The organism is Paenibacillus sp. 32352 (genome assembly GCF_002042965.1).
Taxonomy (GTDB): Bacteria; Bacillota; Bacilli; order Paenibacillales; family NBRC-103111; genus Paenibacillus_S; species Paenibacillus_S vulneris.
This window is the reverse complement of record NZ_MZNT01000009.1, coordinates 230,686-288,356: the sequence shown is the minus strand read 5'-3', so window position 1 is coordinate 288,356 and position 57,671 is coordinate 230,686. Positions and strand designations below refer to the sequence as shown.

General features: G+C 51.7%; 46 protein-coding genes, 1 pseudogene and 1 other annotated feature (2 of these 48 only partly in view). Of the genes and pseudogenes, 13 read left to right on the top strand and 34 right to left on the bottom strand.

Annotated elements, in window-relative coordinates:
- On the top strand, window positions 1-119 hold the end of the coding sequence (locus B1728_RS21720; RefSeq protein ID WP_079912491.1) for an SPW repeat protein. It extends 208 nt beyond the left edge of the window; the window shows 119 of its 327 coding nt (coding positions 209-327); its start codon lies beyond the left edge, outside the window; it ends in the stop codon at window positions 117-119.
- 101 nt (window positions 120-220) lie between these two features.
- Entirely contained in the window at window positions 221-385 is a 165-nt protein-coding gene (locus B1728_RS36375; protein ID WP_179136136.1) for a hypothetical protein, read from the top strand.
- Window positions 386-465: 80 nt separating this feature from the next.
- Here the strand turns inward: B1728_RS36375 and B1728_RS21715 are convergent, their stop codons facing one another.
- The 21 genes from B1728_RS21715 to B1728_RS21615 form a co-directional block, all read right to left on the bottom strand.
- Entirely contained in the window at window positions 466-1,542 is a 1,077-nt protein-coding gene (locus B1728_RS21715) for a lactonase family protein (protein WP_079912490.1), read from the bottom strand.
- A 75-nt stretch (window positions 1,543-1,617) separates the two neighbouring features.
- The gene (locus tag B1728_RS21710; RefSeq protein WP_079912489.1) at window positions 1,618-2,418 is read right to left on the bottom strand and encodes a polysaccharide deacetylase family protein; all 801 of its coding nucleotides are present in this window, start codon (window positions 2,416-2,418) and stop codon (window positions 1,618-1,620) included.
- Between the two features lie 207 nt (window positions 2,419-2,625).
- Window positions 2,626-4,356 carry a collagen-like domain-containing protein gene (locus B1728_RS36540; protein ID WP_218672316.1) on the bottom strand — a complete coding sequence of 577 codons (1,731 nt, stop codon included), beginning with the start codon at window positions 4,354-4,356 and terminating at the stop codon, window positions 2,626-2,628.
- A gap of 29 nt (window positions 4,357-4,385) precedes the next feature.
- Window positions 4,386-6,746 (bottom strand): S-layer homology domain-containing protein, encoded by a 2,361-nt coding sequence (locus B1728_RS21700; RefSeq protein ID WP_179136135.1) that lies wholly within the window; start codon window positions 6,744-6,746, stop codon window positions 4,386-4,388.
- Window positions 6,747-7,109: 363 nt separating this feature from the next.
- Window positions 7,110-7,700, bottom strand: coding sequence for a DUF421 domain-containing protein (locus tag B1728_RS21695; RefSeq protein ID WP_079912487.1), 591 nt, complete (start codon window positions 7,698-7,700; stop codon window positions 7,110-7,112).
- A 442-nt stretch (window positions 7,701-8,142) separates the two neighbouring features.
- On the bottom strand, window positions 8,143-9,540 hold the full coding sequence (locus tag B1728_RS21690; protein ID WP_079912486.1) for a sulfatase family protein: 1,398 nt from the start codon (window positions 9,538-9,540) through the stop codon (window positions 8,143-8,145).
- A complete protein-coding gene (locus B1728_RS21685) occupies window positions 9,537-11,000 on the bottom strand; it encodes an ABC transporter substrate-binding protein (RefSeq protein ID WP_179136134.1) in 1,464 nt (487 codons plus the stop codon). Before B1728_RS21685 ends, B1728_RS21690 begins: the two co-directional genes overlap by 4 nt.
- A 37-nt stretch (window positions 11,001-11,037) precedes the next feature.
- Window positions 11,038-11,853, bottom strand: coding sequence for a carbohydrate ABC transporter permease (locus B1728_RS21680; RefSeq protein WP_079912484.1), 816 nt, complete (start codon window positions 11,851-11,853; stop codon window positions 11,038-11,040).
- Between the two features lie 10 nt (window positions 11,854-11,863).
- Entirely contained in the window at window positions 11,864-12,805 is a 942-nt protein-coding gene (locus B1728_RS21675) for a carbohydrate ABC transporter permease (protein ID WP_079912483.1), read from the bottom strand.
- A gap of 13 nt (window positions 12,806-12,818) precedes the next feature.
- Window positions 12,819-13,823, bottom strand: a complete 1,005-nt coding sequence (locus tag B1728_RS21670; RefSeq protein WP_079912482.1) for a Gfo/Idh/MocA family protein — start codon at window positions 13,821-13,823, stop codon at window positions 12,819-12,821.
- A gap of 30 nt (window positions 13,824-13,853) precedes the next feature.
- The gene (locus B1728_RS21665; RefSeq protein WP_079912481.1) at window positions 13,854-15,242 is read right to left on the bottom strand and encodes a sulfatase family protein; all 1,389 of its coding nucleotides are present in this window, start codon (window positions 15,240-15,242) and stop codon (window positions 13,854-13,856) included.
- Between the two features lie 49 nt (window positions 15,243-15,291).
- Window positions 15,292-16,098 (bottom strand): sugar phosphate isomerase/epimerase family protein, encoded by an 807-nt coding sequence (locus B1728_RS21660; protein WP_079912570.1) that lies wholly within the window; start codon window positions 16,096-16,098, stop codon window positions 15,292-15,294.
- Between the two features lie 106 nt (window positions 16,099-16,204).
- Window positions 16,205-17,311, bottom strand: a complete 1,107-nt coding sequence (locus B1728_RS21655; RefSeq protein WP_179136133.1) for a Gfo/Idh/MocA family protein — start codon at window positions 17,309-17,311, stop codon at window positions 16,205-16,207.
- 235 nt (window positions 17,312-17,546) lie between these two features.
- Window positions 17,547-18,977: a sulfatase family protein gene (locus tag B1728_RS21650; protein ID WP_179136132.1), complete on the bottom strand. Its 1,431-nt coding sequence runs from the start codon at window positions 18,975-18,977 to the stop codon at window positions 17,547-17,549.
- Entirely contained in the window at window positions 18,974-19,594 is a 621-nt protein-coding gene (cysC, locus tag B1728_RS21645; RefSeq protein ID WP_079912478.1) for an adenylyl-sulfate kinase, read from the bottom strand. The genes B1728_RS21650 and cysC overlap by 4 nt, the downstream gene beginning before the upstream one ends.
- A gap of 674 nt (window positions 19,595-20,268) precedes the next feature.
- Window positions 20,269-21,102: a carbohydrate ABC transporter permease gene (locus B1728_RS21640; RefSeq protein WP_377740329.1), complete on the bottom strand. Its 834-nt coding sequence runs from the start codon at window positions 21,100-21,102 to the stop codon at window positions 20,269-20,271.
- Entirely contained in the window at window positions 21,099-21,965 is an 867-nt protein-coding gene (locus tag B1728_RS21635) for a carbohydrate ABC transporter permease (RefSeq protein ID WP_079912477.1), read from the bottom strand. Before B1728_RS21635 ends, B1728_RS21640 begins: the two co-directional genes overlap by 4 nt.
- 114 nt (window positions 21,966-22,079) lie before the next feature.
- Window positions 22,080-23,438, bottom strand: coding sequence for an ABC transporter substrate-binding protein (locus B1728_RS21630; protein ID WP_079912476.1), 1,359 nt, complete (start codon window positions 23,436-23,438; stop codon window positions 22,080-22,082).
- A gap of 162 nt (window positions 23,439-23,600) precedes the next feature.
- Window positions 23,601-25,142, bottom strand: coding sequence for a response regulator transcription factor (locus tag B1728_RS21625; protein WP_079912475.1), 1,542 nt, complete (start codon window positions 25,140-25,142; stop codon window positions 23,601-23,603).
- Window positions 25,139-26,971, bottom strand: a complete 1,833-nt coding sequence (locus B1728_RS21620; RefSeq protein WP_079912474.1) for a cache domain-containing sensor histidine kinase — start codon at window positions 26,969-26,971, stop codon at window positions 25,139-25,141. The genes B1728_RS21625 and B1728_RS21620 overlap by 4 nt, the downstream gene beginning before the upstream one ends.
- Before the next feature lie 23 nt (window positions 26,972-26,994).
- A complete protein-coding gene (locus B1728_RS21615) occupies window positions 26,995-27,888 on the bottom strand; it encodes an AraC family transcriptional regulator (RefSeq protein ID WP_079912473.1) in 894 nt (297 codons plus the stop codon).
- 529 nt (window positions 27,889-28,417) lie between these two features.
- Between B1728_RS21615 and B1728_RS21610 the strand changes: the two genes are divergently transcribed.
- From B1728_RS21610 to B1728_RS21600, 3 genes are all read left to right on the top strand, one after another.
- Window positions 28,418-28,711 (top strand): hypothetical protein, encoded by a 294-nt coding sequence (locus B1728_RS21610; protein ID WP_079912472.1) that lies wholly within the window; start codon window positions 28,418-28,420, stop codon window positions 28,709-28,711.
- Between the two features lie 47 nt (window positions 28,712-28,758).
- Window positions 28,759-29,034 (top strand) — a binding site (T-box leader).
- 65 nt (window positions 29,035-29,099) lie between these two features.
- Window positions 29,100-30,398, top strand: a complete 1,299-nt coding sequence (locus B1728_RS21605; RefSeq protein WP_079912471.1) for an aspartate aminotransferase type Ic — start codon at window positions 29,100-29,102, stop codon at window positions 30,396-30,398.
- A 172-nt stretch (window positions 30,399-30,570) separates the two neighbouring features.
- Window positions 30,571-31,932: a catalase gene (locus B1728_RS21600; RefSeq protein WP_079912470.1), complete on the top strand. Its 1,362-nt coding sequence runs from the start codon at window positions 30,571-30,573 to the stop codon at window positions 31,930-31,932.
- A gap of 86 nt (window positions 31,933-32,018) precedes the next feature.
- On the opposite strand, the gene B1728_RS21595 is transcribed toward B1728_RS21600, so the two are convergent.
- Window positions 32,019-33,380, bottom strand: a complete 1,362-nt coding sequence (locus B1728_RS21595) for a DJ-1/PfpI family protein (protein WP_079912469.1) — start codon at window positions 33,378-33,380, stop codon at window positions 32,019-32,021.
- A 319-nt stretch (window positions 33,381-33,699) separates the two neighbouring features.
- On the opposite strand from B1728_RS21595, the gene B1728_RS21590 reads away from it, so the two are divergent.
- Window positions 33,700-34,623 carry a S66 peptidase family protein gene (locus tag B1728_RS21590; protein WP_079912468.1) on the top strand — a complete coding sequence of 308 codons (924 nt, stop codon included), beginning with the start codon at window positions 33,700-33,702 and terminating at the stop codon, window positions 34,621-34,623.
- 10 nt (window positions 34,624-34,633) lie between these two features.
- On the opposite strand, the gene B1728_RS21585 is transcribed toward B1728_RS21590, so the two are convergent.
- Entirely contained in the window at window positions 34,634-35,257 is a 624-nt protein-coding gene (locus B1728_RS21585; protein WP_079912467.1) for a C40 family peptidase, read from the bottom strand.
- Window positions 35,258-35,496: 239 nt separating this feature from the next.
- Here B1728_RS21585 and B1728_RS21580 point away from each other — a divergent pair, with 239 nt between their 5' ends.
- Both B1728_RS21580 and B1728_RS21575 read left to right on the top strand, forming a co-directional pair.
- Window positions 35,497-35,973, top strand: coding sequence for a MarR family winged helix-turn-helix transcriptional regulator (locus B1728_RS21580; RefSeq protein ID WP_079912466.1), 477 nt, complete (start codon window positions 35,497-35,499; stop codon window positions 35,971-35,973).
- Entirely contained in the window at window positions 35,963-36,778 is an 816-nt protein-coding gene (locus tag B1728_RS21575) for a class I SAM-dependent methyltransferase (RefSeq protein WP_179136131.1), read from the top strand. Before B1728_RS21580 ends, B1728_RS21575 begins: the two co-directional genes overlap by 11 nt.
- A gap of 57 nt (window positions 36,779-36,835) precedes the next feature.
- Here the strand turns inward: B1728_RS21575 and B1728_RS21570 are convergent.
- From B1728_RS21570 to B1728_RS21535, 8 genes and pseudogenes are all read right to left on the bottom strand, one after another.
- A pseudogene (locus B1728_RS21570) lies at window positions 36,836-37,410 on the bottom strand (LysE family translocator).
- 145 nt (window positions 37,411-37,555) lie between these two features.
- A complete protein-coding gene (locus B1728_RS21565) occupies window positions 37,556-38,431 on the bottom strand; it encodes a sugar phosphate isomerase/epimerase family protein (protein WP_079912464.1) in 876 nt (291 codons plus the stop codon).
- A 50-nt stretch (window positions 38,432-38,481) separates the two neighbouring features.
- A complete protein-coding gene (locus tag B1728_RS21560) occupies window positions 38,482-39,270 on the bottom strand; it encodes a carbohydrate ABC transporter permease (protein ID WP_256865459.1) in 789 nt (262 codons plus the stop codon).
- Window positions 39,271-39,373: 103 nt separating this feature from the next.
- On the bottom strand, window positions 39,374-40,249 hold the full coding sequence (locus tag B1728_RS21555) for a carbohydrate ABC transporter permease (protein ID WP_079912462.1): 876 nt from the start codon (window positions 40,247-40,249) through the stop codon (window positions 39,374-39,376).
- A gap of 291 nt (window positions 40,250-40,540) precedes the next feature.
- Window positions 40,541-40,813 (bottom strand): hypothetical protein, encoded by a 273-nt coding sequence (locus tag B1728_RS21550; RefSeq protein WP_079912461.1) that lies wholly within the window; start codon window positions 40,811-40,813, stop codon window positions 40,541-40,543.
- A gap of 99 nt (window positions 40,814-40,912) precedes the next feature.
- A complete protein-coding gene (locus B1728_RS21545; RefSeq protein WP_079912460.1) occupies window positions 40,913-42,250 on the bottom strand; it encodes an extracellular solute-binding protein in 1,338 nt (445 codons plus the stop codon).
- 100 nt (window positions 42,251-42,350) lie between these two features.
- Window positions 42,351-43,928 (bottom strand): response regulator, encoded by a 1,578-nt coding sequence (locus tag B1728_RS21540; protein WP_079912459.1) that lies wholly within the window; start codon window positions 43,926-43,928, stop codon window positions 42,351-42,353.
- The gene (locus B1728_RS21535) at window positions 43,925-45,697 is read right to left on the bottom strand and encodes a cache domain-containing sensor histidine kinase (RefSeq protein WP_256865452.1); all 1,773 of its coding nucleotides are present in this window, start codon (window positions 45,695-45,697) and stop codon (window positions 43,925-43,927) included. The genes B1728_RS21540 and B1728_RS21535 overlap by 4 nt, the downstream gene beginning before the upstream one ends.
- A gap of 168 nt (window positions 45,698-45,865) precedes the next feature.
- Between B1728_RS21535 and B1728_RS21530 the strand changes: the two genes are divergently transcribed.
- From B1728_RS21530 to B1728_RS21510, 5 genes are all read left to right on the top strand, one after another.
- Window positions 45,866-46,531, top strand: a complete 666-nt coding sequence (locus B1728_RS21530) for a helix-turn-helix transcriptional regulator (RefSeq protein ID WP_079912457.1) — start codon at window positions 45,866-45,868, stop codon at window positions 46,529-46,531.
- A 62-nt stretch (window positions 46,532-46,593) separates the two neighbouring features.
- Window positions 46,594-47,652 (top strand): alanine racemase, encoded by a 1,059-nt coding sequence (locus tag B1728_RS21525; protein ID WP_256865451.1) that lies wholly within the window; start codon window positions 46,594-46,596, stop codon window positions 47,650-47,652.
- Window positions 47,653-47,752: 100 nt separating this feature from the next.
- The gene (locus B1728_RS21520) at window positions 47,753-49,357 is read left to right on the top strand and encodes an N-acyl-D-amino-acid deacylase family protein (protein ID WP_079912455.1); all 1,605 of its coding nucleotides are present in this window, start codon (window positions 47,753-47,755) and stop codon (window positions 49,355-49,357) included.
- Window positions 49,358-49,422: 65 nt separating this feature from the next.
- Window positions 49,423-49,887 (top strand): RidA family protein, encoded by a 465-nt coding sequence (locus B1728_RS21515; protein WP_079912454.1) that lies wholly within the window; start codon window positions 49,423-49,425, stop codon window positions 49,885-49,887.
- Window positions 49,888-49,980: 93 nt separating this feature from the next.
- Window positions 49,981-51,108 (top strand): GNAT family N-acetyltransferase, encoded by a 1,128-nt coding sequence (locus B1728_RS21510; protein WP_079912453.1) that lies wholly within the window; start codon window positions 49,981-49,983, stop codon window positions 51,106-51,108.
- Window positions 51,109-51,280: 172 nt separating this feature from the next.
- On the opposite strand, the gene B1728_RS21505 is transcribed toward B1728_RS21510, so the two are convergent.
- From B1728_RS21505 to B1728_RS21495, 3 genes are all read right to left on the bottom strand, one after another.
- A complete protein-coding gene (locus B1728_RS21505) occupies window positions 51,281-52,609 on the bottom strand; it encodes a PASTA domain-containing protein (RefSeq protein WP_079912452.1) in 1,329 nt (442 codons plus the stop codon).
- 234 nt (window positions 52,610-52,843) lie between these two features.
- Window positions 52,844-56,515 carry a cobaltochelatase subunit CobN gene (locus B1728_RS21500; protein WP_079912451.1) on the bottom strand — a complete coding sequence of 1,224 codons (3,672 nt, stop codon included), beginning with the start codon at window positions 56,513-56,515 and terminating at the stop codon, window positions 52,844-52,846.
- Between the two features lie 21 nt (window positions 56,516-56,536).
- Window positions 56,537-57,671 carry the 3' portion of a VWA domain-containing protein gene (locus B1728_RS21495; protein ID WP_079912450.1) on the bottom strand. The gene runs 866 nt beyond the window's last position, so the window shows 1,135 of its 2,001 coding nt (coding positions 867-2,001); its start codon lies off the right edge, out of view; it ends in the stop codon at window positions 56,537-56,539.

Sequence of the window (57,671 nt, the reverse complement as noted above, 5' to 3'; positions counted from 1 at the left end):
CTATCGCCCCCTTCCTGCAACGAATAAATGACCATAAGCAGCTATGGCTCGGCGCGGCATTAGGTGTCTTCACGATATTATGCAGCTTCGTCAACCTGGGAACCCGAGGACGGGAATAGCCGCGATTCCGCCATCAGGATTACGATCTCATGAGCTAAGGATGCATAGGATCCCCCAAACTGTAAATACTTTACATAAATGATAAAGCCGAGGTGGAACTATGCTCCGTAATTTCCTTACGCTTCTCAAAGACTATTTCCTGCCCAATCAATTGGATAACCCGTTTCATTACTATGATGAATACGGTCATTACTCCTATTCCAAAATTGCCGAATTGGATTATGAGCCGATCAACGACGATCCCGACTACAAAAAGTTTCAATAGTATCGTCGCCGGAAGCGGCTTACGCAAACGCCAAAAAGGTCCTCTCCCTATCAAAGGGAAAGGACCTGTTTTATGCTTCCTTAGGAAGGCAGCTTGTAGTAGCGAACGCAGGTTGGTTGCGGAATCGAAATCGATTGCCCTGTTGCCGACAGCCTGCCGCTGACTGGGTCCACCTTAAAGACGTGAACCGAATTGGAATCTTTGTTGGCAGCCAGCAAATAACGTCCGCTTGGCGTCAGGCTGAAATGGCGCGGATGCTCGCCCCCTGTGGAAATATGCTGAACCAGGCTCAGCTTGCCGCTGCTCTTATCGATAGCGAACACGGCGATGCTGTCATGTCCCCGGTTGGAGCCGTACAGGAACGATCCGCAAGCGGAGATCTGCACTTCAGCGGTGCTGCTGGTACCGTTAAAGTCCTCCGGCAGAGCGGATACCGTCTGAATTTCCTGCAATTTGCCAGCCTGCCCATCGTAGGTAAATACGGTTATCGTCGAATTCAATTCGTTAATAACATAAGCGTAAGCCAGGGACGGATGGAAGGCAAAATGCCGCGGCCCGGACCCCGGAGCCAGCTTCACATCGTCATGCGGCAGGAACTTGCCCTGCTCCCGGTCCAGACGGTATACCTTGATTGTGTCCAATCCCAGGTCAGGGACGATCACGAATTGATCGGTCGGATCGGTATAGATCGAATGAGGATGCGCGCTTTCCTGCCGCTTAGGCACTACGCTCGAGCCTTCATGCCGTACCTTGTCCGATAGCGGGCCGAGCTGGCCGTTCGGTTGAACCGGGAACAGGTTAATGGTCCCTTCCGAATAACTGACGGTCATCGCAAACTTCTCCGCATGATCGAGATTGATATGCGTCGCCGATTTATCCAGGCTTGGCTCCTGTCCGGCCAAAGACAAGGCACCCGACTCCGAATCAATCCGGTACGTCAGCACGGCTCCGCTGTCCTGCCCTTCATCCGCTTGAGTATAGGAATACAGCAATCCCTTGGACTGGCTGACCGTCAAAAAGGTAGGGTTGATCAGACCCGACACGGTTTCGATACTTGAAAGCTCCCCCGATTGCTCGTCCAGCATATAAACGTGAATCCCCGGCGATTGTTTCCCCGCATAGGATCCGAAATAGGTAATCCATTTGGCATTTTCCATAACAGCATCTCCTAATCCTTTGGCAGTTTTAAGCTTATTGTACCCAATCGTTCCCTACATTGCCATGTTTCCGGGTTAGACCAAGGATACCTGCTCGCCGCCGCGAATTTCTAAGATATCCCCATCAACACTGATCCACACCGATTTAGCGGAAGGATTGTAGACAAATTCGCTTGAAGCGGAAAATTGAAGCTGGCGGAACGCTTTGAAATAGTCAACGATTTCGATATTCGTTGCATACCAGATATCGTCCTTGTTACTGATATATTGGCAAAAGTTCTCGATCAAATCCCAATTGTTATCCGTGTCGAACTCATAGCTATGACCCCATACGTACATCATGTACAGGTATTGTTTTTTATGCAGCTCTACGAAAGTCTCGGCCAAGCTCATTAAATTCCGCTTGTGGTGGCAGGTCGGCTTCCACTCCATCCAATCGTCAGGAAGCCCGAAGCCCCCGGTCGTCTCTACGACCCTGGCGTATTCGATGCCCAGATAGGGCAGCGTTTCTTTAATCTGGCGGTTGAAGGAGCCGTTAGGATAGGACAGCCCGCGAACCGTATAGCCTACCATCTTTTCCAGCGCCTTGCGGTCCTCCAGCACCTCTTCAAGCAGCTGCTCTCTCGGTGATCTCACGATCGTCGGGTGTGTGACGGTGTGGGTGGACACCTCTTGCCCCTTGTACAGCTCCGCGGCCTCTTCCTTCGTGATTCTGTCACCGGTACCCATCAAACCGGAATTAATATGAAAAGCGCCCTTGATTCCATAGTCGTTGAAAATCTGGACAAGCCTGCGGTCCGCCGCTCTCCCGTCATCATAGCTCATCGTCAGTACTTTGAATTTGCCTTGCGGATAAGTCATCAATATTTTAGGCATTCCCGTAACAGCCTCCTATATGGATATCCATAGTGTGCAAATCTACTATAGCTCTAGTTTATCACCGATAGCATATTGTGGAAATGATTTTAGCAGGATTGAGGTTTCCGGCTTGCCTACGATTGCAATCTTCCGGTTAAAATAACAAAAAAGCCGCTCAAAAGCCTAAGATGACTTTTGAACGGCTCTCCTCATTGCTTCCCGCCTTTATTTAAGAAAAAGATTCTCAGGAGCAGGCGTTACGGTAGTTATGCTATAGCCAGACTGGCCCGGTTGGCTGGCAACAACGGGGGTAAAAATACCGCCGCCGCCATTACCGCCATTGCCTCCGCTGGCACCGCCGCCATGACCGAACCCTACATAAGATGACGATCCGGCATTAGCTCCGCCAGCACCCCCATTGACTTGCAAGCTTCCGGTAACGGAGGGAGAGGTGGACGAGATGAGATGGATAATACCGCCGCCACCTCCGCCGCCTCCGCCTTCTCCGTCTCCCCCGTTACCGTCCCAGCCATTAGAACCGTTTCCTCCATTTGCCCTGATTGCTCCAGCAATGATGATACCGGTCTTGGCTCCAATAACGACAACACCGCCTCCGCCTCCGCCTACTCCATAAATCCCTGATGAAGGGGTTTGCGGATTGGTCCCGTTATTGCCATTCGCATTAATGGACCCCGAGCTGACCAGCCTAACGGTTCCTTTGGCCAGTAGAACAATAGCGCCTCCGCCTTCGCCTCCTGCGCCATCCGAATCCCTGCTCCCCGCTCCTCCTCCGGCAGCACCAGGCAAAGTCGCTTGTGCAGCTTGCAGATAGGAAAGGCCTACTCCGCCGTTAAAAACCCCTGCCCCGGCCAAGGAAACGCCGGAATTCGCGGCACCTTCCCCGCTATCCTGAGCCCCGGGAGCGACCGTAAGGGTCCCGTTAATCGTTATATCCCCTGTTGCCCGTATTACGGTTCCGCTTGGCACGGTAAGATTGCCCGAAATCGTGACCGAAGTAAATTGAAGATTCGTAATAGCACTGGATCTTCCCGTTAAATCCGTCGATGTTGTAACATTCCATGCCCCTGCGGATCCGTCTCCATACATGCTGACCGCATCTCCCGAACCGGCCGGCCCTTGCGGACCCGTAGCCCCCGTCGGGCCTACTGGACCTTGCGGGCCTATTGAGCCTTGAGGGCCGACGGGTCCGGTCGCACCAGGATCGCCTTTGTCTCCCTTGACACCTTGCGGACCTGCCGGACCGATATCGCCCTGGTCTCCCTTATCTCCTTTAGGCCCCTGCGGACCCGCAGCTCCCGTTGGTCCGGCTGCCCCTTGATCGCCCTTATCTCCCTTAGATCCTTGGGGGCCAACAGGTCCTGCCGGACCGGCCTCTCCTTGGTCTCCCTTATCTCCCTTCTGGCCCTGCAGACCCACCGGGCCTACGGCTCCCGTATCCCCTTGGTCACCTTTATCCCCTTTCGGGCCTAGAAGGCCTTGCGGGCCTTCCGGACCCGCCGGTCCTACGGCTCCTGTATCTCCTTGATCACCTTTATCTCCCTTGGGCCCCGCCGGTCCAGCCGGTCCCACAGCCCCGGTGTCCCCTTGGTCGCCTTTATCCCCCTTGGCGCCTTGCGGGCCTGCCGGACCTGCCGGTCCTACGGCTCCGGCATCTCCTTGATCGCCTTTATCTCCTTTGGGACCTTGAGGACCTGCATCCCCTTTTTGCCCTTGCGGACCTGTGGGACCTTGATCTCCTTGAAGCTTGAGGGTATACATCTTTTCGCCTGCATTACAGCTTGCTCCCGGCGCCAAAAAGCTCATTTGTCCGCCGGCGCTTACGCATACATTAATAGAATCAAGCAGCGTCGCTGCCGCTTGTGCCCCGGAGCCTTGATAAGCGAACGTAAGAGATACGATGGCCGCAGCCATGCTCCATTTACCTAGTTTTCTCATTGCGAATCCCTCTCCCGAATAAATTCCTGTTACATGAACTGAATCAGCCTCAGCATCCGGCCAAGCATGGTTGCAGCTTCAGCGCGGGAAGTGTAGCTTCCTGGCTTGAATTCCTTTTGCTCGTTTCCTTCCACAATTCCCGCTTGAATAGCCGCTCTAACATCATTTATTGCCCATGCTGACACTGCGGCTTCGTCAGCGAACTTTTGAAGAGCCGCAGCATTTCCTTCCGGCTGTACCGATGTGTACTTCATCGCTTTCATAAGCATTCCGGCCAGCTCTTCTCTTGTAATGTTCTGCATAGGGCGGAAGGTCCCGTCGTCATAGCCTGAGATCAGCCCCGCCTTGTACGCCGTGTTAACCGACGATTCATACCAGCCTCCTAATGCATCGGAGAACGGGCTCTGTTCTTTGGATTCGTTCAAGCCCAGGGCTCGTACCACTAGGGCTGCCATTTCGGCGCGTGTAATAGAAGCATCGGGGTCAAAGGCGGAATCGCTTCGCCCCTGAATCACCAGCTTGGACGCAAGCTGCTCCACGAGAGTCTCCGACCAGTGACGGCTTAGGTCTTCGAAGGAAACAGGACGGTCAAGGACTGCATATATACTTGTACCCTGCCGTTTCATCACGGCAGACCATTGGCCATCGACCATGCGAAAATGCGTCGGAACAAAGCTGAACCGGTTTGCATCGGGAATCCACCAGACGCCGGTCGCCGTTTCCGGAGGCTTCACGTTCCCTAGCCCCAGAGACCTTTCGATGTAACGGTGAAAGCTCGTGATAAATACTGACTGATGATTGTCCCCTATCACCTGAACTTCAAATTCCATCGGGTCCGTCAGGAGGCGCGCATTCATCTGCTGCCCCAAAGCTTTGATAGCCGCCAGGGTACGCTGATCCGGTTCACGGATGCTGATTTGCAGACTCACGGAGGTCTCCGGGAAGCCGTACGTCGTACTGTAAGCTTGTAAATCCAGCTCGGCTGCAGGCAGCGTCATAGTCGCCGTACCGGCTTTAATCAACAGTACCGTCTGAGGATTCAGCTGCTGAATCTGCTTCAAAATACCAGCCGGAATCTCGACCTTACCGCCTTCAGAGGATGTCGTGATAGTTACCGTTCCCTTCTGGATGTCCTCGACGGTTATGGTCTGCTTTTGATTCAACCCGTCTGTCGTAATAATTCCAATCTGGAGCCCGGGCGGTGTACCCGGAGAAGACGATCCTGATGAAGCAGGCCGAGAGCTTCCTCCTCCGCCGCTTGATGGGGCAATGACCTGAATTTTGGCGCTGGCGGTCAGTCCGCCGTACGTCGCGGTCAATACCGTCTGTCCGGGCTGAAGAGCCTTGATGATTCCGCTGCTGTCAACAGAAGCAACAGAGGAATCCGACAAAGCATAGGCAGCATATCGGGATACTGGGGTCATGCTTCCGTTGGAGTATACCGCTTCGACAACGGCGGCCTGCTCTTGGCCTCTTCTTATAACAAAGGATTCCGGGTTAAAGGTCAGCTTTGTTAACACATTCTGAGGGCTTTCTCCCGTGAAAATAACCGCTGCGCTCGAAGCCATCGGCTGTCCATTCACCATCCCGCTAATCTGCGCAATCCCGGAGGATAACGGAGCCTTCAGGATAGCCTGGTAATAACCGTGATTCACGTAGGTTGCAGAGAGAGTGACAGGGATAGGAGCCTGATTCGGGGCGTCCGCAGGAATGGCTCCAGCTTCAAGCTGAACTTCCATCGGAGAAGCCGATTCGGCATTGGGCCTCATGTATCCCAAAGTTCCGTAAAGCGGCGACACCATTGCCGTTTCCATACTCCCATAAGTGACATAGGTTACGCCGCTCAATTGCCCCAGCGTAGTTGAAAGCTGAAGAGAATCCGCGCGTTCAGCAATGTCATTTCCATGGCTGTCTTTAAGAAACACAGAGATGACCGTCTGACTCGCCCCATCCGCCGGCAGCGATTGCCGTTCCGCCACAATGAGCGTCTGTGAAGGAGAGACAGCACCCGCCGTAAAATTCACTCTGGCCATGTCAGAAATGACGACACCGTCTACATCCGCACTAATATACGCTACTCCCGACGAGACGGGTGCCGTCAGCACGGAGGTGTACTGCCCGTACACGGAGGCTGTAACCTGCGGATCCAGCTGGCCTAGAGTCGTATGAAATTTTACTCTGTCCGGGGAGACGGATAGATCGTTCCCGCTTCCGTCCTTCAAAATCGCAGATAGGATTGTGTGACTGTTTCCGTCTGCCAGCAGCACCGTTTCCTGCGCATACACCGAACCGATGACGGTCGCCCCTGGAGATGTATTATTGGCAGCAGCAGCGGAAGGATTAAAATGAAAGAAACCTGCAATCAGCAAAAAAGCCATAGCTTGGGCCATAACTTTCCGCAGCCTGACATTCCAAAAGCGTGTGGTATACATCTTAATTCGACCATATCCTTTCCTATTGGTTCATGAATCTAGTTCGTTGGTATTGCTCCTTATGGAAGCCTTCCTCCCATTCTTATGTATTATTTACATCAGTAGGAAATGAGTCCTACCATGCATTGCGATATTCATTATACATGAAGCTTGCATCATTGCTAGGTACATTATAAAAATTTTATACTTCCTCTATGAAAGCTTAATAGAAACGGACTCCCTCCTGTATTATTCAATGCAAAAAGGGACCGTTCTCGTCAAAAATGCTGACACTCGAACGATCCCTGCTATGTGTAAGTTGATAGGCTGCAAATCCTATCTTCATTCCAATTCGGGCTGGATAGGCTTTTGATGCCTATGATGCACGACTTCATCAAAAAGAGTTTCTTGCTGAGTGTTCTGCTGCGGCTGCTGCATGGGCTGTAAGGAGAGCACGAATTTTTCAAATTCTCCTACGGTCAGAGGCTTTGCATGCTTCATCCATTCGTAGCCGATCTGCCCGCTTATTTCCATGGTTGCTGTCTTGATATCGCTGATTGAGGAAATTCCTTTTTCCCGCAGCCTCGCTTCCAATTGGTCTACGGATAGACGAAGCTTCTTCAGATTAGTCGCTACAATCTGACCATCTTGAATAACGAGCGTCGACTTGCCCATAAACCATTTTTCAACCCAGTCGAATTGTACGGCAAGAAATTGAACCGTGAGCAGAAGAGAGACAAAAATGCACAGAGTAACAACGGTTTGCCAAAGCCCCTGACCGTCAACGGCATGTCCTATCATAGAAGCCATGGACAGCAGGGTGATGATTTCCAGCCCCGTCATTTCACTGACCGTTTTTTTGCCTAAGGCTCGTTGCAAGCAAAAGCAGACTAGCAGGACGGTCATAGCTTCCCATATAAAATTGAATTTCATATGCTCCTCCTTTACAGCAATCTATTTCCCTCTTAGACGAGGGAAGCATCGATCCCATCGGCGCACTTGTGTCTTGCCCATCCTTACAGTGTTCCCCCTGCGGCAGCCCTTTTAAACCTTTGTAAAAAGAAGGGATGCTTTTGCGAGCATTTCTTCCTATAAAGAAACACACCCGCGCAATACGCGGGTGTGTCTGTTGAAAAACCCATGGAGCCTGAACTATTGCTAACATACCTCATGTGGGGTATGCCCCTCCAGCCGCTGTTGAAACCCGAGAAGTAGATTAGATTTAGCGGTATTTTCACGGGTTTCAAAGGCGGACATAAACTCCTCGGAGGCATACCTCCCCACCCTATGCAGCATAGTTCGCACAAATAAGTTTTTTTTCAACAACCTGACCCGCTGCACGCGGGTTTGTTTCTTTTCCTACAGATCGACGACATCACAATATGGCATTATGCAGCAGCTGGTTGCGCATCCATTCATTTTGCACCAGGCCGTCACCTTCCGCTATCAATTGCTCGTACAGCCTGGCCCTGTATTGAATCAAATGCTCCTTGCAGCCGGGATCATTAACCCGGTTCGTCAATTCATATGGGTCCTGCTCCAGGTCGTACAGCTCATCGACATCCGTCGTGTTCCAGATGTATTTCCAGCGCTCCGTGCGCAGCATTCGTTGGGTGTACAGTCCGAACTGCTGCCCGTTATACGTGGAGACAACGTCCTTTCTCCAATCCGGTACCTCTTCCCCTTTTAACCAAGGCACAAGCGAGCGTCCATGGAAAAAGGAGGGGACGGGGATTCCCAGCAGCTCCAATAGAGTCGGCGGTAGATCCAGCAGATTGCTTACGAAGGAGTCGCATCGGATTCCGCCTTGCTGTATGACGTGAGGGTATCTCACAATGAACGGAACCTTGACGACATCGTCATATAAAATATAATGTTTATCCATCATCCGATGAGAGCCGCACATATCTCCGTGATCGGCTGTGAACACGACGAGGGTATCCTCAGTCGCACCCGACTCCTCCAGCGCTTGAAGCACTTTGCCGATAGCGTCGTCCGTCTGACTGATGATCCCGTAATACCTGGCAACGATCGGCGCCCAGTCCTCCCATGTAAAATCGTCCACCTGCCAGCTAAGCAGCTGCTGTTTTTGAATATACGGCTTGTTGAGGAACGTCTCCTCAAATCCGCCCCATTGGGGTATCGTCTCGGGCGCATACATGGATGCGAACGGCTCCGACGGCCGGCAGGGGAGATGCGGCTCCGTAAAATTCAGCTGTATGTACCAGGGAGATTCCGTCTCTCCCGAGGTCATCTCCCCAATAAGACTGCAAGCTTGAGCCGCTAACCAATGCGTCTGGGAATCCTCCAACGGAATCGGATTTCGCTCCCCGGCATATCCCGCATGAAACTGCACCTCGGGGTATTTCTGTTCAATCATCCTTTTGTAAGACGCGAAGCTGACAAAGGAGTCATAGCCATAATCCAGAGGAGTATACTCGGGATGAACATCCCATTTGCCGAGAAGCACGTTGCGATAGGACCGCTTCTGAAGCTCCCGTGGCCATGCGTACTCCATTGGGTTAAGCGCCGGAACGGGCAGGCCGTTTTTGAAATTCCATAACGCCCCGAAAGCTTCCGGCCTTCTGCCGTTGATGAACGACTGCCTGGCAGGACAGCAAGTAGGAATGGGTGTAAATGCATTCTCGAACCGGATGCCTTCCGAGGCAAGCCGATCGATATTCGGTGTCTGAACGGGGTATGAGCCATGATGCCCCACGCAGTCAAAGCGCAGCTGATCCAGCATAATCACTAGCAGGTTGGGCGTCTTCATGGCATTTTGATTCCGTAATTATTTTCTTTGGTCCAGTTGTTGTCGCTCATCTTCTTCCTGGCTCCGTCCACCATCAGCTTCTTCAGCTCGCTTATATATTTATCCAGGGTACTCGAGCCCTCCAGATACAGCTGGCCCAGCTTCTGATTATATTCGGTCACGTTCTTATCCACCTCGCCGGCATAAATATTGAGCTGCATCCGTTCGCCAACAAACTGAAAGCCCTTCAGCTTATCCGGAAGCGCTGCATTGGCAATGACAGGCGTGCGGTACAAGCTTTCCGCCAGCAGTCCCTGCACCTTGGGTGATGTCGTATAGGCGAGAAAATCGACGGCAGCTTCCATTTTTTCAGGTGCAATGGTTTTGGGGATCGCCATGTTCCCCGCTGGCACGCCTCCAATCTCCATCAGCTTGCCTATCGCATCCGGGTGATTCTCCTTGGTCAAATAAGGCAGCGGAAAGGCTGCCATTTCGAATTTGCGGGCGCTCGTTTCGAACAGAGCCTTGCTCTGCCCCGACGTGCGCATGACCATAGCGGCCTTGCCGCGCAGGAACAAATCTCCCGCTGTTTCGAAATCCAGCCCGTTGTAGCCCTTGGGCCAATATTTACTCCAGTTTTTGACGATGGGAAAGACATCCTTGAACGGTGCCTTTTCAATATCGATGATGCCCTGATCTACGCCTCTCACGTATTCGTTCACTTCGATAAAGCCGCTTTTATCTATATCCAGCTTATCGTACGAGCCGGCCAGCAGCTCCTCTGTCAAGATCCGGATCGTCCAGTTGTAGTTATAGTCGCCAGGCTTGGAGTTAGGGAACGCGAAGGGCACGACATTGATCTTCAGAAGCTTCTCCTGCGCATCAAGGAACTCGTTCCATGTCTTCGGTACATTCGTAATGCCTGCCTGGGCAAATAAATCCTTGTTGTACAAAACGCGGACCGAGTTAACATAGTTAGGGGCGCTGGCATAGGTTTTATCATCCCCTATCAGCTGCTGCAGGATTGTCGGAGGGAACAATTTCTCCCACGTCTGATCGCCGGAATAGGCTGTTTTTTGCTTATAATAGGGGGTCAGATCGACCAGCAGCCCTTTTTTCAAATCCTCTTGATCCCAAATATAGCGGGTTGTAAATAGATCCGGGGCCGTCTTGCCGATCAATTGGGTCGTCACCCAGGTCCGATGCTGCTCGACTCCGGCGAAGCTCTGCATTTGCAGGTTCACCTTCACTCCCGGATGCGAATCCGAGTATGTCTTTGCAATGCTTTCCCATGATTTACGCTCCGCTTCATCCCCATCGCTCTCCAGCATTACCATCACGTTCAATTCGATCGTCTTGCCCCCGCCGTTTGGAGCTTCACCGCCAGGAGCCGACGTATCGTTGGACGTACAAGCGTTAAGCAGCAGCATACCGGAGCTCATGACAATAAGCGGCATCGTCCAGCTTTTGCGAGCATTCAATCCCATCACCTCATCTATTCAAATCGCTGCATAAGTGCTAACCCTTCACCGCACCTGCCGTAATACCGGAAACGAACGTCCTCGTGGCAAACAAAAACAGCAGCAGCAGGGGCAAGGACGCTATGACATAGCCTGCAAACTGCATTCCCTGTACTTGATCCATCGGTCCGTGAACACTTCCGAGCGCCAGGATGATCGGTTTGACTTTATCCCCCGAGGTCACGACCAAAGGCCACACATAGTTGTTCCAGCCTAGCAGCGCGTTGATGACGGCGACGGTTGAGAGAATCGGCACTGACAAAGGAAGCGCGATTTGCCAATAAATCCTCACATCCCCCGCCCCGTCAACCTCCGCGACTTCAAGCACGCTTCTGGACAGCCCTTCAAAGAACGTTCGGATCAGCATCGTCGCCATAGCGGAAGCGCCGGCCATCGGCCCGAAGATTTGCGCCCAGTACGTATTGATCAGGCCCAGATTTTTGAACAGGATGAACTGCGGAATCAGGATGAGAAAGGCAGGTACCATCATCAGCATAATAATCAGGTAGTAGAGCACGCCTTTTCCAAAAAAAGAAAACCGGGCGAACGCATACCCCGCCAATGTCGAATTGACCAGCACACAGATAATAATGCCCGATGTAATCAGCAGCGAATTCCATAAATAAGGCCACAGCTGAACGAACGCTTGAGCGTAATTGTTCACGTGCAGCGGCAAGGACGGCGACCAGAATTGGTGGATCACCTGATCGCGGTATTTCAGCGAGGAAATAACCAGCATATAAAACGGAACGAGCGTCAAGAGCAAGAGCAGCGTCAGAACCGAATAGTTCGCTGCAGCACCCAGCCTCCTCATGATTCACCCCCTATTCTGCCTGATCTGCCTGCTTGGTAAAACGGTTTGCCGCAAGAGTGCATAGCAGCAATATGGCAAACACGACAACTCCGACAGCGGATGCGTAGCCGAGCTCGTTATATTCGAAGCCTTTTTTATATAAGTACAGGGCGGGCGTCAGAGTCGAGAACCCCGGGCCGCCGTTGGTCAGGACGAGCACATTTTCAAAGCTTTGGAACTGCTGGATAAAGGCAAGGATGAGAACCAGCCTGATCGGATTCCGAAGCAGGGGGAGCTCAATATGCCAGAACCGCCGCCAGCCGCTCATCCCGTCCATGCTGCCCACTTCAAACAGCTCCGCAGGAATCGCAATAAGTCCGGCCAGATAGATCAGGAAGAAGATGCCGGATACCCAAGGGAAGCCAATAAACACAATGGACCACAGCGCCGTCCCGCTCTCTCCAAGCCAGGCGTGAATCAGCTGCCCGAGACCAACTGCGTCCAGTAGACGGTCTAATAAACCATCGCTTACATAAATCCACTTCCACAATAAATAGACAATGATTTGTGGCACCACCATCGGCAGCACAAACATGAATCTGTAAAAGGATCTCGCGCCCGCCTGCCGGATGCGGAATACACCGATAGCAGCAAGCAGCGGAAACGTCAGTTGAATCAAGAGAAAGCTTCCGGTGAACAAAGCGATGTTTACGAGCGAGACGTAAAAAGCAGGATCATGGAACAACCGGTTGAAATTATCCCAGCCTATAAATCGGTTCACGTTAGCGCCGTTCCATTCGTAGAACGATTGAAGGAAAGCATGGACGAACGGCGTATATTTGAACAGCCCGATCGACACCAGAATTGGAGCCAGAAATAAATAGGCCTTCAGATGCTTCCCTAGCCGTCCAGTTCGGATGCCGCCTGATCGGGCCTTCACGGGATGATTCATGATAGGCGTCCGGTTTGCCATTCGTCCAACCTCCTTATCCTAGAGAAGGCACCTCAACTACGGCTCCTCCGGATTGATGGGAGCGGATTGCCGCCTCGATAATTTCCTGTGCAGCCAGAGCTTCGGCACCCGAGCCTTCGATGTCTTCCGGCGAAGCCTGCTCCTTCAGCTGCTCGATGAACCTGTTAATCCGGTTGCCGAACGTGTCGTTGAAGCCCTGCATGCCGCGCATGATCGAGTTTTGCATCACCAGCTTTTCGCTGTTTTGACGCGGATAATACGTAATGCTTTCGTATACGTTCTCGATGACGAATCTGCCTTCGTTTCCCGCTGCTTCGCACCACTCAATCGGATGCAGCATGGACATATCGTAGCTTCCCGTCAGATGGCCGACCGCACCGTTAGTGAACTCCATATTGACGCTGGCCGTCGACCAGGTTGCACGTCCCGGCGCTTTGGTCATAAAGGACTGGACCCGCTTTACATCGCCGAAAAAGTAGCGCATCACATCGATGGAATGCGGGTGCAGCGCCCTCATATGAAACCATTCGGTGAAATCCGCCTTGTTGTCAATCGTGAGCCGCATGTTCAAGAATAAAGGCGTGCCGAGCATATGACGGCCGATCCATTCTTTCCCCTTGGCCGCTGCGGGAGTGAAGCGATGGTTCAGGTTGCAGCCGAATCGCACGCCCTTGTCGGCCGCCGCCTTCACCATCGTGCGTGCCTCCTCGATGCTGTTCGAAATGGGCTTCTCGACAAGCACATCCTTGCCCGCATCAATAGCAACCATCACCGGTTCATAGTGATGGCTGCCCTTCTCTTCTCCTCCGGTCGCCACGCAGACCATATCGATCTCCTCGATCGCAAGCAAGCGCCGGAGATCGGTATAAGCCTTCACTCCATAAGCGAGGGCTGCTTCCCGCGCTCTGTCCTCCATGATGTCGCAAACCGCGACAAGCTCGGTATCCGGGTGCTGATGGTAATAACGGCAGTGAATCTTGCCGATATTATTGACCCCGACTACAGCAATTCGTATCATTGCGGCTGCCTCCTATACGGTTTCTCGGATCTACTTGCTCTTGTTCGCCTGGAGCGAACGGGCCGTAAGCGAGCTGCCTATATGCAGCGTGTCGTACGCTTGCTGGGAGGAGGTGAACGGAGCATCCCCTTTGCCATGCCATCCGAGGTTCGTGTACATCGGATTCGTCCGGCCGGTCTCCTCTTCACGGCGCGCGATATGCGCCTCCATCCTTGCGGTCAGCAGCTCGACGATTTCCGGCTCCTGATCGGCCACATTATGATTCTCCAGCGGATCTTCAATCAGATTGTACAGCTCGACCTCCGGCTTGAAATGAAAGTCGGGCTCCAGCGCCCGGATGAGCTTCCAATGAGGGGTACGCCAGCCGTGCTTGCGCATCCAGGTGCATTCCGTAATGTACAGCTCGCTGACTCGACGCTCCGGCTGACCGCTGATGAAGGACAGCAGGCTTTGGCCTTCCATCTCCAACGGCTCATCGACATCCAGCAGCTCCAGTATCGTCGGCATAATATCGTGAATTACGCTGACCTCCGACACCCTCTTTCCGGCTGGCACCTTTCCCGGAAATTTAATGATCAATGGCACGACCAGCGTGCAATCATACAGTCCATGATGGTCAAAGTAGCAATCATGCTCATACAAGGTCTCCCCATGATCGGAGGTGACAACGATCAGCGTTTCCTCGGTCAATCCCAAGGAATCGACAGCCTGAAGGATATTCTGAATGCCGGCGTCCATATAGGCTACGGCCCCGTCGTATTGGGCGCTCACATATTCTTGATCCGTGACCCCTTCCGGAATCCATGACTTCAAGAAATCCGCAAACGGCTTGAAATCATACACCGGCTCCATGGAATGATTGTCCGGGTCGCGCTCATCGCCTCCGTAAAAGATCCGTTCGTACGGCTTCGGGGGTAAATAGGGAGAGTGAGGGTCCATATGCCGAAGGAACAGGAAGAACGGCTTGTCGTCCTGCGCCAGACGATTCAGTTCGGGAATGGCTACCGCGTTCAAATTGTCCGCTTTCGGGCAGCGGCCCGTTTCATCGGGCATCCATGCCTCATAGTCCAAGTACTTGTCGAAGCCCCGTGACGAAGGATTGCCGGTAAAGCCTACGCAGGTCGTGTTATAACCATGCTCGCTCAGTACTTCGGCCAAGGTTCGGCCTTCCAGCGGCCCTTTATGTCGGAGGGCAACCACGTCGGTGCCGAAGCAGTCCCGGCCGGTAAGCATCGCAGCGTAGGCCGGTGTCGTAGGGATGCTCGGGCTGAAGTGCTGCTCGAACAGCACTCCTTCACCCGCAAGCTTATCGAGATGCGGTGTCGTCAATCGGGAATAACCATATGAGCTCATTCTATCTCTTCGCAGGCTGTCGATGCCGAGAAGGATCAAATTCGGCTTTTTGGGGGATGTGGACATAGGGTTTGCACGCTCCTTCAAATCCGTTGAGATGGGTTAACGGGGGCCCTTATCGGGCGCCCAGCTGCTTCAGGCAAGCATTCAGATAGCCATAGGTTTCGGCCGCAATGATAGAGATCTGAGCTAACGAGTGCTCCGGCTTGGCTCCTATCACTTCCAGGACGACCGGGCCGTCGTATTGATGGTCAACCATCGCCTTGCAGTAGGCGAACAGGTTAATGTCCCCGCGTCCGCACGCCTGCAGCTCGATAGGTCCCGGTCCCTGCTCACGTCCCCGGCAATCCCGGATATGTACGTGCTTCACCCTGCTGATCACGGCAGGCAGCGCATCCTCCGGGTTTTCCTTCGCCCGGTAAATATGGCTCGGGTCCATATCAATGCCGAATGCCGGGGAAGATACTTCGGCCATCGCTCTCAACGTAGTCGGCGTATCATGGATCGCTTGACCGATATGTGCCTTCACGCACAACGTAACTCCCAAGGCAGCTGCCTTCTCCGACATCCGCTGGAGCTGATCGACCGAGCGTTGGACATCCTCCTCCACGCCCGTTTTGCCCCCGGGACCGATATTGACGATAGGGATTCCGATTTCCGCCGCAGCCTCGAGTGCAGTTAGAAGCCGCTCCTCTTCCTTCACGCTGCCGAACTCCATCGACAGAAAGCTTAAGCCGTTATCCTGAACGATCGAACGAAGCTCTGCCGTCTGATCCCTCCAACGGGCCAGATCCAGATGCTCGCACATCCCTTGAATGGCTGAGATCTCTACGCCATCATAACCGCTAAGCGCAATATGCCGTGCTGCTTCGGCAAAAGTAAACTCTTTAAACAGTACCGAATTGACGCCAAGCTTTATCATATCGATTACACGCTCCCTTTTTTTCATAAGTCTATGGATTTTCGGAACGAACCACGCTCTCTTCCGATGGCTAGCATTCGTATATAGTCCGGGATGTAACTAAAGATTATTTCATAGTCAGCGGATCGCCGTGGAAGGCCGGCAGCGGATGAGGCCGGACTACTGCGCCGCCTTGCTCATACGATTCGATCACCGCATACGTATACTCCAGCACAGCCAGCGCATCCCGGCCGGAGGCGCGGATATGCTCCCGAGGCACTCCATTCGTAATATCTTCGAGGAAGGCATGCAGCCTATTGTTGAAGGTCGTGTTGAACTCCGTTACACCGGAGGACGTCACCTCCGGCTGCGGATGGGACCCGATGGCCGGAATACCTTTTTGCGCGCGCCAATAGGATACCTTTTCCACGCAGTTTTCAATGCAGAAGGTTCCCTTCGTCCCGCCGACCTCCATCGTCCACCAGCCGCCAAGCCCATAGGTCGCATCGCCCCTTTGACTGAGCAGATAGCCTGCGGCTCCGCTGGCGAACTTCACATGAATACTGTTGATGGATACTGTAATATCCCCGGCGCTTTTGCGGAAGCCCGCCTGATTGGAGAATGTCTGGATATGAGTGATATCCCCGCAGTAATAGCGCATAACACTGAAAGGATGGGTTAAGAACGCTTTCATATGAAAATAAGGCTGGCCTTTATCTTTGGGAGATTTCGGGGCCGAGTACAGCTCCTCCCCGCCGTTGAAGCCCATTTTGGCCAGACAGTAGACGGTTTCGCCAATATCTCCGGAGTCCATATACTGTCTTGCCCGTTCAGCGGGAGCGGAGAAATAATGATTCAGGTTGCAGCCGAGCGTCACCTTCTTCTCGGCAGCGAAGCGTACAAGCTCCCTCCCTTCACGGATGTCATTCGCCAGCGGCTTCTCTATCAGCACGTGCTTCCCGGCAGCAATGGCCTGCATGGCCGGTTCAAAATGCCAGCTTCCGTTATCGATCCCGCCGGTCGTTACATCGACGATATCCAATTCCGGCTCCTGCTGCAGCATATCCTCCAGACTGTAGTAAGCCCGGACACCGTACTTCTCCGCCGCTTTATCGGCCCTTTCCCTGACTACGTCACAGACTGCAACGACCTCGCCCAGCGGGTCGGAGGCATAGCATTCCGCATGCCGCATTCCAATCCCGTTCATTCCGACAATTCCGATTTTCAGTGCCATCGTTCGCGCCCCTCCACTTGCTTCGTCACCTAGAATCTGCAAGCGGGGACTGCACCACCTTTCCTGATTTAGTGTGCGAAACTTTTCTGCGAGCCTTTTTGCCGTGTGTCTGAGTTCTCTCGGTTCTGAGGTGCTGTAGCTGTTTCCATCATATTCCACCTGTGATTCCGCAGCATTGCCGATTCCGACATCCTTAGAGTCGATTGTGTCAATCGTAAGCCGGATGATGGTTGGTTTATCCCCCGTGCTTCGAGGCCGCATTCTCCAAAGCGTCGTAACGTTCCCTCTGCGGATTCTGAATCCACTCCTCCCACGTTAAGCCTACCTCGGCAAGAATGGCTTCAATTCTCCTGCGAAACGGCAGCTGCGCTTCATGAATTTGTCTCAGCATCGGGTCCGCTCTACCGGCTAATTTAGTCCTCACATAGTGATTCAGCTTCATCTCCAGCTCCTCGGCCAATTCCGGTTCCGCATCCGCTATATTGACAAGCTCTCCCGGATCATGGAGCAGATCATATAACTCCGTCACCGGACGCTGAAAAAGCCCCGGATCGTAATACCGGATCAGCTTATACCGTTCCGTCCGAATCGCCCTTGCCGCCTGCCAGGCACATTCGCTCAAAAAGACTTCGTCAAGCGTCCCCTTCGCCTCTCCCAGAATGGAAGGCCATAAGCTTCTTCCGTCGATCCCGTCCGGTACGGCCAGCACAGATGGGCTCATCCCCGATGAAGCCGCGCTTGCCGCCGCCTCCAATAGGGTCGGCATAATATCCGCGTGCTGGACAAAGCCGTTAACCCGCACCGCCTCCGGTATTCGTCCGGGCCACCGCATGATGAGCGGAACATGAACCGTTGGCTCATACAGCCCGCAATGATCCCAATAAATCTCATGCTCGGTCAAGCTTTCCCCATGATCTCCGAACAAAACGAGCATCGTCTCTTCCTTGATCCCCAAGTGCTCCAAGGTATCATCCAGCTCCCGGAGCAAATCGTCCAGATAGCGGATTTCGGCGTCGTACAGCGCGTTCATATATTCCGCATCGGTCACTGGGCCGAGCAGCTTGTAATGATGATGCTTGAAAAATGGATAAGCTGGATGCTCATAAGCCGAAGTCATGCCCGAGCCGTCCTTCCGGTAGGGATCCCTGTTCTTGCCGTAAAAAGGTTCGATATATTTCTCCGGAGGCAAATAGGGCGTATGGGCGTCCCAGTAATGGAGGAACAGAAAGAAATCCTCCTCTTGATGCTCCCGAATCCAGGGCAGCGCCAGATCGTTGACGGTACGCCCGTCAATCCATCGCTTGGGTCCGGAGCTGTTCAAGTAGTATTGATAGCCTCGGGCGAACCACTCCTTCAGGTTATACAAATTGTCTACGGCGCAGGTCGTGAACCCAGCAGCCTTCAGCAAGGAGGGCAGCCATTTCACGCTTTTGGGCAAGTAGGCCAGCTCGGAGCCGTGGGAGACGATTCCGCTTGATAACCCTATTTTTCCGGTAAAAATAGCCGTGTGTGCTACCTCCGTAGGGATATCCGCAGCATAGGCCCGCTCCATCAGCACGCCTTCCGAGGCAATCCGGTCGATATGCGGGCTTGTCGGTTTGTCGTATCCGTAGCAGCCAAGACGGTCGGCACGCAGCGTATCGAGAGAAATCATGATGATTTTCATCGGATGTTCCTCACCTCTTCGATCGCCTTGCCTTCGCCAGGCTGCTCCCTCCCGGCAGCAATGGCCGACTGCACGGTCCATGCTTCGGCCTTCCAGCGGTTTCTCCGCAGCCATTCCAGGATCTGCTCTGTATTCGCTTCTACCGAACGCTTCTCCGTATCGATGGTGAGATCCGGTTGTTCGGGTATCTCATAAGCATCCGAAATGCCTGTGAACTGAGGGATCTCCTGCCGTCTAGCCTTGGCGTACAACCCCTTCACGTCCCGTGCTTCACACTGCTCAAGGGAGCAGCTTACATACACCTCGACATAACCGTTCACATGGCTCCGCAAATAATCGCGCATTTCCTTATAGGGCGTGATGGCCGAGACAAGGACGGTTATGCCGTGTCCGGACAGCAAATTGGCAATGTAGGCTATGCGCTGAATATTTTCGAGCCGGTCGCTCCGGCTGAAGCCCAATCCTCTACCGATGGCCGCTCGGACGGCATCGCCATCCAGCAGCTCGACGGGGCGGCCGATCTCCCTCAGCCTCGCATATACTTGCTGCGCCGTAGTCGTTTTGCCGGAGCCTGAAAGGCCTGTGAACCAAAGTACACTACCGCTGGAGCTTTCCATGTACTCTCCTCCTCAGAGTTTTCGAAAGAAAACTCACTTCGTAAGCATTGGCTTAGTTTTCGTTAGAAAACTCACTTCGTAAGCGTTGGCTTCGTTTTCGTCAGAAAACTCACTTTCGTAAGCGTTGACTTCGTTTTCGTAAGAAAACTCTGAATTTGTTGAGAAACCCAATCAAGAAGGTGGTTGTGTACTCCGGTGGGGTATTCCCTTCCGGCCGCTGTTGTTATCAGGAAATTGTTAATTATATCTTTGCAGAGGTTAATTCCTGATAACAAAGGCGGACGCTATCGCTCCTCCAGGGGACACCCCACCTCCGCCATCAACTTTTCCTAGTAACCCAAAGCACTTGAAATGTTGCTACTATACTCCAGTGAGATATGCCCCTCCAGCCGCTGTTGAAATCCGTGAATTTGATTAGACTTAGGGGTATTTTCACGAATTTCAAAGACGGACGTAAACTCCTCCGAGGCATACCCCACTTCCCTATTTAGCAAATTTCTCGAAGATTTGGATTCTCCACAGAGTTTTATTCCAAAACTCCTTAGTAAGCAGCCGCATAGAGTTTTCTAACGAAAACCAGCTTCTTATCTCCTTCAGTTTACTTCGCTCCAGAGCAGGCTTCATTGTGCATTACGCCATTCGAATGGTCGATGCGGCCGGAAATCCGCTGATGGCTAGCCCTTAACAGAGCCGGCCGTCATACCGGCGACGATCTTTTTGTTGAAGAAAATAAACAGAATCAGAGGAGGGATGGAAATCAGCACTACATCGGCAAACAGCAGGTTCCAGGACGTGATGTACATACTCATAAAGTTGTACAGTGTAAGCTGGACGGTCGCGTTCTCCGAGCCGGGCAGGAAATAGAGCGGATTGACGAAATCATTGAACACGCTGACGGATTGGATAATGATGATGGTCGAAGATACGGGCTTTAGTAATGGAAAAATGATATGAGTAAACAGCTTGAAGCCGCCGCAGCCGTCGATGAACGCACTTTCGTCAATATCCCGGGGAATCGTGGCCGTAAAGGCTTTATACAGGATGGCGCAGAATGGAAAATGCAGGGCGATTTCGACCAAGGTAAGCCCCGGCAGCGTCTTGAACAGCCCTACGGAGTTGAGCACCCATATCGTAGGCACGACAGCAGGGGGAATCATCAAGCCGGCCAGCACCAGGAAGTTGAGCGTCGCCGCGCCCCTCCCCTTCTCCCTCCGCTGTAGGACGAAGCCTGCCAGCGAGCTGACAATGACCAGCCCTGCAATAGATAGAACGGTCAGGAGCGTACTGTTGTAAAACGCCCGAACCAGCATATGATCCGCCGCCTGCAGCACCGCTCTATAATTCTCGACAATATGAAAGGAATCGGGCCAAGCCATGCTCATATCCGCCGCTTTGGTCGGAGATTTGAAGGAGTTAATAATGACGAAGTAGAAGGGCACCCAGAAAATAACGGTCGATATCACGAGCATGAGAATGCTGACGACCGTCTTTTGCACGACACGATTCACAGGTCCACCTCTCTTCTGTTCAAAAACATGTAGAGTGGAAATGCCAGGACCGAAATGGCAATGAACAGGATGACATTCCCTGCGGTAGCCAATCCGTAGAAGCCTGCCTGATACTGCTTGTAAATAATGGAAGCGATAAGGTCGGTTGAGAAGCCGGGCCCGCCCTTCGTCATGGCCCAAATCAGGTCAAACGTACGTAATCCGCCAATGAACGCGAGAATGATGACGGAGTTCATAGCAGGTCGGCTGAGCGGCAAAGTAATATGCCAGAAACCGCGGAACGCGCTTCCTCCGTCTATTTTCAAAGCCTCATAGTAATGCTGGGGGATGGACATGATGCCGGCGATGTAAATGACCGTTGCGATACCGACGCCCTTCCAGACGTCAACGAGCGCTACGGACAGAAGCGCGATGCTGGTATTCCCCAGCCAGTCGGGTCCATTGATGCCCATGGCGGCAAGTGCGGTATTAATAACCCCTTGCGTCGGATGCATCATCGTGCTGAAGGCGATCCCGACGGCAATCGTACTAAGCAGAGTCGGGAAAAACACCATCGACCGGAAGTAATCCTTAAACCAGATTCGCGACGTCAGCAGCGTTGCGAGCAGCAGGGCTAGAATCACCTTGAGGCCGCAGGTCACAACGGCGAAGATTAGCGTATTTTTGAAACCGATCTTCAAGGAGGACTCATCAAAAAACATGATGTAATTGTCCAGCCCGATGAACTGCCATTTGGTCAGTGTCCAGCGGGTCAAGCTGAAAAACAGCGACATGATGGTCGGAAGCAGATAAAAGACGAAGTAAATGATCCCGGCCGGAAGCAGAAACAAGTAGGAGTACATTTTCTTTTGGGTAAGCGTCATCTGGATCCTATCCTTTCATGTGGATAAAATTCGGCCCTGCCGTGATGCGCAGGGCCGGATAGGCTGCGGTTAGAGAACCCCGCGAGCAAGCAGCTGTATCCCAATCAATGAATCTTACCACCCTGGAAGATTAAGCTGCTGCGCCTGCTTCTTGACATCCTTATCGTAGTCGGCGGCCCCTTCGGCTGCTGTTTTTTGCCCGGTTCCGACTTCGATCAATATGCTCTCCAGGTTAGGGCCCTTAACTGGCGAGATGAATTCCAGCGCCGGCAGTGTCTTTCCGTTATCAAAGTAAGTCTGCATATCCTTGACCGCTTGATATGCGTCGTCCGGAACCTGAATGCCCTTGACGACGAAAGGGCCGTTCGCCTTGCTTTTGGACATATAGGCTTTCTGGCCTTCCGGGGAAATCAGGAACTCGATGAACTTTTTGGCAGCGTCGATGTTCTTGCTCTTCTTATTAATGTAATAAGAGCTTGGCATCCATACGGTGAATCCGTTCAGGCTTGCATTATCGCTCGGAATCGGAAACACGCCGATATCTTGGACTTTATCCGGAAAGTTTTGAGCCAGAGCATCGATAGCGCTGGTCAGCATCGGGTACTGGACGCCGCTGCCTTCGGCAAGCATTTTAAGCCCCGTATCATAGGTCGTCGCCAGAAAATCCTTATTGTAGTAGCCTTTTTTGAACACCTCGCTGGTCATCTCAAACCCGCGAAGCGCCGCCGGCGTCGTCGCATATTTGGCTTTGTTCTCCGTATAATCCTTGGCAAATGTCGGTACCTGCGACTGCACGTTATAATGATTGGCTAGCACGAACAGTTGTGAGGTCCATGTCGTTTTGTAGGACCCGATGATAGCGGTTTTCCCTGAGGCCTTGATTTTATCGCTGTTGGCTATGAATTCAGCCCATGTTTTGGGAACGGACAGCCCCAGCTCGGCATAAACCTTTTTGTTATACAAAATGCCGCCGACATTGGAGGAACCGCCGGGCACCCCGAATACTTTGCCGTTGGAGCTGATCGTCTCCTTGTACGAATCCAGCAGATTCGCCATGTACGGCTCTTTTGACAGATCGACGAAATTTTCTTCCGGATTCAAGGCTTGCAGCAGCGACCCCGAGTTATATAACAAAATATCGGCCATTTCTCCCGTTGCCAATCGCGTCTTAACCAGGTTGTCCCCTTCGGTGCCGTCCGGCTTAATGTCGAATTTGATCTTGATGTTCAGCTTTTTTTCCGCTTCCGCTGCAACCGCTTGGGTGGCAGGATAGGCTGTTCCGGTCGAGCCAATGAGAAGAGTCAGTGTAGTCGGTTCATTCGTTTTGCCTGCCGAGGGGGCTGTGGAAGGGGCGCTGCCGCCGGGGGCTGAGGTCCCTCCGCCTGAAGTCTGGCCTGAAGAGCTGCATCCAGCCGCAAGCACCGAAATCAAGGCCGCATAGGAAACAACCGTGAAGAGTTGGGTTCGTTTCATCTTTCTTTCCTCCCTTAGTGTTTGTCTGAAGGAATAACCTGCTTCGTAATCATTCGCTTATTGAGAAGAGCATACCCGATGGCGACCGAGCTTTACGTTGACTTGTTGTAGGTTTATTGTAAGCGGGCCCTGTGTACAGCGAATACAGGTGATTTGTACGGATTAAAGGGGGGAATTTTTCCTAATGGCACTATGCTCTCTTGCATACGCCATAGGGGTCTGGCCGACATACTTTTTGAACAGCGCGCTAAAATGCTTCGTATCCTCATAACCGACCAGCTGGCTGACCTCCTGAAGCCGGTCGACGCCCCCGCTCAGCAGCTCCTTCGCCTTGCGGATGCGGTAACCGGTGATGTATTCGGAGAAGGTCGTGCCGGTCTGACTCTTGAACATCCGGGACAAGTAGCCCAGACTGATGTGATGATCGCAGGCGAACTGCTGCAGCGAGATGTTGTTCTGATAATGTCGATGAATATGCTGCAGCAGCATGGGAACAAGCCCTTTGGGATTCTCGTCTTGAGGCTCATGTCCGCAATACAAATCAACCAGCTTCTCCTGCAGCCATTGCGTCAGCTCGGCATAGCTGGTGCAGCCGTTCAAGCTGCGCAAATCCTCCTGCCAATCCGTCCAGCTCACCAGCCCGCCGCTCGAGGCCGCAAGACGGTAATGCAGCGAGAACAGCATATCCTGCACGAACAGCTTCAGCTGATGCCTCGTCACACGCTTTTGAGTCAATTCCTCAATAATGCAATCCAGCACCTGATGTCCCTTGAGCAAATCGCCTTTTCTGTAATGAACGTCCATCGCGCGGACTTTATCCCACACCTTCAGCAGATCAGCCTCCTGCCGTTTCATGCCCGGAATAAGGTAGGCTGACATACCGAAAACCGCCTGCTCCTCTATGCACTGCTTCATCTGCAAAAACAGGCTGCGAACCGGCTCCTTCTCCTTCTTAACGGCGAACGCCATCTGAAGATGCGCGGGAAGCCGTTTAAGCCGATCAAAGAGGCGGGACAAGGCGGACCGCAGCAGAGATTCCTCTGCCGGAAGCATAGGAAGGAGCAGCAATCTGTGCCTGGCATCCAGATCGACGCTGACCATGACTCTCTCCGGGTCACCGCCATACTGTAGCTGTTGTTCCAGAGAATGAATTTCTTGATCTACCTGCCTCCAGATAGGCGGCGTATCTTTTGAACCTATCGAGAGCAGTACCATCCCGTACATAGAGCGGTTCACTTCGCGCTCAATCTCTGCCCTTTCAAGCCTGATTTCCTCCGACAGCAGCATTTGGGCAAGTGAGCCTGCGAACCATTCGCTCCTTCTTCTTCTTTCCTCATCGATATGGACAAGCGCATGGTCGATGGCTTGAAACAAGGCCTCCTTCTTCACCGGCTTCAATAAATACTCCCCCACACCGAACCTCATGCTCTGCCGGGCATATTCAAATTCATCGTGAACGCTCAGGATGATGCATTTGATCGAGGAATCCAGCTTGGCCAGCTCTTCAATCAGCTCCAGTCCATCGATTCCCGGCATGTTAATATCCGTCAGCACGAGGCTCGGACGCAGCCGGCCTACAGCCGTTAAAGCATCATCCCCATTATCGAAGGCGTGAATCCGATGCCTGGCGCCATACTGGGCCTGCATCATCTGCTCCAGCTCCGCCAGAGCCCACCGCTCATCCTCCACTACAAAAATATTCATAGCGCAGCCTCCTCCGCCTTGCGGCTTTCTTTGACCTCCGTAACGAACGGTAAGACCAAGGAAACGGAGGTTCCTTCACCCGGCTTGCTGGCAACGGTTAACCCGTATTCTTTGCCGTAATACAGCTGAATCCGTTGACGAATATTCAATAATCCGATGCCGTGACCGGCATTCTCATAAAAATTCAGCGCATTGGACATCTGGAACGCTTTCTGCAGCTGAGCTAAGGTCTTGGCACTTACTCCTTCTCCGTTGTCGTGAACGGTGATCGTAAGCATCCCTTGGGCTTCCGCTGCACGAAGCGTAATGCAGCCTCCCGATTTGGTTCTGCGGAGGCCGTGATTAAAGGCGTTTTCGATCAAGGGCTGGACGGTCAGCTTCAGTATCCGGGCTTCGAGCAACTCAGGCGGAATGTCACAGCAGAGCTGAACCCGGTTGCCGAACCGATGCTGTTGAATGTTGAAATAATTGTGAATATGCTCGATTTCTTCCTGCAGCCTTACCGGATGCTGCATATTTTTCATACTGTATTGAAACAGTCCGGCCAGCGACTCGGAAATCTCGGCTACCTCTTCGATTCCTCTCAGCCGGCTGATCGATTTCATGATGTTCAGGGTGTTGTATAAAAAGTGAGGGTTGATTTGTGCGTGCAGAGCCGATAGCTGCGCATGCTTCTCCGCCAGCTTCGACTCATAGACTTCGTGGATTAGCCTGGAAATACTCTCCAGCATGTGGTTGTACATTCGGCTCAGCTTGCCGATTTCGTTGCGGCCGGAATAATCCATTCTGTGGCTGAAATCACCCAGCTCAACTCGCGACATGTTGCGCATCAGGTTGTTAAGCGGCCGCAAGATTTGATGAGACATCAGGTAGGAAACCGCAGCAATCAGTAGCATCGTCAGCACACCGACCAGAAGGACGATGTCTTGAATGCGTTTTTGCTTCTGAAGAAGCACATCCTTGGGGATGAGGATGACCGTATTCCACCCGGTATAGCCCGACTTGACAACGGTATACAAATACTCGGTATGCCTCCAGTTCAGCTCGCCCTCCGTGTCATTTCGGCTGAGCACGCCAGGGTCGAACATGTCCTGGACGCTCTCTGCGGCATCGCTCCCATTCTCATAGATGATTCGGCCCTCGTCGTTAACCATCAGCACATTCATCGTATGCTGCATTTCATTCGCATTGGTGTTCGCCAGCACCATATTAAATGCATTTACATTGATATCGATTTGGGCAAAGCCGATAATGGTCTGGGTGGGGATTTTCGTAATTTTACGGATAAACGAAATCCCTTTCTCGGCATGCTGCTCATCCGTGTTGATTTCGTAAGAAGGCAGACTCACGAACGGCTTCTTGCCTAAGGACACGGTTAGTGCGCTCAACTGCTCCGGTGTCAGCTGGTTTCTCGGCCTCGGCTCCACCCGCTTGGAATATTGGTACAAATGGTTATCGAGCGAGTAGATGGAGATGCGCTGAACGTACGCTTTGGGATAAGAGAAATTGAACAAAATCGGATTCAGCTTGTAGCCCACAACCTCTTTCTCCACAGGATCGGTCGCTTTGTAAAAGTCGAACAAAATCCCCTGAATGGACGGGTCGATGGAGATGGCAAGCGACAGCTCCTCTATGTTCTGAATGTACAGATCGATCATTTCGGAAAACTGCTTGGAGATGATCTTCGACAAGGAAAACGTCTGGTCTTTAATATCGCTCGTATTCTTGTAATAAAAAATACCGCAGGTAATCCCTACAATGAACAAGGAGACGACGGAATAGGAAATAAACATCTTCGTCTTCAGCAGCTGATCATTCCAATAGCGCATAAGCGGCCTCCGCGAATAAGGGATTAGGAGGTTTCACGGTATTTGCCCGGCGAGCAGCCTACCTCCCGATGGAACAATCGGCTGAAAAAGGCAGGGTCCTCATACCCGACGCGTCCGGCGATAGTAATCACCTTCTCATCGGTTTCCAGCAACAAATGCTTCGCCCTCTCGATGCGGATCCGGTGAATCATATCCACCACCGTCATGCCGAGCGACTCTTTAAAAATCCGGTTCAGCTGCCGCGAGCTGATATTGAATAGCTCACACAGGTCGGAAATACTAATTTTTTTATCGTAATAGCGTTCCAAATAGCCGCAAATTCTTCGGACAAGAAGCTGCTTTGCGCTGCTGCGCACATGCTCTCTGCCGCTTTGCCCTTCCGCATGACGGTATGCCCGGGACAGCAAAATAAGCAGCTCTACCATCTGAAGCCGAATAAGCGGCTCGAAGCCCGGCTGACGGTTCTCAAATTCATGGATGATCGTCTCCAGCAAAAATTGGGTGCGCGTCGCATCCTGACCGTTCAAATTCAGGCAGCGGTGAAAACGCTCTCTTTTATCCAGAAAAGGATGCACGTAAAAATAGTCCATCGACTGCGATACGCCCAGCTCCTGCAGCCATTTGCCCTGAATCAGATCGGACAGGAACAAGCAGTTGATGATCTCGATTTCCTTGCCGGGTTTGATGCTGTAAGTATGAACCTCCCCGGGATTGATGATGAACACGTCCCCCGAGCGGATATCGTAAAAGCTCCCTTCAAACACATGCTGCGCCTCGCCCCGAACGACATAGACCAGCTCGACGAAGTCATGCCCGTGCAGCAGCGGAACATGCTCATGGTCATGAAAAAAACGCCGGATCCAGAACGGAAACGACTGCTCTTTAATAAATTGGCTGCTGTGTAACTGTCTCTCCACTTGGAAAACCTCCTAACAGTTTTACAAAGTAAAACAAGCTTGGAAAGCAGCTGTACCGTCTTTCTTAAGGCACAAGGTCGAGTTGTTCCCGAACGTTCTCAGGAGTTGCATCCTTTACTCTTATCATACGGTAATAATGGAGTTCCATCATGGTCATTTCAGACACTATTATAGCCTATTTGTACGCAAAAAAGCGGGAACCTTGTCGGTTGGGTAAGTGTTCGGTAAAAATAAAAACCTTATTCGGTTAAACCCGTACATTTGTGCGTGAGGAGGAACCGATGTGGGATTCCGGCCGCTGTTGAAGTCGTGTTCCTTGAATGATAGGCTTGCAGCGGTTGGAACACGAGCTTCAAAGGCGGACGCTCCCGCTCCTCCACCCCACATCGATTCCTCTCTTGTTCTACTTTTAGGCATAACCGTTAAAAAAATATCTTCTTGCTTTCCCCCCTCGACAGCCTATTTTCTACATTCTCATGATATAATTTGAATAACTCGTAAAATATGGATACTTTTATAGGAGTTCCTTATGAGATATCTAAAATGGTGCATGATTTCTTTGGGCTTGTATACATTACTAACCCTTCTCGCGTGGTTCATCGACGAAATAGGATGGAAAAAGGGAATAACGGAAGGAAGCTACCAAATCTGCGCGAACTTGATTTCCAACCTTCAATTCGTCTTTAAATTGCTGCTTGGAATCGATGATGTCATTAATTATAACTTTAGACTTTTACCGTTTATTATGGGGGCTGTTGTTTGGTTGCTTGCCGCCATTTTCTTGTGCAAAAAAAGAATCCGGTCAGAAGAAGTTATACGTTGACAAAACAAGCGTACCTTTGCTACTATATTTTCAAAATTCAAACAAAATACAAGGCTATGAAGAGAACAGTAATTAGGAATCGTTATTTACAGAGAGCTCCTGTTCGGTGGAAAGGAGTAATAAGGATCTTAATGAACAAAGGCTCGGAGCCTCGCACGGATCTAGGATAGGTTCTTTTCTTAGTGATGCTGCGACGGGTTCTCCCGTTATAGAGATAGGGTATAACCAATTTGCTTCCAAATTGCCGTACCCGAAAAGGTTGATATGGCGACATATCAATAAACCGAGGTGGTACCACGAAGCTAATAACTCTCGTCCTCAAGATCCATGATCTTGAAGGCGGGAGTTTTTTTGGTTTTTATTTCCAAATTGGAGTGAAAGCGGGGAAATGGAGATGCAAACCGATTTTTTGAAAATGGAGACGCATGAATTAAACACTATTCACCAAGAATTACTGGGGAAATACAATGAATACAAGAGCATGAATCTGAAATTGGATATGTCCCGGGGGAAGCCCTGCCCTGAGCAGCTTGAGCTATCTATGGAAATGCTGGATATTTTGAAATCAGACGAATCCTTTAGAGCAGCTGATGGTACGGACTACCGCAATTATGGAGGAGTCGATGGAATTCCCGAAGCGAAAGAGCTATTTGCTCAAATGCTCGGAGTGAGCCCCAAAGAGATCATTATCGGCGGTAATTCCAGCCTGAATATGATGTACGATACTCTGACCAGAGCCATGCTTCTTGGCGTCAGTGCGGGCGAATTACCCTGGGGAAGGCTCCCCAAAGTGAAATTTCTTTGCCCAAGTCCCGGTTATGACAGGCATTTCGCCATTTGCGAGCAGTTGAACATCGAGATGATAACAATAGACATGAATCCGGATGGCCCGGATATGGATACCGTTGAAGCTCTTGTTAGAGAGGACGATTCCATTAAAGGGATATGGTGTGTCCCCAAGTACAGCAATCCCGAAGGAACTACTTATTCCGATAAGGTAGTGGATCGGCTTGCCGGCATGGAGACAAAGGCAAGGGATTTTCGAATCATTTGGGATGATGCCTATACGGTTCACCATCTATCGGATACACCGGATCAGCTCAAAAATATCCTGACAGCCTGCAAAACTGCCGGAAACCCCAACCGTGTTTATATATTCAGTTCTACTTCCAAAATAACGTTTCCGGGCTCAGGCGTTGCGATGCTGGCATCCAGTGAAGAGAATATTAATTTTATAAAAAAACAGCTTGGAGTTCAAACGATTGGTCCGGATAAAATAAACCAGCTTCGCCATGTTCGATTTTTGCCGAGTATGGATCATCTCAAGGCTCATATGCAAAAGCAGGCGGCTATCATCAAGCCGAAATTTGATTTGGTTTTGCAGCAACTTGAAGCTGAGCTGGGCGGCAAACAGATTGCCGAGTGGAGCAAACCCAATGGGGGTTATTTCATCAGTCTCAACACGCTGGATCATTGTGCGAAAGAAGTTGTAAGCATGGCAGCCGGGCTTGGGGTGACCTTGACTAATGCAGGAGCTACTTATCCTTATGGAAAAGACCCGAGAGACCGGAATATTCGAATCGCTCCTACTTTTCCCTCCATCCATGAACTCCAATTAGCGATCGAGGTCGTGTGCATTTGTGTTCAAATCACCAGCATCAAGAAGATTTTGGCCGATAGGAAGTAAAGTAGTTAACGCATTGTCCGCGACCAGGGCAGTGCGTTTTTCTATTCTTTTGTCTTTTGCTGCAGCTGTCACCTCTAGCTCTTCGTCCTGAAGTGCCGTACTGTCTGTCATATTCACATAGAAGCATTTCATACCTTTTACTATACTGGCATGCCAAGATGGAGGTTGAGAAATGAACGAGAACCAGAGAAATCGCCCTAGCCACGGGCCGGGAGAGTCTCCTTCTGCTTTTCATTCGCAGACGGTTGGCGAACGCGGCCCCATATTGGAACAGGACAACGTTCTGCATGAGACGCTGGAGACTTTCATACATGCGAAGCTGCTGGAAAGACCCGTGCATGTCAAAGGCTATGGCGCATTCGGCTACTTTCAGACCGTAAATGCCATGACGGCCTACACGCAGCTTAGCTTCTTGCAGCATCCGGGGCAACAGGTCCCTGTCGCGGTAAGATTCTCCTTGGCCGTCAGCAACAAAGGCACGCCGGATACTTCCCGCAACGTGCGCGGATTCGCCACCAAATTTTATACGGATCATGGCGTGTTCGATCTTGTCTGTAACCATCTCCCCGTGTTCTTGGTCCGGGATCCCATCCGATTTCCGGAGTCAATCAAGGCCTTCCTGCCGTCACCCGTCAACAATCTCCTTGATCCTGAACGCTTCTGGGGCTTCATCGCCCGAGCGCCGGAATCAACCCATTTTCTCGTCCGGCTTTATTCCGATGCGGGTACTGTCAAAAGCCTCCGCCACATTCCAGGTCACAGCGTCAATACTTATGTCTGGAAAAACGCACAAGGCATCCGCACCTATGTGAAATACCATTGGCTGCCTCTTGCGGGCATTCAATATATTGACCGTCATGAAGCGGCCCGGCTCGCCAGCGAGAATCCGGATTATGCCGGCAAGGACTTATTCGATACGTTAGCAGCGGGAAAGCTCGTCGAGTACGGGCTTTATGTACAGCTGATGAACCCCCAAGACGAATCCTCTCTCCCCTATGATCCGCTGGACGATACCAAGGTATGGGATGAACGTCAGTATCCCCTGCACCCGGTCGGGAGATTGGTATTAAACCGGAATCCGGATCATTATATGGAACAAGTAGAGAAGCTGGCCTTCTCCCCTTCGAACCTGCTGGAAGGTGCAGAGCTGTCAGACGATAAGATGCTCCAGGGGCGCGCCAACATTTACTGGGATTCGCAGCGCCAGCGGCTCGGTCCCGACTTCCGCAAAATTCCGATCAATCACCAGCACAATTGGACGCCTGCTTCCCTTGTGACCAGCGGCAGCGGAAGATTCGTGGAAGGACGCATCGAGCGGTCCGACCTGCCCAAACAAGACGACTTTGCGCAGGCCGGTCAGTATTATCATGCTCTTGCGCCTTTGCAGCAGGAGCACTTGGCAGATAACCTGGCCGCCGATCTTGCCGGCATATCTCCCGAAACGCAACGCATCGTGCTTGGCTATCTGCATCAGGCATCTGCCGAGCTAGGGGAACGGGTCGCCCGAAAGATTCAAACGCAAGCCAAGGGATAAGCCTTATTCGATGTTTATAACAAAGCTCTCTAACGGTAAAGAAGCATCCAGACCAGGCGTCTGCGATGCTTCTTTGGCTTATTGCCTCATGCGGAAACGGTCTTTCTCCTTACGAAACGTCTGTCTGCCAAATAAAGGACGAACAGAGACAGCAAGGTGATGCCAATCGGTATGCCGAATGCCTCGTACGAAAATGGTGCCCCTTCCAACTGAAGCTGACTTGTGGAGCGATACTCAAGCCGCTTGGCGGCGAATTTCGCCGTCCGGATATCTTCCTGCTTCGCCAAATCTTCAAACGCAGGCTCCATCGCGAACCGTTCGGGTGAATCGCTATGCAGGTAAAGCTGCTCAGCCTTCCCGCCGTTCTCGTTCCAGCTTCGGATATCGCTCGCAGCCAGCTTCTTAACGTCCGGACCTACGAAAATCATTTTGTCGAGTTTAGGAGCATCCGTTAGTTGATATCGGGCGACCAGATTCAGTCCGTGCCGGGAAACGATCGGCTCTCGTTTGCTTGATACCGTTATGGTTGTCGTCGTGCCGGAGGCCCCATACGTATCAAAAGCCGAGGATAACATCAGCTCGTCGGCCCCGTCATATAGCAGAACCCCGTTCTTTTTCTTGCTCCATTGAAACGCGTTGTTCAATACATAGACGATATCGCTTAATCCGGCCGTGAAAGGCTCCATTTGCGGACGCTGAACAAAATGATAGGAAGGGTAATTCATTTCCTTCGCCACTTTCGCAGCTGCCGGCTCTCCCTTTTGCCTCGATATGACGTATAACGCAGCATCTATCCCTGAAGTAAGTCCCGCCGAAGAGATTACATTACCGTCATGCACGTAACGCTGATCCCTTTTCCAAGAAATCTCGGTATATTTCTTTTCCAATCTGCCGATATCTCCCCAATGCGTTGCTGCGGACTTTCCGTTAAGAAGGCCGGCATCCGCCAAATTCTCCGCCCCATTGCAGATCGACAGCAATGTCGTTTCTTTGCCGGAATGCTTCTTTATCCATTCACGGACAGGCCTGTATTTATCCTCATCCAAGATCGGCATGAATGGAATTACGATGATATCCGGGCCTTTGCCTGTTAATTGATCCAATTCATCGAAAGTGACATGCGGCACGACATCTAGGCCGCCCGTCAAAGATTTGATGTTTTTGTCGGGAGCTGCCGCAAATACATTGTACTCCCCCGTCATGGAGAACATTTCGTAGGGTACAAGAAAATCGAACACCTCGGTCACTTCGTTTGCTAATACAACAGCCACGGTCTGCTTTTTCGAATCATAGACAGGAGCTTGGACGCTTTGTAAAGAAGCAGGAACCGGCTTATCATAGGCCGACATCGCCTCCTGCATCGTGCTTACAAAACCGATCGCTCCGGACCCTCCCACAACTAGAACCATTACGCACACATACACGATGACACGCCATACTTTTTTCAATTTCCTTCTCACCCTTTTTTAGTTAATTATTAAATGTTATTAACTTTAACAATACAAGTGTAGTGTGAGAAGACTAATTAATAAACTCGGCTAGAGACTATATTTTTCCACGACTATGGTCCAGGTAAAGGTTGGTTGGTTTTTTCTCCAAATTAGCAGCTAAAAGCTCCGTATATAATCATAACAAACCGGCCCTTTGCTGAATATGACTCGATAGGGCTATTCGCTTATAGGTCTGACCAGATGGCCACGCATTATCCCTGCTTACCAAACATAAATTTATATACGAAATGGATATAGGAGGGGAGAGTGTCGATTAGTGCCAGTATATCCACCTATCTTGAAACGTGGTGATACCATTGGAATTGTAACCTTGGGGAGTCCTCTTCATTCTGACACGATCAATAATAGTATTTCTTTTTTACGTAACATGGGATTTCAAATTGTTGTAGGCAACTATGTCTATTCAGATGATGGATTTCTTGCGGGGACGGATGAACAAAGAGCATCTGATCTAATGGATATGTTTAAGAATCCAAAAGTGAACATGATTCTTCCTACTAGAGGAGGGGTTGGAGTTCTGGGAATTCTCCCTTATTTGGACTACGAAGTCATTGCTGCGAATCCAAAAATACTTACCGGTTACAGTGACATTTCCGTATTAATGAATGCCTTATATCAATTTTCCGACCTGGTTACGTTCTCCAGCCTGCTGCTTTTTGATTTTAGGGCCACGACTCCGGCCTATAATTTCAATCAATTTTTTGAGGCCACTTCTAAAGTCGTCGCCCCTAGGGTTATTCGAAACCCTCCCAATAGGGCACTTTCCAGTAAAGTTGCTGGTAATGTGACGGGGCCAATTGTCGGCGGTAATCTTTCTTCCATAGTGGATACGCTTGGTACCACGTATGAAATCGATACGAAAGGAAAAATTATATTCCTTGAAGAAACACATGAGCCGATAAATAAAGTGTATCGAATGATCAATCATTTGAAAATTGCAGGGAAGTTTAATGACTGTGCCGGAATTGTCATGGGGGAATGTACAGAATGCCAAACGGCCTATGGCACATCTTACAATGATCTGATTGACGAGGTCTTAGTTCCAATAGGTAAGGCGCTTATGACCAACCTGGCGTCCGCTCACGGAATCTATAAGGCTGCCATACCTATTGGAGCTGTGGCTAACTTAAACACCTATAATAATACTTTGACCGTTCTTGAACCAACGGTTAGTTTATAGGATACAACAACTATTTGATTAGACGGCGTGCTCCCCAATAATGGGAATCATAATAGGGTGTACCGAATAAGGTGCTGATTTTTACTTCTCTTGTTCCCATGGTTCCAGCTTGTAATATCTTGTTATTGCCAATATAGAGGGCCACATGGGACACCCCTGCTTGGTAGGTACCACTTAGGAACACCAAGTCGCCTTTGCGTAACTGATCGGCTGGAACATACTCTCCTAGCTCGCTCTGCATGGAGGATGAATGAGGAAGCTCCATTCCAATCTCTCTAAACATATACTGAGTAAAGCCGGAACAATCAAATGCTTGGTACGGCTGATCTCCTCCAAATACATAGGGAACTCCTAGCTGCGTCATTCCTTTGGCAATCATTGCATCCGCTTGTGCTTCCCAGTTTTGCTTATGTCCATTGGGCAAGTTTAGGACCAGACCCTCATAAATATTATTCGGATCAATGTTGGGGTTTATTTCCACTAAACTGGATAAACTTACGCCTTGTTGATTGGCAATTGTCCAGAACGTATCACCGTCTTTAGCCGAGTACTGATCATATGTAGCTGCGGATGCAACGCTAGAAAACATAATACTTATGGCTAACGCGGAACTCAAGATGACAGATTTATTCATTGTAACCTCCTAAGTCGTATTAGTCTTAATGTAATACCTCCCTAGTTTTAACCTTAACATCAATCTTTTCGGGTGGGTACACTCAAAATATGGTAACTACTTGTATTACGTTGTTAATGGAGCCGCCTGATATATCCCGTAGCTCCATTTTTTCCAAAAATATTATTTGCTTTGTGCAAACAAATAAATTAAATTTAGAGCAACCAAGATAAATTAATTTTACGAGGGTGGTGTTTAATTTGACCAAGAGCCGCAATGAGCTGCGCAAACTGGCTCTAGGAACTCTGAAGCTAGTGAAAGAGTTCCAGCATGCACAGGATCGAAGGTCCGATCTGGATCGAGTGACGTTCGAAATCCTGATGCTCGTTAAAATCCGCGAGCAAATGCGCTTGACGGATATAGCTAAAGAATTGCAAATGAATCCCTCCTCAATCACCAGACGAATTCAGAGTTTGAAACAATTAAACCAGATTTCCGTGATTTCCGACCCGAATGATCTCCGATCAAGTCTCATCTGCCTAACCGAAATTGGCGAAGAGATGCTCAAGGAATTCTTCGAAAGAAGTGTCGATGGGCTGGCCCATATTCTTATGGAATGGAACGATGATGAGATTCGGGTACTTGCCGATAGTCTGACACGTTACGCCGATGCAATGGAAACATGGCGGACATCAACTGCCAACACCCAGGAAGGGGTTAATGATCATGGAGAATAAGGAAAAGCTTCAGCAAAAACAGTATGCGAACCCAGGTAATTTCAATGCACGAATCTATATGAACCGTATGTTCAGCACGAACAAATACCCGTGGCCCTGTTGGATATTTGATCAGCTCAAGCTAAAGGAGCCCGCCAAGGTTCTCGAGCTCGGGGGAGGCAACGGGTTACTGTGGATGGCGAACGCCCAGCGGATTCCGACACACTGGGATATTACCGTTACGGATATTTCTTCCGGAATGCTGGAGGATGCCAGGGCAAAACTGGATGATTTCAGAGGCAGACTTCACTTCGTGGTCATGGATGCCGAGCAGCTCCATTATCCTGACGGTGTCTTCGACATCGTCATCGCCAATCATATGCTATACCATGTGGATAGAAAAAAAACCCTATCGGAGATTAAGCGGGTTTTAAAAACGGACGGCACCTTCTACGCTAGTACGGTGGGCAACCGGAACATGCTGGAAATGAGAGAGATCGTCAATGCGTTCGATCCCAACTCCAAGTACAATGAAGTGCTCGGCTCCATTGAGAGCCGCTTTTCTCTTGAGAATGGAAGAGAACAGCTATTGGAGCATTTCAGCGATGTAGAGCTTCATTTGTATGAAGATTCATTGGTGGTAACGGAGTCCGATGCCATTGTGAACTATGTATTGTCTATGAATGGATTTTCCCCAGATCAGGTTGTTCTGGACCCCGGGATGGCCGATCGGTTTAAACAATTTATTGATCAAAAGATGGCTCAATCCTACGGCAAAATCCGCATTCAGAAATCCTCGGGTATTTTTATCAGCAGCAATCGTTAGGGTTATAAACCATGCCCTCATTTGCTTACAACACATAACACCTCTGCATTAGCTTGGCTACAACCAGATCATGAGGGCGGCGTAAACCAATAATAGAGCCATCATAACACTTGCTATCCTATTATGCTTCTGAAAAAACGATTTGAAGACCCTACCGAAAAGCACCCATGTTGTAAAAGCTAAGAAGCCAATCAAGGTTAACGCCACAATACTTACCGTCACAGCGGAAGCCGTACTGTAATGGGGCATAACAAAGGTTGGAATGACCGTCCATGAAAATAGTACTACCTTTGGATTTAGAAACTGCATCATAAAGCCGGATAAAAAGGTAGCCGTCTGGTTTCCTGTTGGATTGGACGAATGCGATTTACACATGAGATAAGCTAGGTATAGCATATATATGCTCCCAACAACCTGCATGGCAATTAGTATTTTCGGTATGACCGTATTAGCAAGTTATTCAGAACAGCGGAAATCACAAGCAATAGGCCAAAACCGGTTGCTGCACCGTACGAATACTTCATGGCTTGCTTTGCCCCAAAATGGTTAACGGTGGACAAGATGACGAGATTAGTAGGTCCCGGTGTAAAAGTGGCAATCACGCAGTAAATCAAAAAAGATGTCATGTCCATGAGAACGCTCCTTTCAAGCTCTTCTCATATCCATTTATACGGTGAAAGGTATTTGTATCCGTCGGAAAAAGGCACCAGGCCTGGCATCAAAGCCAAGCTGGCGCTCCATACATGATTCATCTCTTACCTATCACTAATGAAAGCTTCATTTATAACGGCGGATAAACTCCACCGCTTTGCGAATATCGGCCTCAGGCTGCGCGCCGACTTCCCGCTCGATCGTTAAATAGCCTTGGTAGCCGATCTCCTGCAGGGCAGCAAAATAAGCGTCGAACGGTACCTTGCCCTCCCCTAACGGTACTTCTTTAAAAATTTCGCCGGAGGATACCATCTGCGCAATTTTGCCGTGATCCATAGGCTCGAAGCCAAGTGCGCCGTACACTTCTCTCGGATCGACTTCACGGAAACGGATGCCGTCTTTGACATGCGTATGAACAATGTAGTCCTTCAACAAATGAACCCCCTGGACAGGGTCGTCGCCGGTGACCATGACCATGTTCGCCGGGTCGAAGTTGACGGAAACACCGTTCGTGCTGAGCGAGTCGAGGAAATGCTTCAAATGGGCCGCACGCTCCGGTCCTGTCTCAATAGCAAAGTAAGCGTTCAAGCTCTTGGCATACTGCCCGAGCTCCTCGCAGGCGGACTGCATGCTGTGGTAGACTTCGCTTTGCTCGTCCTCCGGTACAATCCCGATATGCGTGGTCACGATGTTCGTACCAAGCTCAAGCGCCAAATCCAGAATCCGCTTCGACTTCTCCACCTTGGCCGCATTAGCCGTACGATCCTGGAACCCATGTCCGCCGAGGTCGCCGCATAGAGCAGAGATTTCAAGACCGAGAGAAGCGATATAAGCTTTCAGCTCTCTTCGCGCATCCGCCGACAAAGCAGCCGGGTCCATCTCCCCGCTCACCGCATAAATTTGCACGCCTTCGGCGCCAACCTCCTTCGCCTTTTTCAAGCCTTCACGCACACCGATACCAAAGCTGTCGACAATAACGCCGATACGATTGGACAATGCCATGCTCCGTTCCTCCCTGCTTATCCTTGATTTTATTTTCCTTCGATTCCATTTTACCCCTTTACGGCCCCTGCCGTCATTCCTTTCATGATCTGCTCCTGAAATAGCAGGAACACGATGATCGTCGGCAGCACGGCAATGGATAATGCGGCCATCGTCAGCTTGTAATCCGTGGAATAGCCGGTAGCGAACACCGAGAGACTGAGCGGCAGCGTTTTCAGAGCGGGCTTGCTGATAAACACAAGTGCAAACGCAAAATCGTTCCAGAATCGTAAGAAAGCGAGAATAGCGACGGTAGACAACGCAGGAATACTAAGAGGCAGCATGATACGGAAAAAGATGCCCCAGTACCCGGTTCCGTCCATTAGCGCAGCTTCCTCAATTTCTTTAGGAACAGAGGTTAAATAAGCGGCGGTTACGAATATAGCAAGCGGCAGCTCAAAAGCGGTGTAGGGCAAAATCAACGCCCCGTAGCTGTCCAGCAGCCCGATTTTTTTCATAATAATAAATAGCGGCACCAGCGTGCTGTGAATGGGAATCAGCATGCCAAGCAGGAAAAGTCCCATCATCAGAGGCTTCAGCTTGAACTCGAATCTTGCCAATACATAAGCTGCAAGCGCTCCAAGCACCAGAGTAAGCACCAAGGAAGCAATAGTAACAATGGTAGAGTTAATAAGCGAAATGCCCATACCGGATACTTCCCAAGCGCGGCTGAAATTATCCCAATGCCACTGCGCCGGTAATGAAAAAGGAGCCGAGAAAAACTCCTCATTGTTTTTGAACGCACTCATGAATAACCAAAATAACGGGTACAGCGTAACTAAAGCGTAAAGCGTGAGCATGATGTTGATGGAGCCCCTCTTTACCTTTTGCCCGGTTTGCCCTTGAGGGAAGGCGGTCGTCTTCACTGCATATCCGGATTCCATCGTATTCCCTCCCATTCGTTTATCTCGTTTCCCGCTTCATCAAATATTGGCTTCCTACGATCAAGGCCAAGCTCAGAATAATGATCGCCGTCGACACGGCGCTGCCGTAGCCATAACGGAACACGTTGAACGTATTATTGTACATATAAGAAGCGAGCAGCTCCGTGGAATGAGCAGGACCGCCGCCGGTCATCACGTAGATCAAGTCGAACGCCTTCAAGCTTCCGGAAATACATAGAACGACCGCAACCTTGATCGTATCCCAAATCATCGGCAGTGTAATGACGAACAGCTTGCGCACCGGACCGACACCGTCGATCTGCGAAGCATCGTCAATTTCCGGGGAAATGTTTTGCAGCGCAGCGATGAACATAATCATGTACGGACCGATATAATTCCAAATAATCGGCACCATGATGGCATACATCGAAATTTTCGGATCGGAGAGCCATGCTTTTTTCCACGAGGCAAGACCCAGGTTTTCCAGCAAAAAGTTCAAAATCCCAATTTGCGGATGATAGATATAGCCCCAAATAATCCCTACGACTACGGATGAAAGCACCATCGGCATAAAAATGGAGGCGCGGATCATACGTTGAAACAGCGTGTTTTTCAATAATACAATGGCAAGCACCAAGGCAATGGGCACCTGGCCGAATACGGATGCCGCCACGATCAGCATATTGTTTTTGAACGACTTCCAAAAAATCGGATCCTTGATGACCTCCGCATAATTGTCGAAGCCGATAAACTTCGCAGCTCCGATCCCCTTCCAGTCAAAAAAACCGTAATAAGCGGACCAAAACACCGGTATGATAACAAAAAAAGCGTATAGCACAAAGGCCGGAAGAAGCGCAACTGTTATGAACCCCCGTATGCGTGCCGCTGATGTCATGACTTCCCTCCTAAAAAAATCTACAGGTGTTTCGGTGAGGTATCTCACCCAGTGTTTGTCGAGAAACCTGAAAATCTGAAAAATTGCTTTGGTACTCCCAGTGGGGTATCCCCTTCCGGCCACTGTTGTTCTCAGAAAATATTGATTATATTTGCTCTGCAGCGGGTATTTTCCGAGAACAAAGGCGGTCGCTATCGCTCCTGCAGGGGGTACCCCACCTACCTTTAGCTATTTTTCAGTACGATAGGGTTCCTCTACAGCCTATCGGTGAGGTATCTCACCTATTACCTTTCACATTTTTTTGAGTACTATTTTAAAAAAATATCCAGTTTCATCTGGCGAAACTGATAACTTTAGCATTAATACAGTTTCTCGAGAGCGATACTCGGCAAATAGAGAAGCCTGCTTCCCCGCGAAATTGGCTAAAACGGAGGTGAGATATGCCTCGGAAGAGCGATAGCGTCCGCCTTTGTTTCCAGGAAAAAAACTTATAAAATACATTCGAATTTTCCTGGTAACAACAGCGGCTGGAGGGGCATATCTCACCGGAGATACATTAGCCATATTTCGAGTACCTCCGGCTTCTCGCCAGCTGATTCGCTCCAGAGAAACCAATGGCCCCAGCCTTTCGCCAAGACTGGAGCCATCTGCTGTCCTGCTACATTATTTGACTCCCACCGATTTCGCCTGCGCTTCCTGAATCTTCTTGGCGATATCCTCCGGCTTGCCGCCCATCAGCAGCTCCTGCAAGCCATTGTTCACTACATCCGCTGCCGCAGAGCTCAGCACGCCGTCGTATACCGGCGTTCTTTTCACTTTGCCGAGCATTTCATAGACTTGCGCGAATAAGGAAGATACTTTCGTCTTATCCAGCTCTACCTTGTAGCTGACCAGCTGATTGCTCTCCAGAGTGGACTTTTGAGCGGCAGGGCCGGATAACGCATAGATCAATTCATAAGCCGCATCTTTGGCTGCGCCGGTTGTTTTCTTGCTCATGCCGAGACCGGTGCCGACAACGCCGGACAGCGAGTTCGGATCGCCTTTGCCGCCTGGTACGGACGGAAGTACGGTGACGGCCATGTTATCCAATGTTTCTTTGGATGCGCTCGCCGCAAGATTTGTCAACGCCCAGCCGCCGTCGATCATCATTGCCGCCTTGCCCTGCGCGAAATACTGCTCCATTTGCGTATTGTCGATGCTGTTGAAGCCCTCCTGGAACGCTCCCGCTTTGCCGAGCTGCTGCAGGTAGGTCAATGCTTGAATGAATTCCGGGTCGGTGAACTTCGCGCCTTTTTGGTTGGCGGCGTTCAAGAACCATTCGGAGCCGGTGACACGATCGGCCAGCGAGCTTAAAATACTCGACTGGGCCAGCCAAGCCGCTTTATTCCCCAGCGCGATAGGCGTAATATTGTTCTTTTTGAACGTTTCCACGAGACTCATCATGTCATCCCATGTTTTTGGCGGCTTCACGCCATATTTATCGAAGATCGATTTGTTATAGTAAAGAATTGACGTTGGGGACAATCCCATCGGAGCGCTGTACGTTTTGCCATCGATAGTGAAATCATCGAAGGAATTCGGCAGGAAGCCATTCTTCCACTCCGGCTTGCTGTCCAGCAGCGCATTGATCGGCTGGAGCAAATCGCCGCCTACGAACTCTTTGGTCATAACCCCAGGCCACATGACGAACAAATCCGGCATTTCGTTTGCCGCAGCAACCGTTTTCAAACGGGCTCTATAGCCATCGGGCGGAATCCCCTGAATATCCAGGTCCACGTTCGGGTGGTCTTTCTTGAATTGCTCCATAATCGCTCTCATGTTTTTGGCACGAAGATCGTCGCCCGTGTAGTTATGCCATAAGGAAAGCTTTACTTTGGCCTGCGCTTTATCTTTGCTGCCGCTGTCTCCAGCCGCTTTGCCGTCCGTACCGGTTGAACCACAGCCGGCCAGAAGAGCCGTTGCCATAACCGCTGTGAGTGCTGCCGCCGCCGCTTTTTTCATATTGTTATACCCTCCTTGGTCTTCTCTTTACAGGTTTAAGTATAGGGGACAGTCCCGGCATGCAAAACGGGAGAGACTTCGGAGTGATGGGGGAATTTTTTCAGCCTTTTGACAGCTGGCGATAGTCCGAAGGGGTATGCCCCGAGTATTTCTTGAACTGCTGGCCGAAATATTTGATGTCCTCATATCCGACGCGGTTGGCGATTTCGCTGATTTTGGCCTGAGAGCCCTGCAGCCATTCGGCCGCCTGCCTCATCCGTTCCTGGGTTACAAACTCGATATAGTTAAGACCCGTCTCTCTCTTGAACACTTCGCTGAAATGGTTCGGGTTCAAATGGACGAACTGCGCCACCTGCTGAAGCGATAAATTCTTATCCAGATTAACTTTGATATAGGCGATGGATTTATGAATGTAAGAGAACTTGCTCTCCGCCAAGGACTCATGATAAGCGGACATCATTCCCGACAGCAGCCGGAATACATCTTCTTCAGGCTGGCCAGGTGACTCCCAGGTAAACAAATGGGCGGCAGGCTGTGAACGTCCATGCTCTTGACCGCCTGCCAAATCCCCGGCACACGAACCAGCCCTCTCCAGCCACCGGTGCCCGGATAAAAGGATCGACTGCAAATAAGCCTGCAAAGACGACGCCGTCACGGATGCGTCCTCCATTTGGGAACGTACCTTCTGATTCACCCAGTGCCGCAGCTCCGTCGGATTATTGCTCATCAGGATGGCGGAAAGCTCGGCTTCCTCCTTCTGGGAGCACACGGTCCTGCCTCCTTTGCGGTCTTTCACTTCATCGATCGTATACAGCCCTCGCTCCCCGGCCAATCCCCGGAAAGAAAACACATGCTCCGCCTCCAGATAGGACATTTTGAGCCCGGCGTAGTCGTTAACGGCACAGCCCGCCGCTGCATAGACGGTGCACTTCAACGTCTGCTCCACCCGGAGCAGCGCACGCTCCAGCACTTCGCGGTCCGCTATGTCAGGCGCTGCAGGCAGCACAAGCACGATCCGGTCCTTCTTAAGCAGCGTGACAGTCGGGAGCAGCTCGAATAGCATATTTTCGGCGGCACCAAGCAAAAGCCTTGCAAGCGGGTTATCCCCCCAGCCCAAAGCAGATATGAGCATAACCCTCATAGGCGCAGTCTTGCCCTGCGGCTGCTGCAAGCCGTTTTTGCAAAACCAGACCCGCAATTGCTCAGGAATGCTCTCCTGTTCCAACCCTTGTATAATCAACTGCTCCAGCAGCTGGCTGCGCAGTGCCGCCGTTTGGACCGTTTCCTGCTTGAGCGCCTCCCACTTCTCCAGAATGCGCTGCTTTGCCTTCAACGCAGCCTTAATGATTTCCTCAGGACGGCTCGTCTTAAGCAAATAATCCGTAACCCCTTCTCTTAGGGCCTGTTGGGCATAAGTAAAATCGTCATAGCCGGTTAGAATGACAATCTCGGTGTCAGGCAGTATGGCCTTTACCTTATGCGCCAATTCGATTCCGTCCATACCGGACATGCGAATATCGGTCAGTATAATATGCGGCTTTTCCACCGTAACCCGCTCAAGCGCTTCTTCCGCGGAGGAGGCCGGCGGCAGCAGCTCCATCCCGAGCTCCTTCCAGTCGATCACCGTGCACAAGCCGGTGCGGATGATCACCTCGTCATCTACAATCAAAATTCTCATGTCAATTCCTCCCCTATTGGAATGGTGAACGAGATTTTCGTTCCTTTTCCCGGCTCGCTGTCTATCTCTAGCCCCGATTCATGGCCGTAATGCAGGAGCAGCCTCTGATGGACATTGCGCAGTCCGTAGCTGGCTCTTGGTTTAGGCATCCCCGTTCGGGTATCCTCCGCCTTTATATTTCTGCGGATTTCCCTCAGTCTGGCCGGCTCCATGCCGATTCCCGTGTCTTCCACCACAAATTTCATCCGCGATGCTCCGAGCAGCTCGCCGTGAACGTATACGTGGCCTTTTTCTTTCCGCTTCTGAATCCCGTGAATGACGCTGTTCTCGATCAATGGCTGCAGCAGCAGCTTCAGCATCGGGGTTTGCAGCATGGCAGGATCGATGAAAAACTCGATTTCGAATTGCTCCGGAAAACGGATCGATTGGATATAAGCATAGTTTTGCGCGTGAGCCACCTCCTGCTGGACGGGGCAAAATTCCTCCCCCTTATTCAGGCTGAATCGGAGAAAATCACTCAAGGCGCCGACCATTTCGGCAATTTGCCGGTCCTTATTCATCAGCGCGATCCAATGGATCGACGACAGCGTATTGTACAAAAAGTGCGGATTGATCTGCGCCTGCAGCGCTTGAATGTCCGCTTCCTTCTTCATCGCCTCGTTCTTCTGCACCTGCTCCTTCAAACGCTGGATACGGTCGCTCAGCTTGTTGTAGCTGCGCAGCAGCAGGCCGACCTCATCCGTGCTCCGCACCTCAAAGTGAGGGATCGGCTCATCCGGATTGATGTCCTTCATATTTTGGGTCAGCTTGGTCAGCGGACGTGTTACCCATTGCAGAAAATAAATGACAAGTCCGGCCGCCATAAGCAAAGCAAGACCAACCGCTACGGCCGTTACCATCAGCACATAGCCGTTCTGCTTCATGTAAATTTGGGTCGGGATAAAGCCGACCAGCTTCCACCGCTGTCCGGGGATCGTATAATACAGAATCGTTTTCTGCTCCTTCCCCGTCCCGTAATTCAGAATGCCGCTGTCTTCCTCCATCTCCCCCATATCCGGAAACAGATCCGTAATCATATGATTCAGCCACTCGGGCTTGCCGCTCGATAATACTCGGCCCTGCTGATCCAGCAGGAGCACGAAGCCGCTCGATTCCCACCCCGCTTCCGTCAAATACCGGGCGATCTCAGCCTCGTCAACGCTGATGGAAATCATTCCAAGACTCTTAAAATTGTTGGTGCTGCGAACAGGCCGCACAAGGGAGATGACCTTCTTCAAGCCTTCCGTCGTCTGATTCTCGTACAGGGGCGTCCACCATCGCGTGCTGCTGTGGTAAATCTGCTCATTTTGCTTCAGCACCTCGGGAAGCCCGGACTGGAGTACGGTTGTGTTGGAAAGCGGAGGCTTTCCTGTGTCGCTTGTAATCGTAATGTTCGAAATATGCTTTTTGGAAAAGGCCAGATTGGTTAAAAAGCCGACGTTCAAGGTGAACCGGACGACATCCTCCTTTTCATCATCCAAGTAGGCTTGAATATCCCGCTGCCCGATAATGAACAAGGACATGCTCTCCACATCCTCGATAATAAAATCTAGCTTACCCCCAATCTGCCGCAGCGTGTTCATCCCGGACTGCTTGGCCTTGTCCTCCGTAATGGAGGTGGCGATCGTATATGAGACGACCCCGGTTAATAACAAAGGCAGCAGAATCGCCAGCAGCAAAAACAGGGACATTTTTCGTTTTAACGATTTCCCGAACCAGCGCCACATCATAGATTCCCCCAGGCATCTTCATTTTGTAATCGCATACATCATTCCATCGTATACTACCATACTTTTTTTCTTTTAAACAAACTTTTTGTTTGACTTTTGAAAAGGTTGTGATACTATCGTTCTCAGAAAGGTCCCCGGATGACCGGGAGAAAGGAGACGCCCTTCGTTATGGAGCATATTCGCGAGGAAGCCGAATTTCTGAACAGCCTGGTGAAAGGTATTGCCGCTCAATTCGGCGACAACTGCGAGGTCGTGCTGCACGACCTGACGGGCTCGTATGAAAGCACAATAACAGCGATCGAGAACGGTCATATTACCGGCCGAAAGGTCGGAGATCCCGGCACGAATCTTGGCCTGGAGCTGCTCCGCGGCAATCATGTGGACGGCAACAAGTTCAATTATGTAACCCAGACCAAAGACGGCCGCATTCTTCGCTCCACCTCCATCTACATGAAGAACAGCGAAGGCAAGACGGTCGGAGCGCTGTGCATTAATTTTGATATTACCGAGCTGATGGTGGCAGAGAAAACACTGCACTCCCTCACCTCCACAGGATTGCAGACGGAAGTAAAGGAGTCGTTCGTCAGCAACGTCAGCGACCTGCTGGATGCCTTGATTCAAGAAGCGCAGGAGCAGATCGGCAAGCCGGTCGCTGTTATGACCAAGGAAGACAAGATGAGGATGATTCAGCTGCTCGACCGCAAAGGAGCCTTCCTGATTAAAAAAGGCGGAGAAAAAATTTGCGGCTATCTGAATATATCCAAGTATACCTTGTACAACTATTTGGAGGAAGGCAAAACACTACTGGAAACAGAAGGGAATGAGGAAGTATGAACCCTACCGTTGCTTCGTCCTTTGTACCGGAAACGCCCTGTATCATCATCCAGGATGAAATCATGAAGCACAACATTCAGAGCATGGCGCATACAGCCCGCCGGCATCAAGTCCGCCTGCGGCCCCATGCCAAGACGCACAAGATGCCCCACGTAGCGCACCAGCAGATTGAGGCAGGAGCCGTAGGCATTACGGTAGCCAAAGTCTCCGAGGCTGAAGTGATGGCGCAGCACGGAATCACCAGCATCTTCATTGCTTACCCGCTTGTCACCGAATCCAAAATCGAGCGCGCCGCAGCTCTGAGCAAGCAAATCGACCTGATTCTCGGCGTAGACAGCGAGGAAGGCGCTCTGCTGCTGTCACAAACGGCTGCAAGGCTCGGACATACGCTGAATGTGCGGCTGGAGATCGATACCGGCTTGCGGCGGACGGGAGTATTGTACGAGAATGCCCTGACTCTGGCTGCCCGCATCCATGGGATGGAAGCTCTGCGCCTTACCGGTATCTACACGTTCCGCGGTGCGTTGATGAACAAGAAGCCCACTCTGGATTTGAAAAGCGCCGGTGAGGAGGAAGGCCGGTTGATGGTCGAGCTCGCTGACCGTATTCGGTCCCAAGGCATTCCTATTACCGATGTCAGCGTCGGCTCCACCCCGACGGGCGCATACGCTGCAGCCGTTGAAGGCGTTACCGAAATTCGCCCGGGCACCTACGTATTTCAGGATCGGATGCAAGCCCGCTTTGGCGTCTGCGGAATCGAGGACTGTGCAGGCAGCGTGCTCGTCACGGTCGTGAGCCGGCCATCAGCGGATCTGGCCGTCATCGACGGCGGCAGCAAGACGTTCGCGACCGATGTGCAGCCTAACACCGAGCCGCTCCTACTCCAAGGCTTCGGCCATGTCGTCGGCCTGGAGGACGCCATATTGGAGCGAATGTCCGAAGAGCACGGCATGCTGCGGCTCGGTCCTGACGCACAGCGTGCCGGATTGAAGGTTGGAGACCGGCTGCATATTATTCCTAATCATATTTGCAGTACCATTAATTTGCATAATCGCGTCTTTTTCCAGCAAGGAGACCAGCTTGTACCATTCGACGTACTGGGGCGGGGAATGCTGGAGTAGCACTTTTCAGGTTACTCGCATTCGCATAGACTCCGCTTTTTTTCATCGGAAAATTTTGAATATTCTTAATAAACAATGCCTTAAGGAGGGCACATAACGCATGCTGGATCTAATCTTGAAAAATGGACGTATTGTCGATGGAACAGGCAACCCCTGGTTTATCGGGGATGTAGGCGTCAAAGACGGACAAATTGCAGCTGTAGGGCAACTGGATATGGAAGCGCATGAGACGATTCATGTCCATCGGCAGGTGATCTCTCCCGGCTTTATCGACGGCCACTGCCATTCCGACCTGATGATTCTGGACCATCCGCTAAGCGAGATTAAAATTCGCCAAGGCGTGACAACCGAGGTGGTCGGCAACTGCGGGCTCGCTCCCGCTCCCTTCGTCCGGGAACAGGCGGAGCTGCTGCAAAGCTATGTCCAACCGGTGCTTGGGAAAACCTCCTGGGAATGGCCGTGGGAAACCGTCGAGCAATATATGCAAACGCTTTCCAAATCATCCCCGTCGGAAAATATCGCAACTTACGTAGCACACGGTGCACTGCGCATCGCGGTGATGGGTTTTGCCAATCGTCCCGCCACCTCGCAGGAGCTGATACGAATGAAGCATATGCTGGAAGAAGGGTTGAAGGCCGGTGCCATCGGCTTCTCTATCGGTCTGCTGTATGCACCGGGAAGCTATACGTCCAAGGAGGAAATCGCCGAGCTGTGCTCCGTACTGCCCAAGTACAACGGACTGTTCTCCACCCATATTCGCGGCGAGGGAAATAATCTGATCCCATCCGTGAAGGAAGTCATCTGGATTGCCGAAAAGGCCGGCGTCTCCCTGCACATCAGCCATTTGAAGGCCGCAGGCAAAATCAACTGGGGCAAGGTGCTGGAAGCAATGGAGCTCATAGAGGAAGCACGCTCCCGCGGGCTCGATGTTACCTGCGACGTGTACCCTTATAACGCCGGCTCTACGACGCTGACGACCATCCTCCCTCCATGGGCGCTGGAAGGGGGCATTGAGAGCGTGCTTGAACGCTTTCGGGACCCTGGCTTACGCCAACGTATCCGCGAGGAGCTGGGACAGGAGCAGCAGGACTGGGATAACCTGGTGTGCTCCACCGGCTGGCAAAGCGTCTTTATTTCCGCCGTTCACAACGAAGCGAACCGGCATCTCGAAGGCAGGCACTTGGCTGAAATCAGCGAGGAACGCGGCCAGCATCCGGCCGATTGCATGATGGATCTGCTGCTTGAAGAGCAGGGCCGCATCTCTATCGTCTATTTCCACATGGCCGATGAGGATGTGAAGCAGGTCATCGGCTACGAGCGGTCGCTGATTGCGTCTGACAGCCTGACCTGTGAGACGGGCAAGCCGCATCCGCGGCTGTACGGTACTTTCCCGCGCGTCTTTGCCAAGTATGTGCGGGAGGACAAGGTGCTCACAATGGAGCAAGCCGTCCGCAAGCTGACCTCATTCCCGGTGCAGCGCTTCAAGCTCGGCAAACGCGGCCTGCTGGTCCCCGGCTATGCCGCCGACATTGCGGTATTCGACCCGGAAACGATTCAGGACAACGCAACCTTCGAGGATCCGCGCCAGTACCCGGCAGGTATTTCGCATGTGCTGGTCGGCGGAAAGCCTACGCTGCTCGGCCATCGTCATACCCAGGCCAGAGAAGGCGTTCTGATCCGGGCGCATCACTGTTGCAGTCACTAGTCCTTATTCCTTTATACAAAGAAACATTACATGATCAAATCTAATGCCATTGGAGGTCATCATTTATGAGCAAAGTCGAACAAAAATTACTGGAGATGGGCATCGTTCTTCCCCCATCCCCAGAGCCGCGCTTTACCTATGTTCCGTGCAAACGTACAGGCAACCTGCTGTATTTGTCCGGGCAGGATTGCCGGATCAACGGTGAGCTGATGTACGAAGGCAAGGTTGGAAGCGACCTTACGATCGAGCAGGGCCAAGAAGCTGCGCGGCAGGTGATTATTAACTGCCTGGCTGTGCTGAAGGGCTACCTCGGCGACCTGGACCGCGTCGTCCAAATCGTCAAGCTGCTCGGCTTCGTGAACAGCGCGCCCGGTTTTGGAGACCAGCCCTATGTTATGAACGGCGCCTCCGACCTGCTGGTCGAAGTATTCGGAGAGAATGGACGCCATGCCCGCTCCGCTATCGGAACGAGCGATTTGCCCTTCCATACACCGGTAGAAATCGAAATTATCGTGGAAATCCGCGACTAAGCGCTCTCCGGCGAGTATACTTTGAAGTATAGACATCCATGATCGCATACTTAACTGACCAAAAATAAAAAGTTCACTGGGAGGCGCTAAAAAGTGGAATTTCGATTGGTACAAAGCAGTGAATTGAAGCAGGCCGTCCAGCTGGCGGACGACATTTTCCGCGATGCCGAGCAAGTCTCGATGGGCACCGCCTTCCCGCTTATTTTCTCGCCGGGGCAAAGCCATTCCTATGGAGCCTTCGTCGGTGACAAGCTCGTCTCCTTCATGGGCTTCGTCCCGTTCGTTCTGCAAGCAGGCGATGCGCGGCTGAACGTATTCTCGATGGGATCGGTGTGCACCCATCCGGATTACCGCGGCCAAGGCACTGCCGGCCGCCTGCTGGATCTGTGCAAGCAGCACGCCGAGCAGGCCGGCGCTTCGCTGGTGTTTATCTCGGGCGACCGCTCATTGTATACGCGGGCGCACTGCTATCACTTCGGCCGCACGGAGCGGTTCACGCTGGATGCCGAGGGCGCAGCCCGGCTGCGCTCGTTAACCGCGGGGATTAGCGGCCGCACGGTCCGCCTGCACGCGCCGACGGACGCGTTCGCGATGCAGGCTGCCGCGAACGCCCGTGAGGTCGCGTTCGCGCAAAGCGTCACCGAGCTGCAGCGGCTGCTCGGTGCGGAAGCCCACGCCAGCTGCACGAAGCTGGCACAGCAGGTGCTCGTCGCCGCCCCGGCGGGAGGCGGCGTGGACAGCTATGCTGTGATCGAGGCCCCCGGCCGCTATCACAGCAAGAGACAGCCGACGGCCACCGAGTGGGCCGGGCCGGCTGAAGCCGTCGGCGCGCTGCTCGCCGACGCGGTGGAGCGCTTCAACCTTGCGGAGCTCAAGGTTGCGGTCGGCTGGCATGAGCACGAGCTCATGCAGCTGCTGCGCGAAGCAGGCCTGGCCTCGACGCCGGGGACGAACAGCGGAACCGTGTTCGTCGTAAGCGCCGAGCGCCTGCTCGAGCAAGCCGCTCCCTATTTGCGCGCGAGCGGCAGTCCTGTTCCTGCAGTCACCGCCCTGCAGGAGGGCCAATACCGCGTGACGCTCCCGGATGGAAGCGTCAGCCTGGAGCTGTCCGCAGAGGAGCTGGTCTCTCTGCTGTTCGACCCGGAATCGGCGCATGCAAAGCAGCTGCCGGGTTGGACCGCCATCCCGCTGCCGCAATTAAACGGACTTGCCTATACTTAAAATAGCCCCACAAAGTGTGGCAATTGCTTCGGAGCTGATTCAGGTACTTTGCGGGGAGCCCCGAAATCTATAAATTCTATAAACAAAGCCCGATAAATCGCCTCGCAGCGGTTTATCGGGCTTTATCATTTTATCAAATGTTACAACCTCTAAACGAATGTTACGGTTAATGTTACGGTCCCTTGCTGATCGAGAAAACGACGGTGTCGCCCGCTTTGGCATCAGCATTCGGCTGCGGGTTCTGCTTAAATATTTTTCCCTTTTCCATCTCATTGTTTTCCATAGAAAATTCGTAATGCAGGCCGGCAGCCAGTGCAGCCTGATGAGCCTCACTCTCTGTCATTCCGATGAAATTAGGAACTTTAGTCGGACTGCCTGGAGGCTTCACTTCGCCGCTACCGGGCTGCTTCGTCTCCTTCGGCGCATCCGGCTTCGGTGTTGCCGTAGGCTCCGGCGTTGGTGTCGGCGTCGTCTCCGAAACGGCGCTGCTGCTCGGAGGACTATAGCCTTTATCCGGCTTCAAGGCCTCGAGCAAGCCCATCAGGATCAGCACGGAGCATATCCCGATAACGACGATCGCCCCGCCGATAAAGAGCAGCTTTTTCATCACGCTCCCTACCGTCAGCTTTCGGGCCTCCTCTTCTTCTTCCTCATCGTCGTCTTCCTCAACGATTCGGGTCGCCTTCCGTACAGGCTCGTCGTTCTGGGCCGCCTTCTTAGGTGCCGGCACCTCATCTGCCGGCGATTTCATGATCGTCGACACAGGCCGTTTTCTTGGTTCAGGCTCCACGGTACTTGCCGCGCTCTGTGAGCTTCTCATTATGACTATGCGGGCAAGCTGGGCGATGAATAGCTTTAACGGAACGTCTTCCGTCATCGCCTGCTGAATCAGCGGAACAAGCACGCTTCTTTGCTCGCTCGGTACCGCTCTTAAAGACTCTTGAACAGCAGCATCCTCCAAATGCAGCTGTGCCGTGGAGGAGCCTGTCAGCATCTGCAGCAGCAAGCTGCTTAATCCGAATGTCCCGCGCTCATTGTCTTTTCCTTGCTCCCAATAATTCATAATCACCGGATAACGCTCCGAATCGAGCCATATATTGTCCGGGCGTACGGAAAAACCGACAATGCCTTCCTCCAGCGCTTTTTGCATTCCTAACGCCAGCTTGTGCACGATGGATATCATTTCTGCAAAAGCCAGCGTCTTCTTGTCGATTTCCGTAATCAGCAGCGTACCGTTACAAGGCTTTAGAACAGCGGTTAAACGCTTCGCTGCGCGGCTGTATCCCGTATCCAAAATATGAATAAACGCCCTGTCCGTAAACTGGGATGCTTCCCCTATCATTTGCGTATAGGTCCGAACAAACTCTTCGTCCGGAATATCGAGAGAGTACAGAATAACCTTTCGATTTAGGGATAAATCTTTTCCCATATAGACCATCCCGCCTTCCAGCGGCAGGATCGGTTGCTCGGGTACATATCTCTGCTCCATGCGATCTTCCATCAAAGCAGCCCCCTTTCTCTTTAAATACCCTATCCATCTTACTCATATAGTTCGGACTTTAGTCCGGATTTTCGTTGATATGCTCGAAAAAAACAATTAGCGCGCGAAGAAGAAGGCATTTTAGTACATTACCCATTCTATTATATAACGAAACGGCAAAAAAGCCGACTTTTGCGAATTGGCAAAAGTCGGCCCCTTCTTGTGGCCGAAATATCATTGATGAAGAGACCGGAGCTATTCCAGATTTCCTTCCAGCTCGATGTACTTCCTGCGCAGCTTATCCAGCGTTTCTTCATCCGGCTTCCAATAGCCGCGCTGATGGCTTTCAAGCAAGGTCTCCACCATAGAATGATAAGCCCATTTGTTATTTTGTTCCATTTGCCGGCTTCTAGATTCATCCTTAACATACACATCATTCAGCTGCTCGAATACCCATGGAGCTACACTCCCTGTCGTTGCAGCCAGACCCATCACATTCTCAAATCGTCTGGCGATCTGCTGCGCTCCATGATAAGAATGAAGCAGCAGCGCATCTATCCACTTCGGATTGGTCAGCCTGGTTCGTACACCACGTGCAATAGCACTCTCCGCTTCCTCTGTAATGACATGCTCTCCGGTAGTATCCGTAATATGAATGTCAGCCTTGCCGCCTTTAGCCATCTCTACCGCTTTGGATAAGCCGCCGAAATATTCATAATAATGATCCGAATCCGTTACTTCATGCTCATGGCTGCTGCGGATTTGCGATACGATATCGACCGCCTTCAGATGAGAGCGCAGCAATTCCGGCTCTCCTCTGCCTCGCTGCGTCAGACTGTATACATAATGCTGGCTGTCCTCGTAAGCTTTGCCCAATTCATCTTCTCCGCTCCAATGCTTGGTTTCGATGAGCCGGGTCACCGAAGTGCCGTATGCTCCTTCAGCCGGACCGAAAATCCTAGCGCTCGCCAGATCCGCCATCTCTTCTGCACTGTAGCCGTTCTGACTTAACGATGCCGCCGTCTCGCAGGTACGGGCTTTAAAGTAGTTCTCTTCCTCCGGCTCATCCAGCTCGGATATGCGCTGGAACAAACGGTTTAAATCCTCCAGCAAATTAGGGAACATATCGCGAAAAACTCCAGTAATCTGAACGACAACGTTCATGCGGGGACGTCCTAATTGTTCAAGCGGAATGATGTCATAGGAAGTGCGCATCGTCCCGCCAGCTATTCGGACGCCCAAATAATGCAGGATTTGCCCGATGGTTTCACCCTGGGTACGTGAGGTCTCCAGTCCCCATAATACGACTGCCGTCGTATTCGGGTATTCGCCATGCTCGTCGTAATACCGCCGTATGGAATTTTCCGCTGTGGCCGCTCCCCTCTCTGCTGCCGTCTGGCTTGGTACCGCTCGCGGGTCGAACTGAACCAAGTTGTACCCTGAGGGCAACACTTCCGGTGAGCGCAGGGCATCCCCCGCCAGCTTCGCCGGAATGTATCGGCCTTCAAGCGCTCTAAGCAAGCTCTGCAGCTCATTGTTGCTTTTGCTGGCTTGATAAGATGTATAACCGTATTCGAGCGACTCCTGCATTGCTGCCCGCCATTCGGCTGGCGCACCCCGGTAAGACTCTGGTAGCTCTCTGGTATCTATGTAGGCTTGGACAACCGCCTCTGCTTGCTGATCAAGCTCATGCCATAGTTCGGTCTCCCCACCAGCTGCCCCTGCTTCTGTATTCCGGCCTTGAAGATCGGCCAGCAGCCCGCGCAAGGAACGGATGCTACCTCGCTCGTGACGCAGGACGAACCTCATATGCGCAGAGGCTTCCTCCGAAGAGTATCCCTCCCCTAATACATGAAGTCCGCTTGGGATCAGCGATCGTTTCATCCTATACAGCTCTTCTTCGATGGTTTCGGGCTCGCCAGCATTAAGATGGAGCTGCTTGGCACTATCCAGCATTCTGGCGAGGATAGCGGCACACTGGTCAGGGTCCAATTGCTCGGCAGCTCGGTATTCGTGAAGCAGCGCTTCAAGATCCGACCATTCTCCATACAATTCTGCTTCCATGAAAGGCGGGGCTTGATAACCGATCAGGAGCGCATGGCTCCTCCGCTTCGCGATCATCGCCTCAGAAGGATTGCCGACATAGTAGAAATACAGATGTGGCAGCTCCCCGATAAAATCATCAGGAATGCAATGAGCAGACATTCCGGATTCTTTGCCCTGCTGAAACTCAAGCGTTCCATGGGTACCGATATGGACTAACGCATCCGCCTTCCACTCTTCCCTGATCCATTGATAAAATGCAGTATATTGATGCGGCGGCAGCAGCGTCCGGTCATGGACCGCTTGCTCAGGATGCTCATGGATGCCGCGTGAAGGCTGCAGCCCAATAAACACATTCTTATTGATGATCCCCGGCAGAAGAAATGCTCCCTCCTCCGACATGACGTCGCCAGGTGGTTCTCCCCACCGTGCCACAGCCCCCTCTCCCCAGACTCTGCTTAGAAGCTTACGCTGAAAATCGGAATCATGGAAGCGAATCATCGAAGACGCTGCATGCTCGCCGGTCCATACCCCCGAATTCACCAGCCCGCCCTCTACGAAGCTCGTATGCAGCTCCTCGGCGGTCATTTCCTCTACATCGTAATCATTTTGTTTTAGCAATGTAAGCAGGCGGGATAAGGATTCGAACGTATCCAGAAAAGATCCGCCGAACACATTCCCTTCTCCCGGGGGATAGTTGTAGCCGATCAAGGCCAGCTTTTTCTCCCGGTTTGATGTGCCTTGCAAATGGAGCCACCTTCGGATGCGGCCGATCAGCTTATCAGTTCTTTCGGGAATCAACGCCAGGCGGGTCCGTTCAATGCCAAGCCCCCGATCCATGCTCTCGCGCTGCAATGCCGCTACCGGGTACGTTTCAATACTGCCGTCCAGTTCCGGCAGCATGACTTGAACAAGCAGCTGGGAAGGATTCAGACCGCGAGCCGAGTGCTCCCATTCCCCGTGCATCATCCCTGATAGAAAAAACGGATGAAGCATCGGCACTCCAAGCACGGTAAGCAGCTCTTTGGCTTCACCGTTAGCATCACCGCCTGGTCCGGAACCGAGGCGGAACGGCAGGAAATTGACGAGCAGGCTGACGCGACGTTCCGCATCCTGAAGCAATTCCTGCAATCTTGTCACAGAAATATTCATAACCGATGGAAAAGCAATCGGCAGAACATCAGCGAACTCCTCGATCTTACTACTGATCGGGCCGATACAATCCGAAAAGAGCCCTGGATTGCCGTTACCTAGAAAGAACAGAGCTACAACAGGCCTGCTGCTGGCCGTTCGGCTGCTCCAGTAAGCGGAGGCAGAGGAATAGGCGGTTCTGGTTGCCGGATCTACAATGCACAGCTCCTGCAGCACGTTCGGCTCGGCAGGTTCCGGCAGTATGTCGTAATGGCCGTATTCCCGTCCCGCCATACAAAGAAGACCGAGCATATTGGCCGCTCCGCCGCCGCGCCAGTATTCGTTGAAGGAAACGAAGCTCAAATAATCTTGGCGCAGCTCTTCAGCAATCGAATGCGCTCTGCTTCGCAGCGCCGGAAAAGGCAGATCATCTGCTCTCAAGCTGCCAAGCCTCGTTAATGCCCGAATATCAGAAGAATCGCTACCTACCGGCACAACATGAGCGGTCAGGCTGCTAATAAACCGGGAGAGGCGTCCGACCACTTCTTTGCGGACTCCGTGGGCGTCAAAGAGCAGTAAGTCTGCTTCCTCGAAGCTTCGCTCTTTTTCACTATCCAAGACAAAGGCTTGCCGTCCATCCAGGTTCATCACGCTCAGCTTCAAGAGACTTCGCTGATCGTCGTTCAAAGACCTGTACGCTTCCGACAGATGGGCCTGAATCATTTCGTTGCTTGTCAAAACGATGATGTTCAATGCTGTATCTCCCCCCATGAATTATGTAAGCATGCTGCGTACGGCCCGTTCGATATTGCCTGCTTCTATTTGTTCAAGACGATAATAGGCTGCCCTCAGCCCCTCTGCCAGCTTGTTCGCAAACCCTAGGGAAACAAAACCGGCTTCCGTATCGATCACCATCGTCTGAATGCCGGAGGCGGCGATTCGCCGGGCGATATTCAAGCTTTCATTCCATGGATCGCTATCCGGTTTGAGGCTTACATTCGCCTTCCCGTCGGTGATAACAATCATGGCGGGTACTAGGCCGCTCTTTCTTTTCATCCAGGCTTCCAGCGTTTCCGCGCCCTTCCTTAAAGCAGCAGACAGAGGCGTCTTGCCCCCTGTAGGCATGATTCTCAGCTTGCGTTCGGCAAGCTCAACACTCCGGGTTATGTTCAGCATCAACTCGGCTTTCTCCCCGCGAAATGCAATCAAGCCTACACCATCCCGCTGCCGGTAAGCATCGCGCAGTAAAGATACGATAGCTCCTTTAACGGCCTTCATCCGCTTGGAAGCGTTCATCGATCCACTGGCATCCACTACAAATAGAAGAGCCGTTCCCAATCGGGCTTCCCGTACTTTTTCCCGAAGGTCGCTTGTTTCGATCAGCAGCCGGTTGACCCGTGCCCCTTCGCTCCTCAGTAACCGGTCATGGCGAAGACGTTGGAATGGGGCCGCCGCCCGCAGCGTTGCATCCAGAGCCAGATCCCGAACCGGCCCCTTGGGCAGCATAGCCCGAACATAGCGGCCCGATGTGGAACGCACTCCCGCTGCGGACTTGTTGCGCTTACCGAATCTTCCGCTGCCAGGCTTGGATATAGCGGTAAAGCTATAGCGGAACACTTCGTAATCTCGCCCGATCGCCTCTACGATTTCCCGCGCACCGACCGTATCCGGTGATTCCCCGTTCTTAGCGTCAGCCGGAACTTCGATATCATCATCCACATTGAAATCCATCCCAGAATGTTTGAGCGGCGAAAGCTCATCCTCTGCATCCTGCTGCTGGGCTTCGGATGGTGCATGAGGGGAGCGTTCAGGACGAGATGGCACTCCAGGCATCTCGTCCTGTCTGTCGGAGCCATTCATTACATGGCCATTATACGGAGTTTCGGACAAATCATTAGGAGCCTTACCG

Excerpts from the sequence above, each read along its gene's own strand:
- B1728_RS36375 (WP_179136136.1), top strand. The coding sequence starts at position 221 with ATGCTCCGTAATTTCCTTACGCTTCTCAAAGACTATTTCCTGCCCAAT.
- B1728_RS21715 (WP_079912490.1), bottom strand. The coding sequence starts at position 1,542 with ATGGAAAATGCCAAATGGATTACCTATTTCGGATCCTATGCGGGGAAA.
- B1728_RS21710 (WP_079912489.1), bottom strand. The coding sequence starts at position 2,418 with ATGCCTAAAATATTGATGACTTATCCGCAAGGCAAATTCAAAGTACTG.
- B1728_RS36540 (WP_218672316.1), bottom strand. The coding sequence starts at position 4,356 with ATGAGAAAACTAGGTAAATGGAGCATGGCTGCGGCCATCGTATCTCTT.
- B1728_RS21700 (WP_179136135.1), bottom strand. The coding sequence starts at position 6,746 with ATGGCCCAAGCTATGGCTTTTTTGCTGATTGCAGGTTTCTTTCATTTT.
- B1728_RS21695 (WP_079912487.1), bottom strand. The coding sequence starts at position 7,700 with ATGAAATTCAATTTTATATGGGAAGCTATGACCGTCCTGCTAGTCTGC.
- B1728_RS21690 (WP_079912486.1), bottom strand. The coding sequence starts at position 9,540 with ATGAAGACGCCCAACCTGCTAGTGATTATGCTGGATCAGCTGCGCTTT.
- B1728_RS21680 (WP_079912484.1), bottom strand. The coding sequence starts at position 11,853 with ATGAGGAGGCTGGGTGCTGCAGCGAACTATTCGGTTCTGACGCTGCTC.
- B1728_RS21675 (WP_079912483.1), bottom strand. The coding sequence starts at position 12,805 with ATGGCAAACCGGACGCCTATCATGAATCATCCCGTGAAGGCCCGATCA.
- B1728_RS21670 (WP_079912482.1), bottom strand. The coding sequence starts at position 13,823 with ATGATACGAATTGCTGTAGTCGGGGTCAATAATATCGGCAAGATTCAC.
- B1728_RS21665 (WP_079912481.1), bottom strand. The coding sequence starts at position 15,242 with ATGTCCACATCCCCCAAAAAGCCGAATTTGATCCTTCTCGGCATCGAC.
- B1728_RS21660 (WP_079912570.1), bottom strand. The coding sequence starts at position 16,098 with ATGATAAAGCTTGGCGTCAATTCGGTACTGTTTAAAGAGTTTACTTTT.
- B1728_RS21655 (WP_179136133.1), bottom strand. The coding sequence starts at position 17,311 with ATGGCACTGAAAATCGGAATTGTCGGAATGAACGGGATTGGAATGCGG.
- B1728_RS21650 (WP_179136132.1), bottom strand. The coding sequence starts at position 18,977 with ATGAAAATCATCATGATTTCTCTCGATACGCTGCGTGCCGACCGTCTT.
- cysC (WP_079912478.1), bottom strand. The coding sequence starts at position 19,594 with ATGGAAAGCTCCAGCGGTAGTGTACTTTGGTTCACAGGCCTTTCAGGC.
- B1728_RS21635 (WP_079912477.1), bottom strand. The coding sequence starts at position 21,965 with ATGACGCTTACCCAAAAGAAAATGTACTCCTACTTGTTTCTGCTTCCG.
- B1728_RS21630 (WP_079912476.1), bottom strand. The coding sequence starts at position 23,438 with ATGAAACGAACCCAACTCTTCACGGTTGTTTCCTATGCGGCCTTGATT.
- B1728_RS21625 (WP_079912475.1), bottom strand. The coding sequence starts at position 25,142 with ATGAATATTTTTGTAGTGGAGGATGAGCGGTGGGCTCTGGCGGAGCTG.
- B1728_RS21620 (WP_079912474.1), bottom strand. The coding sequence starts at position 26,971 with ATGCGCTATTGGAATGATCAGCTGCTGAAGACGAAGATGTTTATTTCC.
- B1728_RS21610 (WP_079912472.1), top strand. The coding sequence starts at position 28,418 with ATGAGATATCTAAAATGGTGCATGATTTCTTTGGGCTTGTATACATTA.
- B1728_RS21605 (WP_079912471.1), top strand. The coding sequence starts at position 29,100 with ATGGAGATGCAAACCGATTTTTTGAAAATGGAGACGCATGAATTAAAC.
- B1728_RS21600 (WP_079912470.1), top strand. The coding sequence starts at position 30,571 with ATGAACGAGAACCAGAGAAATCGCCCTAGCCACGGGCCGGGAGAGTCT.
- B1728_RS21585 (WP_079912467.1), bottom strand. The coding sequence starts at position 35,257 with ATGAATAAATCTGTCATCTTGAGTTCCGCGTTAGCCATAAGTATTATG.
- B1728_RS21575 (WP_179136131.1), top strand. The coding sequence starts at position 35,963 with ATGGAGAATAAGGAAAAGCTTCAGCAAAAACAGTATGCGAACCCAGGT.
- B1728_RS21565 (WP_079912464.1), bottom strand. The coding sequence starts at position 38,431 with ATGGCATTGTCCAATCGTATCGGCGTTATTGTCGACAGCTTTGGTATC.
- B1728_RS21560 (WP_256865459.1), bottom strand. The coding sequence starts at position 39,270 with ATGCTCACGCTTTACGCTTTAGTTACGCTGTACCCGTTATTTTGGTTA.
- B1728_RS21555 (WP_079912462.1), bottom strand. The coding sequence starts at position 40,249 with ATGACATCAGCGGCACGCATACGGGGGTTCATAACAGTTGCGCTTCTT.
- B1728_RS21550 (WP_079912461.1), bottom strand. The coding sequence starts at position 40,813 with ATGGCTAATGTATCTCCGGTGAGATATGCCCCTCCAGCCGCTGTTGTT.
- B1728_RS21545 (WP_079912460.1), bottom strand. The coding sequence starts at position 42,250 with ATGAAAAAAGCGGCGGCGGCAGCACTCACAGCGGTTATGGCAACGGCT.
- B1728_RS21540 (WP_079912459.1), bottom strand. The coding sequence starts at position 43,928 with ATGAGAATTTTGATTGTAGATGACGAGGTGATCATCCGCACCGGCTTG.
- B1728_RS21535 (WP_256865452.1), bottom strand. The coding sequence starts at position 45,697 with ATGATGTGGCGCTGGTTCGGGAAATCGTTAAAACGAAAAATGTCCCTG.
- B1728_RS21530 (WP_079912457.1), top strand. The coding sequence starts at position 45,866 with ATGGAGCATATTCGCGAGGAAGCCGAATTTCTGAACAGCCTGGTGAAA.
- B1728_RS21525 (WP_256865451.1), top strand. The coding sequence starts at position 46,594 with ATGAAGCACAACATTCAGAGCATGGCGCATACAGCCCGCCGGCATCAA.
- B1728_RS21520 (WP_079912455.1), top strand. The coding sequence starts at position 47,753 with ATGCTGGATCTAATCTTGAAAAATGGACGTATTGTCGATGGAACAGGC.
- B1728_RS21515 (WP_079912454.1), top strand. The coding sequence starts at position 49,423 with ATGAGCAAAGTCGAACAAAAATTACTGGAGATGGGCATCGTTCTTCCC.
- B1728_RS21505 (WP_079912452.1), bottom strand. The coding sequence starts at position 52,609 with ATGGAAGATCGCATGGAGCAGAGATATGTACCCGAGCAACCGATCCTG.